Below are 48,256 nucleotides of genomic sequence, written 5' to 3'. Positions count from 1 at the left end.
CCCCCCCACTACTAATCAGCTAAATGCCGAAGTCGATGATCCGAAGCTTAGACAGCGCGGATATCGGTGGCCTGAAGGCCCTTCTGGCCCTGAGTAACTTCAAACTCAACGCGCTGGCCCTCTTCGAGCGAACGGAAGCCGTTCGACTGGATGGCGGAGTAGTGTGCGAAAACATCATCCGAGTTGTCGTCCGGAGCGATGAAGCCGAAGCCCTTTTCGGCGTTGAACCACTTAACGGTACCTGTTGCCATGATGGGTGTGTCCTTTCGAGACTGTCCTGAAATGGGACGTAGGGGAGTCAATTCCACTGTGGAATCCACTTGCAGCTACGTGATTCAACGCGGTTCAGAAAGGTACTCGCCCCGGCAACGGGGTGTTTGCACTGAAATTACTGCGAGAAAAACTAGAACTACAAGCTCTACGGTACGCTACTTGGCGGCCAGTTGCTAGCACGGGGGTCTGTTTGGGTGATTGTTTTCCCAAATGACCCCTACCGTTTACCTGTCCACGCACCGCCGGTAACGCTCGATGACGATGTCAACAAGTTCCCGCGGCGGCGTCTGGCTGGGGTCCAGCAACGGGGCACCAAGCACATCCGGGCGGCAGCCTGCCACTATGTCAGCGAAGTATCCGGGTGCCAGCAGATAGCTGGAAACCACCGTGCGTCGGGCGGGGTTGAGGGTGCGGGCAGCGTCCAGGACATCGGGCAGGCGCGGCTCGGCTGCCGAGATGAAGGCGGGGGTCACGGGCACCTGCAACCGGCCGGCCAGCAGCTGGGCCATGGTCTGGCAATCGGCAATCCCACGCGGATCCGTGGACCCTGCGCAGGCAAGGACCACTGCCTCGCCACGGATCCAGCCGGCCTCCACCAGTCGGCGATGCAGCACTGCGGCCAGGGACGCATCGGGGCCAAGAGGGGCAGCCACCTTGGTTCCCGGGCGTCCGCCCGCGGCGGCGGCAAGATCGCCCGAGGCGTGGGTACCGGCCGATAGCAGCAGCGGGACGAGCGCCGCCTTCTGCCCCGGGGCAAGGGCACCTGAGCGCAGGTACGGATCAACCCGCGGATCCTGCACATCGACGAACGCTCCGTGTACGGCCGTTTCGGCCAGTGCGAGATCCACCACATCCACCAGCGCCCGGACGGCCGTCCGTCCGGCTGGATCATCGGTGCCGTGGGAGACCGCCACCAGATCGGGGGAAGGAATGGTTTCCATCCAGCCCATCCAGGCCGGGTGTTCAACGGTTCCGGCGCTCGGGTGGACGGTGCGCGTCAAGGTCGTGGTGCTCATGGAGTCTTCTCCAGCCACAGCATGCCCTGGTGCAGGTGCACCGGGTGGATCGGCAACGCCGGTGCCGCCCCGCTGAGGCAGTCGCCGGTGTCCAGGCGGTACACCTCCTTGTGCAACGGGCAGGCAATCGTGGGAACACGGTTGCCGGCAATGGCCTTGTCGCCCAGGATGCCTCTGGCCATGACCTTGGCACCGGTGCCGGGGCAGTGGTGCGAAGCGGCGAAGAACTCGCCGCCTTCCGTGCGGTACACGGCCACCTGGGTGCCTTCAAGCCACGCGGCCTCGCCCCAGCCGGGCTCGAGGTCTGCCATCCGGCATACGGCAACCATCCCATGAACGGTCTCGAGCATGCTTTCTTCGAGCGTTGCACTCATCGCTTCGGTCCTCTCGTGGTTTCTTCTTGGATGCACCGAGCCTAGAAGGGCCTTGTTACGCAAGGTGCGATGGCACGTTGCGTGCCGGTAAACCCCGGCTCACGGGACCGCGTCCGGCCGGTGATGCCGCGCATGGTCGGCCGGACGCGAAGCCCCGGTCCCCCCGTTTTGCGGATGTTGGCAAGGAGATGCCGCCGCTGTCGTTACGGGCGTGTTTCGAATACCTCACGGTTTGCGTTTTGTCTGGGACGCAGAGTTGTCCTGCCCGAAACATGGAGGAAATTGCGGGGCAAAACCGGTCTCCTAGGGTGGAAAGTGACCACCGACGAGCCAGCGTGCAAGAGTGAAAGTCGAGTAACAAGACATGAGTACAGCCAATGGATCCCGCCGCATTGTCGTGATTGGCGGCGGCCCCGCCGCCCACCGTTTCACCGAGGCGATGGCGGCCCGCGAACCGAGCAACCTCAAGATCACGGTACTCACCGAGGAAGCACACCTTCCCTATGACAGGGTTGCCCTCACCAAGGCCCTCACCGATTCCTCTGTCGACCTCACGCTGGGGGACGCCGCGCTCTGGCAGCGCGAAAACGTGGTCCTGGAGACCTCCGCTGCCGTGAACCGGCTGGACGCGGACAAGAACCTTGTCCACACCGCCGACGGACGCAGCTTCGGATACGACGAGCTGGTGCTGGCCACCGGCTCGAACGCAGCAACGCTGCCGATCCCGGGGAATGAACACACCCACGTCTACCGCACCCTCGAGGATGTCCGGGCCATTGCCGCCGGCATCGAGGTGCTGGCCGCCGGGTTGGGCCGCCAGCCGGTCGTTGCGACCATCGGTGGCGGGTTGCTGGGGCTCGAGGCAGCGGCAGGAGCCCAGTCCCTTGGCGCGCAGGCAGTGGTCATCGACGGCGGCAAGTGGCTCATGGGCACCCAGCTCGACGAGGGCGCCGGCCAGGCCATGGGCAGGCTGATCGCCCAGACCGGATTCACCGTCCACGGCGGGGTCTTCCCCCAGGAAGTCACCCTCGAGGAGGTCGAGGGCACGAAGAGGGTCACCGGGGTGCTGATGGCCGACGGCAACCACATTGCCGCCGACATGGTCATCGTTTCCATCGGTGTGCGCCCGCGCGACGAACTGGCCCGCAACCACAACGCCGCGCTGGAGGCCGATGGGCTGGCGGGCCCGGTCTTCGGCATCGGACCCCGCGGCGGCGTCGAGATCGATGGGCACTGTGCCACTGCGGTGCCCAACGTGTGGGCCATCGGAGAGGTCGCGAACTTCGAGGGCATGTGCGTGGGCCTGGTGGCCCCGGCCAATTCCATGGCCGAGGTGCTCGCGGCGCACCTGCAGGGCGGTGAAGCGGCCTTCACCGGCTTCGACACCGCCACCAAGCTCAAGCTTTCCGGGGTTGACGTGGCAAGCTTCGGCGACGGGTTCGCCCGCACCGAGGGCGCGCTGGAGGTCGTCTACGCCGACGCGGCCCGTGGCCTGTACCAAAAGATCGTCGTCTCCTCCGACGCCAAGGTCCTGCTCGGCGGGATCTTCGTGGGCGACGCGAGCCCTTACCAGTCGCTGCGCCCGCTGCTGGGCCGCGAGCTTCCCGCGGAGGCCGGCGCCTACCTCAGCGCACTGGGCGGCGAGGTGCCCGACGGCGAGTTGCCCGACGACGCGGTGCTCTGTTCCTGCAACGGCGTGAGCGTCGGATCCATCAAGGACGCGGTCGGCGGCTGCGGGTCCTGTACGGGCAGCGAACCTGTCAACGACCTGGCGACTCTGAAGACCTGCACCCGCGCAGGAACCCAGTGCGGTTCCTGCGTGCCGATGCTCAAGAAGCTCATGGAATCGGAGATGACCAAGAACGGCGTCGTCGTCTCCACCGCCATGTGCGAGCACTTCGAGCTCTCCCGCTCCGAGCTCTTCGAGGCCGTCCGGCTGGCCGGGCTGCACAGCTACCCGCAGATCATGGAACGCTTCGGCACCGGGACCGGATGCGACATCTGCAAGCCGGTCATCGCCTCGGTGCTCGCGTCCCAGACCTCGGGCCACCCGATGGAGGCCGGCCTGGCCGGAGCCCAGGACACCAACGACCGCGTCATGGCCAACATGCAGAAGGACGGCACGTACTCGGTGGTCCCGCGCATCCCGGGCGGGGAGATCACCCCGGAAAAGCTCGGCGTGATCGCCGCGGTCGCGCAGAAGTACAACCTCTACACCAAGCTCACCGGCGGGCTGCGCATCGACATGTTCGGCGCCCGGCTGGAACAGCTGCCGGAGATCTGGAAGGAACTGGTGGACGCCGGATTCGAGTCCGGGCAGGCCTACGGCAAGTCGCTGCGCAACGTGAAGACCTGTGTCGGTTCCTCCTGGTGCCGCTACGGGATGCTGGACTCGGTGGCCATGGGCATCGAGCTGGAACTGCGCTACCGCGGGCTGCGCGCCCCGCACAAGTTCAAGATGGGCGTCTCGGGCTGCGCGCGCGAATGCGCCGAGGCCCGCGCCAAGGACGTGGGCGTCATCGCCACCGCCGAGGGCTGGAACCTCTACGTGGGCGGCAACGGCGGGGCGAACCCTGCCCACGGCCAGTTGCTGGCAGGGGGCATCGACGACAAGACGCTGATCCGCTACATCGACAGGTACCTGATGTACTACATCCGCACCGCCGACAAGCTCCAGCGCACCGCGCGCTGGATGGAGGACCTGGACGGCGGCATCGAGGCGGTCCAGCGCGTGGTCGTCGAGGACTCGCTGGGACTGGGTGCCGAGCTTGAGGCGGCCATGGAAACCCACGTGGGCAACTACCAGGACGAATGGGCGGCCACGCTCGCGGACCCCCAGAAGCTGCGCCGCTTCCGCTCCTTCGTCAACGCCCCGGAACAGACCGACCCCGACCTGCACTACGTGCCCGAACGCGGACAGCACCGCCCAGCCGAGCCGGTGCGCCTGGGCGCGACCATTTCCATCGGAGCCCCGACCTCGACCCAGGAGCAATCATGATCGCCAACGGACTGCAATTGCACGGCCAATTCGTGCTGGTCGCCGGCGCCCGCTGGGCCGCCCGGCACGTGGTGGCACGCTATGTTTCCGCCGGTGCGCTGGTCCTGCGGGCCCACCACCCACACGAGCTGGAGGGCCACCGCGACATGCTGGGCTCGCTGCGGCTGGTGGTCGCCGTCGAGGACGGCGCCGCGGGCTGGGACGTGCTGGAGGAGATCGCCGCCGGCGAATCGATCCTGCTCTGCCGCGAACCGGCGGCCTCGCGCGATGGGGGCATCACCCTGCTGGGCGGGGGACCCGGCAGCAGCGACCTGCTCACGGTTCGCGGTGCCGCGGCGCTGGCCAACGCCGACGTGGTCTTCCACGACAGGCTGGGACCGGGCCACGACCTGGCAGCGCTGGCCCCCGGGGCGCAGCTCATCGACGTGGGCAAGGCACCGGGAAACCACAAGGTGCCCCAGGACCGCATCAACGAACTGCTCATTGCCGAGGCGCGGGCGGGGCGGGCGGTGGTGCGGCTCAAGGGCGGGGACCCCTTCGTCTTCGGTCGCGGCTCCGAGGAACGCGACGCAGCGCTGGCCGCTGGGATCAAGGTCCAGGTGGTGCCGGGTATCAGCAGCGCGATCTCGGTGCCCGGTGCCGCGGGGATCCCGGTGACCGCCCGCGGGGTGTCCAAGGCCTTCACCGTGGTCTCGGGCCACGACCCCTTCAGCGACACCGAGCTGGCGCACCTTGCGGGCATCGGAGGGACCCTGGTGGTGCTCATGGGCGTGGCCACGCTGCAGCAAAACACCGCCGGGTTGCTGCGCCACGGGCTGGCCGCCGACACCCCCGCCGCCATCATCGAACGCGGATTCTGCGACACCCAGCGCAGCACCCGGGCCACCCTGGGCACTCTGGCCGAGGCGGCGCGGGCCGCGGGCTGCTCCAACCCCGCGGTCATCGTCATTGGCGGCGTTGCCGCCCTGGGCGCGGGCGTCGACGAACTGGCCGCCCTGGGCTCGGCGGCCGTGCGATGAGCGCCACGGCAACGGCGGGCACCGGGACGCGGATCGGCGGGGCGCTGGCCGGATTCCGCATCGCGGTGACCTCCCAGCGGCGCTCGGCCGAGCTCATCGAGGCCCTCGAGCGCCGCGGGGCCCAGGTACTGCACGCCCCGACGCTGCGCCTGGCACCGCTGGCAGAGGACGCCGAGCTGCTGGCCGCCACCCGCCGGATGCTTCGGCTGCGCCCCGAATACGTGCTGGTGAGCACCGCCTATGGCTTCCGCCGCTGGTTTGAGACGGCCGAGGCCGCGGGGCTTGGCGACGAGCTGGCCGAGGTGCTGCGCGCGGCACGGATCCATGTGCGAGGGCCCAAGGCGCTGGGGGCGGTGCGCGCCCTGGGCTTCGAGGCGGAGGCGAGGGCGGGGGACGAGCTGACCTCCACCATGGTGGCCGGACTGGCCCCGCTGCTGGAAGGCAAGGCCGTGGTGCTGCAGCACCACGGGATCGGGGACGACGAGGCCGCCGCCACGCTGCTGGAGGCGGGCACCCGCGAACTGCTGAGGATCAGTCCCTACCGCTGGGTGCCGCCGGAAGACGCCGGGAAGCTTGAGGTGCTGCTGCGGGCGCTGTGTTCGGGGTCCCTCGACGCGCTGACCTTCACCAGTGCCCCCGCGGTGGTGGCGTTGCTGGAGGCGGCACGGAACAACGGCTGCCACGCACAGCTGCTGGAAGCCCTGCAGTCCACCATCTGCACGGTGGCAGTGGGGCCGGTGACCGCAGCTCCGCTGCTCGAGGCCGGCATCTCGCCGCTGGTCCCGGCACGGCACCGGATGGGCGCGATGATCCACACCCTGGTCGAGCACCTGGGCCGGCGCGGGGCACTGGAATGCGCCACCGTGCTGGGCACCTGCCAATTGCGCGGGGACACCGTCCACCTGGGCGGGAGGGGCCGGGAACTAGGGCCCGGCCAGCTGCGGATCTTCAAGGCGCTGCTGGAGGCCGGCGGAAACGTCGTCTCCCGCGGCACCCTGGCGGCACTGCTGCCTGACGGGTCCTCGGACCACGCGCTGGACATGGCGGTGAGCCGCCTGCGCGGCGCGCTGCCCGATGCCCGGCTGGTTTCCACCGTGGTGAAGCGCGGCTACCGGCTCAACGCCTAGGGCCGCGTTTCGGCCGGCACCCGGCGCAGCGCGAACGCCAGGATCGCGGCGGAGGCCAGGGCCAGCACCATGGCGATCGCGGAGGTGTACAGCACGCCCTTGTCGAAGGCCTCGGCGGCCGATTCCAGCAACCGCTCGGCGGCCGGGGCGCCTAGGCCCTGGGCAACCTCGTGGGCGCCGCCCAGGGTCTGGCGGGCGGTCTCGGCGTCGTCGGCTCCCAGCTGGGCGGGGATCGAGACGTTGCGGCTGTAGGCGGCATTGAGGATCGAGCCCAGCACCGCGGTGCCCAGCACCGAACCGACCTCATAGGCGGTTTCGGAGATCGCCGACGCGGCGCCGGCCTGTGCCGGCGGCACCGCGGAAAGTGCCATGTCGTTGGACAGCGTTTCGCTCAGGCCCACGCCTGCACCCAGCACGCCGAAGGCAACCATGAGCATCGGGACCGAGCCCGACTGGCCGGTGAGCATTACGATGCCGTAGGCCAGTGCGTTGAGCCCCAGGCCCCACACCATCACGTGCTTGACTTCGAAGCGCCGGGTCAGGCGGACCGCCAGCAGGCCGAATCCGACCGTCAGTGCCAAACCCGGCAGCATCAGGACGCCGGCCATCATAGGCGTGTAGCCGGCGACCAATTGCAGGTGCTGCGAGATGAAGTAGATGAAGCCGACCAGCGCGAAGATGCTCAGCAGGTTCACCGCCAGGGCGGAGGAGAAGCTGGGGTTGGCAAAGAGCCGCACATCCAGCATCGGGTTGGCGCGCCGCAGCTGGCGGCGGGTGAATGTCGCCCCGGCGGCCAGCCCCACGGCGATTGCCGCGACAGGGACCAGCGGCGAGCCCCCGTTGGACAGTTCCTTGATGCCGTAGACGATCGGCAGCAGGGTCATGATGGCCAGGACAATGGACAGCGGGTCGATGGCCCCGGGGTTCGGGTCCTTGGACTCGGGAACCAGGGCGGGGGCCAGCACCAGCAACGGCACCAGCATGGGGACGGCGATCAGGAAGACGGAACCCCACCAAAATTGCTCGAGGAGGAAACCGCCAACGATCGGGCCCAGCGCAGCGCCGCCGGAGAAGCCGGCGGCCCAGATGGCGATGGCCTTGCGGCGCTCGAGCGGGTCGGTGAAGATGTTGCGGATCAGCGAGAGCGTTGCCGGCATCAGCATGGCGCCGAAGACGCCCAGCAGGGCACGGGCGGCAATGAGCTGTTCGGCGTTGGCGGCAAACGCCGCGGCGGCCGAGACCACGGCGAATCCGGTGGAACCGATCAGCAACAACCGGCGGCGGCCGAACCTGTCGCCGAGGGAGCCCATGGGCACCAGCAGCCCGGCAAGCACCAGCGGATAGATGTCAATGATCCACAGCAGCTGGTTCCCGCTGGGCGACAGCGCCGCCGACAGCGCCGGGACCGCGAAGCTGAGCACCGTGTTGTCGACGGAGATCAGCAGGACCGGGAACATGAGGACAACAAGGGCAGCCCAGCGTCGGCGGTGGAGGGTGCCGATGGCCGGATTCCTGGGAGTGCTCGTGGCGCGGTGGATGCTCATGGGGGATCGTTTTCCTGGAAATGTATTGGATGGCTGACAACCATAACTGTACCGTCCGGACGGTACAGTTACAATGTGACGATGCCGACGTGAACGGGATAAGGTTCACTACATGTCTCGACCGCCATTAGCCAAGGAAAAGATCGTCGACGCCTACGCCGCGTTGCTGTGCGACGAGGGCGAGCGTGCGGCGACCATTGAGGCGACCGCCGCACGCGCAGGGGTTTCCAAGGGCGGACTGCTCTACCACTTTGCCTCCAAGGAGGCCCTGGCCCAGGGCGTCATCGAGGGGCTGATGCAGGCCCAGGCCCAGGACCTGGAACGCATGGGTTCCTCCCCGGAGGGCGCATCGCGGTACTTCGTTCGCACCTCTACCGTCATCGGCAGCGACCTGGACCGTTTCTTCCTGGCCGTGCTGCGCCTGGCCCAGGCCGGCCACGAAAACTCCATCGAGGCCTTGGACGTGGTGCACTCCGGGTGGCTCGACCTGATCCGCGCCGAGGTGCAGGACAAGTACGTGGCCGAAACCATCATGTTGATCGGCGAAGGGCTCTACTACCAGACCTCCATGCCTGGTCCCTGGTCCCAGGGAACCTTCGCCAAGGACCTGGAGCACCTGCTTGACCAGGTCGAACGACTCAAGAACGGCAGCTGAAAACACCGCCATGTCACTGACGCCACCGCGACAAAAGATGGCCGGCCGGATCGGTGCACTGCTGGGCATCATCCTGATGGCCCTGTCCCTGCGCGCCGCGGTTGTCTCCGTGCCGCCGCTGCTGGGAAGCATCGGACCGGAACTGGGCTTTGATTCCTTTTCCACCGGCCTGCTGGCCATGCTCGCCCCTGTCGTCTTCGCCGGGTTCGGGCTGCTCACCCCACGCCTGATCCGGTGGTGGGGGCTGGAAAAGGTGCTGGTCGCCGCGGTCCTGCTGGCCGTGGCCGGCCAGCTGCTGCGCGCCGTCGTGGGGGACGTGACCAGTTTCCTGCTGCTCTCGGCCATTACCCTGGCCGGATACGGCATGGGAAATGTGGTGTTGCCGCCGCTGGTGAAGAAATACTTCCCCGACCGCCTGGCGATCGTGACCTCGGGCTATGTCACGATGCTGGCCGTGGGCACCTGGATGGCCCCGCAATTTTCCGTGCCGCTGGCCAACCTGACCGAGAACTGGCGCGCATCCATCGCCGCCTGGGCGCTGCTCTCGGCCGTGGTCCTGGTGCCCTGGGGCATCCAGCTGGTCAGGGACCGCAAGCTCCCGCGCCCCGACACCCCGCTGGTCAACGGCCTGGTGCCCGCGCCACCGGTCCGGATCAACCCGTGGAAATCCCCCGTCGCCTGGGGCCTGGCCATCTTCCTGGCCGGAAACTCGGCGCAAACCTATGTCTACTTCACCTGGCTGCCGCCGTACCTCTCCGAACAGGGATTGGATACCCAAACCGCCGGATCGATGCTGGCGCTCTTCGCCATCCTGGGCCTGCCGGTGAGCCTGTTGGTTCCGCTGTGGGTTCCGCGTTTGCGCCACCCGATCGTGGCCGTGCTGGTCTTCACCGCCTTCTGGATCGCCGGCCACCTGGGCATGTACCTTTCGCCGACCGAGCACACCGCCCTGTGGGTGGTGTTTGCCGGCTTGGGCCAGGGCACCTTCGCCATTGCCTTGCTGATGATGAACTTGCGTTCGCGCAGCACCTACGGATCCGGAGTCCTGGCCGGCTTTAGCCAAGGCGTGGGTTATGCGGGAGCAGCGGTTGCGCCGCTGCTCTTTGGCATTGTCAAGGACGCCACAGGAGGCTGGAGCGCCTCCTTTGCCATGCTGGGGATCTGCCTGGTCGTGATGCTCACCGGCGCGATGATGATCAACGGGCCGCGGAAGATCGAGGACGGCCAGGGAGAAGCCAAGAGGCTCGGCGAACTCGAGCAGGTCAACTAGCCCCGACCCTTTTGTCCTAGTTGAGTTCGGCCTCGCGGTGCCACGGTCCGACTGCCTTGGGGACGTGCCAGCGCAACTTCAGCGAGAGCACGCGGAGCGTAAAGACGATGGCCGCCACGCCAAGCTCCCACATCCACCCCGAGAAGCCCGCCACCCAGAGGGCGGCGATGAGCCCGGCACCAATCATGGCCGGAACCGCATACATGTCGCGCGGGTCGAAGATCGCCGGGGTCTGGTTGGCCACCACGTCACGCAGCAGGCCGCCGCCCACTGCGGTCGTGACTCCCAGCAGGGCGGCGGCAAAGGGGTTCATCCCGAGCTCCAGCGCCTTGACCGTGCCGGAAGTGCAGAACAGCGCCAGGCCCGCGGCGTCAAAGACCAGCAGTGGCCGCTTCAGCCGCTGCACGCCGGGGGCCACGAAATAGACCAGCAAGGTGGCAAGGGTCGGCGGGACGAAGTAGTAGGGATTTGCGAACGCGGTGGGGACCTCGCCCAGGATCACGTCGCGAACGATGCCGCCGCCGATTCCCGTCAGGCCCGCCAGCAGCAACGACCCGACGATGTCGAAGCCGCGCCGGGCAGCCAACAGGGATCCGGAGACGCCAAAAAAGAAGACACCCAGAAGATCGAACATCAAGGGCATTGTCACCGGTTCTCATCCTCTGTCTTCGGGGCTCGGTTGCGGCCGGGCGCTCAGGATTCATTACAACACGGAGAAGGAACGGATCACGGTTTCGGTGACTTCATCGCCAGGTGGATCTTCCGGATGGTGTTCATGTTCCGGGTCGTCACCAGCGTCCCGGAGGCGACCTTGGCAAAGTGCTTTGCCAACGGAGTCTTCAGGCTTTCGCCACGCTGCACCTCCCAGCAGATGGCGTGGCCCAGCCTCGCCACACGCTCGGCGGACGCGGGTTCCGGGGCGCTGGCCAGAATAGCGGCAGCATCCTTTTGGCTGCCCGTGAGGACCAGGTATTCGTGCCGTTGGATCCCGTCGTCGGGCGATTCAAAGGGAAACCCGGTCACGATTCGCTCAAGCTGTTCCACGTCCTGGACGATCACCGGGATGTCCCGGCCATATTGCTCCCGCAGGGCTTGTTCAATGCCTGCCTTGATGCGCGCCGGATCGGTCTCCTCGCTGGCCAGCACCACGTTGCCGCTGGCCAGCAACGTGCGGACCTGCGTAAATCCGGCATCCTGCAGCAACTCGACGAGGTCCTTCATGAGGACCTTCACGCCGCCGACGTTCACCCCGCGCAGGAAGATCGCATAGAAATCCATGTGGCCAAGTCTGCTCCGTGCGCACCTGCGGTGTCCATTCGATCCCCGACGCACCACGGGGCCGCACCCGCAAAAAGCGGATACGGCCCCGTGGGGATTCGAACGTTGGCCCCGAAGGGGCGGGGTCCTAGCCGCCCACCAGCGGCGAGATTGCCTTGAAGAGCTGCTGGACACCGAGGGAAATGAAGAGCAGGGCGGTGATGCCCAGCAGGATGTTGGTGTGCAGCTTGTTGGCCCAGGCCTTGGGGATCCGCTTGCCGTTGAGCAGGCCCAACAGCGTCACGGCCAGGAACGGCATGAACAGCGAGCCGAGCACGCCGTAGGCCAGGATCAGGCCGATCGGCTGGTCCAGCAGGAACAGGACCATCGGCGGGAAGGTGAGCCACAGGACGTAGAACTTGAAGTACTTGCCGCCCACGCGGGTGTCCGCGTGCCCGGATTCCTTGCCGCGCATGTTTCCCCAGAAGTCGGCGAACATCAGCGAAACGCCGTTCCACACACCGATGATCGAGGAGAAGGAGGCGGCCCAGAAGCCCACCAGGAACCCGGTGCCCACCACGTTTCCGTATTTCTCGTTCAACACGGTGGTCAGGTCCAGCAGGCCGGCGTCGCCGGCGGACAGCGAGACGCCCGCTGCGCGCACGACCTCGGCGCCGACGATCAGCATGGCGATCACGAAGATGCCGGTGATCACGTACGCCATGGAGTTGTCGATCCGCATGACCTTCATCCACTTGGGCGTGTACCAGCCCTTTTCACGCAGCCAGTAGCCGTAGGCGGCCAGGGTGATGGTGCCGCCCACGCCGCCGGCCAGCGCCAGGGTGTAGACCAGGCCTCCGGAAGGGATCGAGGGGATCAGGCCCTTGAACATCTCCGGGATGTTCGGCACCGCGATGATTGCCAGGCCGACGACGGTGACGAACATGATGCCCACCAGCACCGCGGTGATCTTTTCGAAGATCTCGTAGCGGCCGAACCAGACCATGGCGAACCCGGCCAGGCCCATCAGGACCGCCCAGATCTTCAGGTCGACGGCGGGGAAGAGCGCTGCCAGCGGCATGGCCGCGGAGCTCATCGCGGTGGCGCCGTAGACGAAGCCCCAGATGATGATGTAGGGGCCGAAGTACCAGGTGGTCCACTTGCCCAGGGACTTCCAGCCCTCGAAGATGGTCTTTCCGGTGGCCAGGGTGAAGCGCCCGGCGCCCTCGACCAGGATGATCTTCAGGATGACGCCGACGATCACGGCCCAGAGCAGGCCGTAGCCATAGCGGGAACCGGCGACCAGGGTGGCGACCATGTCGGCTGCGCCGACGCCGGTGGCCGCGACGACCAGGCCGGGCCCGACGATCTTCCATTTGGCCGGCTTGCCACCGTCATCGTCGATGCGGTCGGCGTGCGCCCCCTTGAACAGGGGCAGGTTTTCTTCTGTTGGCATGAGCCTGTGATTCCTAATCCTTGTGGTTGCCGTCTGGGCCCGGGATGCAGCCCTCGGGGCGGCACATCCGGCACATCCGGCACGATCCTGCGCGTCCTTGCGGGCCGGAAAACTGCCCGTGGGACACCCTGCGGCGGACGTTGTCCGCCGGTGGCGCAGGGGATGGGCACGGTGGATGAGCGCAACATTGCGGATCCATGTGGGCCAAGTCCCGTGCAAGTGTCTTGTCACACACCAAGGTATAGGTGATCGCTCGCACATCCGTACTTATTTGCCCAGTCCTAACACTTTCTTAAGGAACCACCCGGTGTGCCGTATTGGCACTCCCCGCTCCGGGCTGCAGCATGTGCGCATCGCCGGGCCGGGGCGGCGGGTGTTCATCCGAAAGTTCCGGACGGCTAGGATCGCCTCATGGATACGCATTTGCCCTATGGCTCCTGGCCCTCGCCCATCACCGCCGAACATGTCGCCGCCGGCACCACCCCGGTGGGCGGCGGGGCATTTGTGGGTCAGGAGCTCTGGTGGCTCGAGGCCCGCCCGGCCGAGGACGGACGCCTGACGGTGTTGGCCCGCCCTTCCGATTCCGCCGGGGCGACGCGCGAACTACTCGCTGCCCCCTTCAGCGTCCGCAGCCGCGTCAACGAGTACGGCGGAGCGTCCTGGGCCGCCATCGAGGCTGGAGCGGGACACCGGCTGGTGTTCGTGAATTTCGCCGACCAGCGCCTCTATGCGGTGGACGCCGGCGGCGGAACGCCGGTGCCGTTGACCCCCGCCAGCGCCGGGGAGGACGGGGATCCGCAATTGCGCTTCGCCGAGATCATTCCCGGCCCGACGCCGGGGCAGGTGCTGGCCATCTGCGAGGACCACCGCACCGAACTTCGCCGCTACATTGCCTCGATCCCGTTGGACGGATCGGCGGCCGAGGACCCCGGCGCGCTGGGGGAAGTCACCCCCTCCTCGCGCTTCGTGGCCGCTCCGCGGCTGAACCCCTCGGCAACCCGGATCACCTGGATCTCCTGGGAACACCCGCAGATGCCGTGGGACGGCACCGAGCTGCACGTGGCCGACCTGGAATCCCTGGCCGCCGTCAACGACACCGTGCTGGCAGGGTCCACCACGGAATCGGTGCTGCAGCCCGAATGGCTCGGCGACGACAAACTGGTCTTCGTCTCGGACCGCAGCGGCTGGTGGAACCCCTACCTGCACGACCTGGCCTCCGGAACCCAGCGGGCCCTGTGCGAGCGTCCCGAGGAATTCGCCGGCCCCCTGTGGGCCGTGGGGCAGGCCTGGTACAAGGTCATCGACGCGGACACGCTGCTGGTTACCCACGGGACCCACGGCACCTCACTGGCCACGCTGGATGTGCCCAGCGGCAAGCTCAGCCAGCTGGTCCTTCCCTTCACCCGCATCTCGCCCTCGGCGCTGAGCGGACAACGCTTGCTGGCCACCGCCACCTCGTTGGTGGAGGGGGACGGACTGCGGCTCATTGACCTCGACACCCTGGCGATCGAAAACATCTCGCTGGCGCTCAAGGACCTGCCCGATCCCGAGGCGCTGCCCGGCGCCGAGGCCATGGAGTTCCGCACTGCCGACGGATCTCGCGTCTACGCCCATGTGTATGAGCCGAAGTTGGGCAACCTCGCAGGTCCCGAGGGGGAGCTGCCGCCCTATGTGGCCTTCGTCCACGGCGGGCCCACCGCCCAGGCCTTTGCCCAGCTCTCGCTGTCCATCGCCTACTACACCTCCCGCGGCATCGGGGTGGTTGACGTGAACTACGGCGGCTCCACCGGATTCGGGCGGGCCTACCGCGAGCGCCTGCGCGGCCAATGGGGCGTGGTCGACGTGCAGGACACCGTCGCGGTGCTCGAGGGCCTGGTGGCGGCGGGCATGGCGGATCCCAAGCGCCTGGCCATCGAGGGCGGGTCAGCCGGCGGCTGGACAGTGCTCAGCGCGCTGACCACCACCAAGACCTTCTCCGCCGGGATCTCCCGGTACGGGGTCTCGGACCTGGTGGGCCTGGTGCAGGACACCCACGACTTCGAATCGCGTTACATGGACTCGTTGGTCGGACCGTACCCGGAAGCGGCCGAGCTCTATGCCCAACGCGCGCCGATCAACCACGTGGACGAAATCAGCTGCCCGGTGCTGTTGCTGCAGGGCGACCAGGACAAGGTGGTGCCGCCGGCCCAGTCGCAGGTGGTCGCCGACGCGCTGGCGGCCAACGGCACCCCGCACGCCTACGTGCTGTTCAAGGGCGAGCAGCACGGATTCCGCCGGGCGGAGAACATCGCCACGGCGCTGGAAACCTCGCTGGGCTTCTATGCCGCGGTCTTCGGCTTCGAGGCAGATGTCCCGGTGCTCGAACTGAGTTAGCCCACGCCAATCCCCGCCGCCGGTGCCCCGGTGCGCCGGAAGGAACCAGGAGAGCAGATGACCACCAACGGAAACGTGTCGTTTTGGTATGCCGCCGACGGGCTACCCTCCCCGCGCCCGGCGCTCGCCGGGGACCTGGACGTCGATGTGGCGATCGTCGGTGCCGGGTACACCGGGCTGTGGACCGCCTACTACCTGGCCAAGGCCGATCCCTCCCTGCGCATTGCCGTGCTGGAGGCGCGCTTTGCCGGGTTCGGTGCCTCCGGGCGCAACGGCGGGTGGCTGGCCAACACCATCACCGGCGGCCGTGCCGGGTACGTCAAGAGCCACGGCCGCGCCCTGGTGGGCGACTTCCAACGGATGCTCAACGACACCGTCGACGAGGTCATTTCCGTGGCGGCGGCCGAAGGCATCGAGGCGCACATCGTCAAGGGCGGCGAGCTGCTGGTGGCCCGCAACACCGCGCAGCTGACCCGGCTCGATGCGCTGGCTGCCGAACAGGCCACGTGGCCGGAGGACGACGCGGTGCGGCTGTCGGCCGATGAAACCAACGCACGGGTCCGCGTCGCCGGGGCGCTGGGCGGCATCCACATCCCGCATTGCGCACGCATCCACCCTGCCAGGTTGGTGCAGGGGCTTGCCCAGGCGGTTCAACGCCTCGGCGTGGTGATCCATGAAAACACGCTGGTCACCGAGATCCGGGCCGGAGGGCGGGGGAAACCGGCAACCGCCGTGACCGAACGCGGGACCGTGCGTGCCGACCACGTGCTGCGGGCCACCGAGGGTTTCACCGCGAACCTGGCCCAAGCGCACCGCGACTGGCTGCCGATGAACTCCTCCATGATCGTCACCGAGCCGCTGGATGCGGCAACGTGGGCAGAGATCGGCTGGGAAGGCTGCGAGACCCTCGAGGATTTCGCCCACGCCTACGTGTACCTGCAGCGCACGCGCGACGGCCGCATTGGAATCGGCGGTCGCGGGGTGCCCTACCGCTTCGGCTCGCGCACCGACATGGACGGGGCCACGCAACCCAAGACCATCAAGACGCTGACGGGCATCCTGCATTCGATGTTTCCCGCTGCCGCCGACGCGCGGATCGACCACGCCTGGTCCGGGGTGCTGGGCGTGCCGCGCGACTGGAAAGCGAGCGTCAACCACGACCCGTCCACCGGACTCGGCTTCGCCGGGGGATATGTGGGCACCGGGGTCGCAGCGACCAACCTCGCCGGACGCACCCTCGCCGACCTGGTCCTGGGCAGGGACACCAAAGCGACCTCGATGCCGTGGGTCAATCGCGGCGTTCGCCGCTGGGAGCCCGAGCCCCTGCGTTGGATCGCGGTCCAGGCGATGTACGCGATGTACCACCGTGCGGACCGGCAGGAAGGGAACGGCCGGAGAACCACCTCGCCGCTCGCGCTGCTGGCGGACAAGGTCTCTGGGCGCCAATAGCCGCGCGCGGGTGCGCCACGCAAAAAAGAGACGCGGCCCCCCCTAGGGGGACCGCGCCTCTGCTCTGGCAGCGATGTCTAGTCGAGAACCGCCTCGCGTTCGGCACTGCGCGCCGGGGCGGAAGTGTCGGTGATGCGCGGCGGGATCATTGCCACGGACAGTGCCGCAACCACGCCGACGATGGCGAAGAAGACGAAGTTGAACTGGAAGTTCATGCCGGTGGAGGCGATCCAGCCGCCGATGATCGGGCCGGAGATGGCGCCGAGCCGGGCGAAGGACAACGCCCAGCCGGTGGCCGTGCCGCGCTGTGCCGCCGGGTAGTAGTCGGCGATGTAGCCGGTGAGCACCAGGGAGGTGGAGATCGAGCCGATGCCCGCGAAGGCCACGAAGCACAGGTTGATGAACATGGTGTTCGGGAACATCAGCAGCAGGATGCCGCCGGCGCCGAGCAGGAAGAAGATCACCAGGATCGGCTTCTGGCCGAACTTGTCGGCCATCGCGCCCAGGGCCAGGCCGCCGGCGGCGGAAGCCAGCGAGAACACCAACAAGAACGTCAGCGAGGTGCCCAGGTCATAGCCGGCCTTGCGCATGATTTGCGGAAGCCAGGTGTTCAACCCGTAGACCAACACCATGCCGCAGAAGAGCGAGATCCAGAAGAAGACCGTGGAGCGCAGGTACTTGCCGGAGAACATTGCGCCCATGACCTCGCGCCACGGGGCCTTGGCGCCTGGCCTGGCCGGGGCCACCGGCTTGTAGTCGCGCACGTTGAGCTTGGCGGCCAACGCCTTGGCCTCGGAGATCTTGCCCTTGGAGACCAGGTATTCGAGGGATTCGGGGAGCATCCAGGCGATCAGCGGCAGGAGGAGGATAGGCAGAGCACCGACTGCGACGACCCAGCGCCAGCCCAGCACGGGAAGCAGGTTCATGGCCACCAGTGCGGCGGCAACGATGCCCAGCGAGTAGCCGGAGTACATGATTCCGTAGTTCAGCGAGCGCTTCTTGGGAGCCGAGTATTCAATGGTCAGCGCCGCGGCGACGGGGATGATGCCTCCCATGCCCAGGCCGCCGAGGAATCGGAAGAGGCCGAAGATCTCCGGGGTCGGGGCCATCGCGGCTCCGGCCTGGGTGATGGTGAAGATGACCATGGCGAGCATCAGCATCTTGCGACGTCCAATGATGTCGCTCAGCGTCCCGATGAACAATGCGCCGAAGAGCATGCCGGCAAGCGCGTAGGCGCCCAAGCCGCCGAGCTCCATCGGGGAGAGCGACCATGCCTTGTATTCGGCAAGCGCCGGCAACACCGCTCCGAGCACACCGACGTCGTAGCCTTCGGCCAGGATGGCCAGCCAGCAGGCGAAAAGCACAATGCCGGTGGTCCGTTTGGGAATGTTCCAGTCCGAAACCGTGGGTGCAGACGCCACGTTGTTCTCCTTGGGTGGATGGGAAGGCGATTGGGGTGGTGCGGGGATCCCTAGTATTATGTCGTTAAAGTGACGCACGTTACAATAGTTGGATGGAGATTGGTTGTCGATGGTCAAGAATTCGATTCAGATGCAACCGTCCGGCGATGCCTCGGTCGACACACTGCTGGGCGGGTTCCTCGCCGGAGCCGTGGCCGGAACCTCGCTGCAGCGAACCATAGAATGGGTCGACACCGACGCGGCCGGGCACCAGCACAACTCCGTGATCATGCGGATGGTCGAGGCCGCGGAAGCCAAGTTGTTCCGGGAACTGGGAGCCGCCTCGTACTTTGCCATCGCACCCCGGGTCCGCCATGAAATCGACTACCGCGCAAAACTCTACTTCGGGCAGGCGGTGAGCACGGCCATCGTTATCGAACATGTCGGCACCACATCCATGGGCTTTGCCTTCAAGGTCTGGGGACATCCGCACGAGATGCGTGAAGCCGTGCTGGCCGCGGAGGGCCGCTTTGTCACGGTCTGCGTGCCCGAAGGCTCCGAGAAGTCCGCGCCCTGGCCCGAATCGATACGCCTGGCGCTTCACGGGTAGCGCCCGGGGATCCCCTGTGCCGGGCATGAATGCCTCGCGCGGCAATTGCTCCGGGCCTGGCCGTTGGCGCCAGGGCTTGGGTGTTGGAAGCATGTGGAGCACGCAGCGGGTGGAGGACGCGATGTGTGGCTGTCTCGGCGTTCGGAATGGTTGGGTGTTGTGCTCGAGCCCATTCGCCTATTGGATTGGAAGTGTGTAAAACGGATAGTGATGGCCGCGATGTGGATTGCAGGTCGTCCTGCCGCCCGCACGCCAACATCATTTCTGGCGAGAGCAGGGAAGTAATGGCCATGACCTCACGCAGCATCACCATTGTCGGCGCCGGACATTCGGGCCTCCAGCTGGCCATTGGCCTGCTCGACGCGGGATATGACGTCACCTTGATTTCCAACCGCACCCCGGAGCAGCTTCGCAACGGCCCCATCGCTTCGAGCCAGTGCATGTTCGATGCGGCACGAGGCCATGAACGAGACCTGGGGCTCGACCTGTGGCCGGATGCACCCACGGTCGACGGAATCTCCTTCACTGTTGCCCCGCCGCAGGCGCAGGGGATCAAGGCGACGAGCTGGGCGCACCGGCTTGATGCCCCCGCCCAGTCCGTTGACCAGCGGCTCAAGTTCCCGGCATTCATGGAATTGTTCGAAGCCCGCGGTGGCACCCTCATTTATGAGGAAGCAGGGGTTCACGATCTTGAACGCTACGCGGCGAAGAGCGAGCTGGTGTTGGTTGCCGCAGGCAAGGGTGAAATCGCCCAGCTCTTTGAACGAGACAGCGGGCGCAGCCAGCATGCGGAGCCGCAACGGGCGCTTGCGCTGACCTACGTCCATGGGATGAGGCCACGCGAGGAATTCTCGGCCGTGAATTTCAACCTCATTCCCGGCGTCGGCGAATACTTTGTCTTCCCCGCGCTGACGGTCACCGGTCCCTGCGAGATCATGGTGTTGGAGGGCCTGCCGGGTTCAGACATGGATTCGTGGAAGGGTCTGGGGCCTGAAGAGCACCTGGAAAATTCGCTTCGCATCCTGCGCACCTACCTGCCGTGGGAAGCTGAGCGCTGCACCGACGTCCAGCTCACCGATCCCAACGGAGTGCTGCAGGGACGCTACCCGCCGACCGTGCGCCATCCACTGGCGACACTTCCTTCGGGAGCTACCGTATTGGGCATGGCGGATGTGGTGGTACTCAATGACCCCATCACAGGTCAGGGCTCAAACAATGCAGCCAAGTGCGCGGCCGCCTATCTTGACGGCATTGTTGGCCGCGGGGATCGGGCGTATGACGATGCCTTCAAACGGGGCTTGTTCGAAGACTACTGGACCTACGCGAAGCACGTTGTTGCCTGGACCAACACGATGCTGGCCCCGCCGGCCCCGCATGCCCTGCAAGTACTCGGTGCCGCCCAGGAAAATGCGGCGATTGCCAAGCGCTTCGCCAACGGTTTCGACCACCCGCCGGATTTTGCCGATTGGTTCATGAGTGAGGAAGCCGCGGCTGCCTACCTTGTTTCCTTCGAATCGGAGCGATAACACCATCGCCGCCTCCCGGCCCCGCCGGAGGTTTCGATAAATCCCAGCGCCATCGACGGTGCGGGAAAAGGGGGTGTCCGGGTGGCGCAACCAAGCGTTCGCCCCGCCGTTGATCCGCAATGTGAGAAGGGGTTTTTCCGGGACCGGTTTGACTGATATGTTGGCCAAGGGCCATGTGTGACGATCGTCATACAAGCTATATGTCGATCCTCGCGGGCGTAAGTTCGCCGTCCACCCCCAAGCACTGGAGTTCCGATGAGTCCTGTTCATGCAGTCCTGGCGTCCTTGGCCGCCGGCGCCGTTGAAATCCACGACCTGACCGCGCCGCTGTCGGCCGAAACCCCTACCCTTGTGTTGCCGGAACCATTCTCGAACCTGATTGATTTCAGCATCGAGCAGGTCTCCGCCTACAACGAACCGGGCCCGTTCTGGAAGCACCACAACATCCACACCGGTGAACACATCGGCACGCACATCGACGCGCCGATCCATTGGGTCACCGGCAAGGATGGTAAGGACGTTTCCCAACTGGACCCCGCCCGCCTCATCGGCCCGGCGGTCGTGCTCGACTTCAGCGCCGAGGCCGAGGCCGACCCCGACTTCCTGATCGACGTGGAGCACTTGGTTGCCTGGCAGGAGGAACATGGCGCCTTCCCCGCGAACTCGTGGCTGCTCTTCCGCACCGGATGGGACCAGTACGGACATGACAAGCAGGCGTTCCTGAACGTTGATGACAATGGATCGCACACCCCGGGCTTCACCGCCGAGTGCGCCAAGTGGATCGCCGGGGAACTGGAGATCTCCGGTGTGGGCGTGGAAACCGTGGGCATCGACGCCGGCAACGCCGGGGCACTCACCCCTCCGTTCCCGATGCACCATTTCCTGCTGGGTGCAGACAAATACGGGATCACCTCGCTGAAAAACCTGGCCAAGCTGCCCACCTTCGGCGCGATGGTCGTGGTGGCCCCGCTGCCCATCGTCGGCGGCACCGGCGCACCGGCGCGCGTGCTGGCCCTGGTGGAAGGAAGCCCGGCATGAACGTTGCACAACTTGTAGGCAAGACCCTGGCCGAGCTGGGCGTTGGCCACTGCTTCGGCGTGGTGGGCTCGGGAAACTTCACCATCACCAACGCCCTCATGGAGCACGGCGTGCGGTTCACCGCCGCACGGCACGAGGGCGGGGCCGCCACCATGGCCGATGCCTATTCGCGCACCAGCGGCAAGGTTTCCCTGCTCTCGGTCCACCAGGGCTGCGGGTTGACCAACGCCGCCACCGGCATCGGCGAGGCGGCCAAGTCCCGCACCCCGATGATCGTGCTGGCCGCCGAGGCCGCACCCTCAGCCGTCTACTCGAACTTCGCCATGGACCAGGACGGGTTTGCCGCCTCCGTCCATGCGGTGCCCGAGCGCGTGCATTCGGCAGCCAGCGCCGTGGCCGACACCGTCCGCGCCTACCGCCGCGCGGTCAACGACCGCCGCACCGTGGTGCTGAACCTGCCGCTGAACGTGCAGGCGCAGGAGGTCACCGGGGAGCAGACCGCGGCACCGCCAGTCGTTGTCCCGGCCGAACCCATCAGGCCCTCACATGCCTCGGTTCAGGCACTGGCCGGCCTGCTGGCCGGCGCGCAGCGCCCGGTGTTCGTTGCGGGCCGTGGCGGGCGCGGAGCCAGGGACGAGATCCTGGCCCTGGCGAAGCACGCGGGCGCGCTGGTGGCCACCTCCGCGGTGGCCAAGGGCCTGTTCAACCGGGACGACTTCAACCTCGGCATCTCCGGCGGCTTCTCCTCCCCGCTGGCAGCCGAACTGATCACCGGCGCCGATCTCATCATTGGGTTCGGCTGCGCCTTGAACATGTGGACGATGCGCCACGGGCACCTGATCGGCACGGAAACCAAGGTCGTCCAGGTCGACCTTGAGGAACAGGCCCTAGGCGCCAACCGCCCCATCGATTTAGGTGTGGTGGGGGACTCGGCGCAGTGTGCAGCCGATGTGCTCGACGCACTTGTCGCCGGAAACGTCCAGGCCCGCGAGGGCTATCGGAGCGGGTCCGTGAAAGCGCGGATCGACGAATCCATCCACTGGCAGCAGGTCGACTTCGAGGACCTCTCCGACGGGCAATACATCGACCCGCGCACCCTGACGACGGCACTCGATGGGATGCTGCCGACCGAACGCATAGTGAGCGTGGATTCGGGGAACTTCATGGGCTACCCCAGCCAGTTCCTCTCGGTGCCCGACGAGTTCGGCTTCTGCTTCACCCAAGCCTTCCAGTCCATCGGCCTGGGCCTGTACACGGCCATCGGCGCCGGGCTGGCGCAGCCGGGACGGATCCCGGTGCTGGGGACCGGTGACGGCGGCTTCCACATGGCCATCGCGGAGCTGGACACCGCGGTGCGGCTGAGCATGCCGTTGGTGTGCATCGTCTACAACGACGCCGCCTACGGGGCCGAGGTCCATCACTTCGCGCTCGAGGACCCGGAAGCCGACATGAGCTCGGTGCAATTCCCCGACACGGACTTTGCGGCGATCGGGCGTGGTTTCGGGGCCGATGGGATCACCGTACGGACGCTCGCTGACCTGGACGCCGTGGCGGACTGGGCGGCTTCGAAACCGACAAAGCCGCTGGTCATCGATGCGAAGATCGCCTCGGACTCAGGTTCATGGTGGCTCGCCGAGGCCTTCAAGGGGCACTGACCCCGGGACCTCGGACGGCACTTGAGAAGTCCCGGCGGGGGATAAGGCTTCCCCACCGGGACTTTCTTGCCTTCGAGCGGCCCCGCCCGGGTCCATCCACGACGACCCAAGCTCCACATCGGATCCCGCGGTGCACGGACGAAAACTCCACATGCCCTCCAGGGGCACAATGCGGAGAAGGAGCGGCCCGACCCGCTTGGCGCGAATCGAACCACTCCCACCCTGCTTCCGAAGCTAGGCGCTGGGCACCAGGTTCTCGGTTGCCTTGTTGTTGGCCGGGGCCCAACGAAGGTGGACCTGGTCGTCGATCTGCTCCTCCTTCAGCAGTGACAGGCGCGGGCGGACCGCGTCGGTGCGGGCGCTCGGCGGCTTGCGGCGCCCGGCCTTGAACGGCAGCGGCCAGGTGGCGCCGTCTCCCGCGTATTCCTGCTCGGCGGCGGCCTGCAGCGTCCAGGCCGGGTTGTACAGGTGCGTGCGGCCCAGGGCCACCAGGTCTGCACGCCCAGCCAGCAGGATGGAGTTCACGTCGTCGTAGGAAGAGATCGCCCCGACCGCGATGACGGCAACGCCGGCTGCGGCTGCCACCTGGTTGCGGATCTTGTCGGCAAACGGCGTCTGGTAGCTGCGCCCGAAGGCCGGCTTTTCCGCCTTGATGATTTGCCCGGAGGACACGTCGATCGACTTGACCCCGTGGTCGATGAACGCGGAGGCGATTGCCAGTGCGTCGTCCTCGGTGTTTCCGCCCTCGGTCCAGTCGGTGGCGGAGATGCGCACGCCGATCGGCTTGTGCGTAGGCCACGCCTCCCGCACCGCGTCGAGCACCTCGAGCGGGTAGCGCAGGCGGTTTTCCAGCGATCCGCCGTATTCGTCGGTGCGTTTGTTGGACAGCGGGGAGAGGAAGGAAGAGAGCAGGTAGCCGTGGGCAGCGTGCAGTTCCAGCAGGTCGAAGCCCGCCTCATCCGCGCGGCGGGCAGCGGCGACAAACTGGTCGCGGACCTCATCCATCATGGTCCGGTCCATTTCCACCGGCACGTGGCAGCCCTCGCCATAGGGGATGGCGCTGGGGGCCAAGACCTCCCAGTTTCCGGTTTCCAGCGGCTCGTCGATGCCCTCCCACATGAGCCTGGTGGAGCCCTTGCGGCCGGAGTGGCCGATCTGGGCGCCGATCTTGGCGTTGGAGCTGGAGTGCACGTAGTCGGTGACGCGCTTCCAGGCGGCTGCCTGTTCGTCGTTGTACAGCCCGGTGCAACCGGGAGTGATGCGCCCGATGTCCGAGACGCAGACCATTTCTGTCATGACCAGCCCGGCCCCGCCCATGGCCTTGGAACCCAGGTGCACCAAGTGGAAGTCGCCCGGCACGCCGTCAGTCGCCGAGTACATGTCCATGGGGGAGACCACGACGCGGTTCACCAGCTCCAGCTCGCCGATCTTGTAGGGCTGGAACATCGCCGGGGCGACTTCCTTCGAACCGGCCAGGCGGGCGAAGTCCTCATCGACGCGGGCGGCGAACTCGGTGTCGCGCAGCTTCAGGTTGTCATAGGTGATGCGGCGGGAGCGGGTGAGCAGGTTGAAGCAGAACTGCACCGGATCCTGGTCCTTGTACTGCCCGATGTTCTCGAACCACTCCAGCGAGGCCTGGGCGGCACGCTGGGTGGAAGCCACCACCGGGCGGCGCTCGGTCTCATACGCCGCGAGGGCATCCTCCACGGAGGAATGTTCGTGCAGGCAGGCGGCCAGGGCCAGGGAGTCCTCCATGGCGAGCTTGGTGCCCGAGCCGATGGAGAAGTGCGCGGTGTGGGCGGCATCGCCCAGCAGTACGATGTTCTCGTGGCGCCAGTTTTCATTGCGCACCGTGGTGAAGTTGATCCACTTCGAGTTGTTGGTCAGCACGTCGTAGCCGGCCAGTTCCTCGGCGAAGATCTCCTTGACCTTGGCCACTGCCTTCTCGTCGCTGATGCCGGGGGCGAAGACCTCGTCCTGGGTTTCGTCGAAGCCGGCGGCCCGCCAGACATCCTCGTGCATTTCCACGATGAAGGTGGAGCCCTCGTCCGAGTACGGGTAACCGTGGATCTGCATGGTTCCCGCGTCGGTTTCCTTGACGAAGAACTTGAAGGCCTCGAAGACCTGGTTGGTGCCCAGCCACATGTACTTGGAGGTGCGTGGATCCAGGGACGGCTTGAAGGAGTCGGCGAAGCGGGTGCGGATCGCCGAATTCAGGCCGTCGGCCGCCAGCACCAGGTCGTAGTCGGCCGAAAGCTCTTCGACGTCCGGAGCCATCGTGGAGAAGCGCACGTCGACGCCGAGTTCGATGCAGCGCCGCTGCAGCAGCTCGAGCAGTTCCTTGCGGCTCATGGCCGCGAAGCCCTGTCCGCCGACGGTGTGCATTTCGCCGCGGAAGTGGATGTCGATGTCGGACCAGCGGGCGAAACGGCGGGACATGTAGTCGGCAATGACGGTGTCCGCATTGCCAATGCCGCCGAGCGTCTCATCCGAGAACACCACGCCGAAGCCGAAGGTGTCCGAGGCTGCGTTGCGCTCCCAGAGCGTTACCTCGTGTGCGGGGTCCAGCTGCTTCATCAGGGCCGCAAAGTACAGGCCGCCTGGGCCGCCGCCAACAACTGCGATTTTCATGGTGGATCCTTTTCTGTGACACGGTGCGGCCGGTGGGGGCCGAGCGCTGCTGCCTAAGTTGGGTGGGAGGGGGGAAAGCTAGGATGCGTGGGACTCGGAAAGGGCTTCGCGCAGCTTGAAATGCTGGAGCTTGCCGCTGGGGTTCCGCGGAAGCTCATCGACAAACCGGATGTCGCGCGGGTACTTGTAGGGGGAGATGACTGACTTGACGAAGTCCTGGATCTCCTTGGCCTTCGCCTCGGAACCGGCGACGCCCTCGACGAGGACCACGAAGGCGCACACCACCGAGCCGCGTTGCTCGTCGGGCCGGGCCACCACCGCCGTTTCCAGCACATCGTCGTGCTGCATGATGGCTTCCTCGACCTCGGGGCCGCCGATGTTGTAGCCGGAGGAGATGATCATGTTGTCGCTGCGCGCCTGGTACGTAAAGTAGCCGTCGGCGTCCCGCACGAAGGTGTCTCCCGTGACGTTCCAGCCGTTGGAAACATAGGCGTGCTGGCGCTCGTCGTCGAGGTACCGGCAGCCGGTGGGGCCGATCACTGCCAGCCGTCCGGACTCGTCGGGCCCCAGTTCGTTGCCTTCCGGATCAAGGATGGTGGCGCGGTAGCCGGGGACCGGGATTCCGGTGGCGCCCGGGCGAATGTCGTCGCCGGCTGCGGAGATGAAGACGTGCAGCAATTCGGTGGAGCCTATTCCGTCAATCAGCGACAGGCCCGTGGCATCGTGGACCTGCTGCCAGGTTGCCGCCGGCAGGTGCTCACCGGCGGAGATGGCCAGGCGCAGTGGGCGCAGCAGGTCGGCCTTGCCCTCCTTGAGGATGGCGCGGTAGGCGGTGGGTGCGGTGAACAGGATCGTGGCGCCCGCGTCGTGGGAGTACTGGGCCAGTTCCACCGGGGTGGTGCGTTCGGTGAGGAGGGTGCTGGCGCCAAAGCGCAGCGGGAACACCACCAAGCCGCCCAGGCCGAAGGTGAAGGCCAGGGGAGGGGAGCCGGCGAAGACGTCCTCGGGCGTCGGTGCCAGGATGTGCCGGGCGAAGGTGTCGGCGTTGGCCAGGATGTCGCGGTGGAAGTGCATGGTGATCTTCGGGACGCCGGTGGTCCCGGAGGTGGGTCCCAGTAGCGCCACGTCGTCGGCCGCGGTTTCGACGTTGGTGAATTCACCGGACTTGGAACCGGTGCGGCATACCAGGTCCAGGGCATCGGCGGATCCGACCGCCACGACCGGGTAGGCCGAACCGGCGGCCTCGCGGGCGTCGTCCAGGAAGCGGTGGTCGCAGAGCATCAGCGAGGGCTTGGTCAGGGTAGCGAGCTTGCCGATTTCCGGGGCGCGCAGGGCGGGCATAGTGGTGACCACCACGGCGCCGGCCTTCAGCACGCCGAGCCAGCAGGCCACGAGCCACGCGTTGTTCGGCGCCCGCAGCATGACCCGGTTTCCCGGGACGATCCCGAAATCCTCGGTGAGGACCTGGGCGACCTGGTTGGCCCGGATCAGCAGCTCGCCGTAGCTCTGTTTCGAGCCGTCCGGTGCCAGCAGCGCCGGACGGTCGGGCCCAAAGGCCGCGACGGCGTCATCGATCAGGACCGTGGCCGCGTTGAGACGATCGGGGTATTGCAGCTCTGGCAGCGTGAATTCAAGGGTGGGCCATAATTCCTGCGGCGGCAGGTGGTCACGTGTGAACGTGTCGTGATGGGCCGAAAGCGATAATTCCATGAACTTGCCGTCTCTTTCCAGGAGTCGATTTTCAATGGGGGGGGTGTGCGGTGGTGCCTTAGCCGCGGGGTCCGCGGATCATGCCCTCCTGGGCAACGGTGGCCAGAAGCTGGCCGTCACGGGTGTAGAAGCGGCCCAGCGCCAGGCCGCGGTTGTTTTGGCTGGAGATGGCTTCCTGGACGTAAAGCACCCAGTCGTCCACGCGCCCGGGGCGGTGGAACCACATGGAGTGGTCAAGGCTCGCGGTCACCAGTCCCTCGGTGCTCCAGGACAGGTTTTGGGTCCGCAGCAGCGGCTCCAGGATGGTGTAGTCGCAAACATAGGCCAGTGCCGCACGCTGGGTGATGGCATCGTCGGGGAGCTCGGTGAAGGCCTTGACCCAGACAGCCTGGTGGGCGGCCGGCGCCCCGTGCACCTCGAGGTACAGGGCTCCCGGGACGTGGCGCATGTCGAAGGACCGGCCGGCCGACCAGTATTCCGCGACCGGGCCCTCGGCCTCGGCGAGCACCGTCGCGGCGCTGGCCAGGGTTTCGGGATCCAGGTCAAGGTATTCCGCGGGGGCCGTGGAGGACTGCTCGGGACCGGTCTCCGGGACGTGGAAGGAGCCGAGTGCGGTGTAGACCGCCTTGCCGTTCTGGAATCCGCGCACCTGTCGGGTGGAGTAGCCGCGGCCGTCACGCATGAGCTCGACTTCATAGCGGACGGGCACGTGCATGTCCACGGGACGCAGGAAGTAGGAGTGCATTGAATGCAGTTCCCTGTCCTCGCCCACCGACCGCATCATGGCCGTGGCCGCTTGGGCCACCATGTCCCCGCCGTACGCCTTGGGCCACGGAACGTATTGGGGGATGGCGGTGTAAGCCTGGTCAAAGAACTCGGCCTCGCAGGAGGTCATGTCGATGGCATCGAGGAAGATTTGTGAGCTCATGCCCGGCGGTATCCTTCCAGGGTTTCATCGGCGACATCATCGAGGTTCACGACGATGTTTTCCGGGGTGCGCGCGGTCAGCCAGACCAGGTCCTCGGTGATCGACATGTTCGCTTCGACGTGAGGCATGAACGGCGGGACAAAGACCCAGTCCCCGGCGGTCATGTCCAGGAACTGCTCGTAGTTCTCGCCAAAGTAGATCCGCCCATGACCCCTGAGCACGTATCCGCCGGTCTCGGCCTCGCCGTGGTGGTGGGGCAGGGAGCGGTAACCGGGGGTGTTGGAGACCTGGCCGAACCAGATCTTGGTGGCCGGTGTGTGCTGGATGCTGACCCCGGAAACGCGGATGCAGTCGCCGGATTGCGCCGTGTTGGTGTCTTCCTCGCCCTTGCGGGTGACCACGGGGACCACGACGCCATCGGCGTTGGCGTAGACGGTGTTGTCGCCTTCGGTGCGGTAGATCGTGGGGGTGGTGTTGCTCATGAGCTGTTCTCCTTGGCTTTCCTGGATGGTGGGATTGTTGGTGCGCGCTGGCTAGAGGGCAGCAGTGACGCGGGTCCGGACGATGTTCCTCAGGGTCCCGATGCCGGGGATTTCGGTGATCAGTTCATCCCCGTCCTTCAGGAAGAGCGGAGGGGTCATGCCCATGCCGACACCGCCGGGGGTACCGGTGAGGACGACATCTCCGGGCCGCAGGATGGTGAAGGTGGAGATGTAGGACAGGAGCTTGGCAGCGGAGAAAACCAGTGTCTTGGTATTGCCGCGTTGGACTTCGGTGCCGTTGAGCGTGCAAATGACCTCGAGCCCGGCCTCTGGATTGATCTCATCGGCTGTGACCATGACTGGACCCAGCGGAGTGGTGCGGTCGAAGGCCTTGCCCTGGAACCACTGGAGGGTCCGTCGCTGCCAATCACGCATGGAGATGTCGTTGGCCACGGTGTAGCCGGCGATGGCTGCGGCCGCCTCGTCCTCGCCCGCGTTCTGCAGGGTGGTTCCAACCACTACCGCGAGCTCGGCTTCCCAATCGAGGTCCGCGGATTCGTCGGCAACGATCTGTGCGTCGGGATCGGTGAGCGTATCAGCGAATTTGGCGAAGAGCGTGGGATATGCGGGAAGGTCGCGACCCATCTCAAGGATGTGATCCGAGTAGTTCAAGCCGCAGCAGATGACCTTGGCGGGTGTTGGCACGGGGTTGAGGACCTCGACTTCGGATGCCGGGACGGCGGCGAGACCGGGATGTTCCGAAGCGGCCTCACTGACAATTTGCTTCCACGCCGGCATGCCCAAGAGATCGCTGAGATTGCCTGCGGGCAGTGGCTGATAACCGTCGCCCACCACCAAGGCAGCGGTGGTGCTTCCAGCGTGTCGAATTGTTGCGAGTTTCATTCCTCGGTCCCTTGCTACTCATCAAATCCATGTGTGTCGACTTTTTGACCGCCGTCACGTATCCTCAATGTAACATGCGTCACCAGTCCGGCGCCATAGCGGAACAGCCGCAATCGCCAAGGGAATACTTAGGAGAGCACGATGACCGAAACCACCCTCTTCCAGAACCTCACGATCAACCCGGATTCGCTGGGCAAGCCCTCCGGATTCGCGCATGGCGTGCTCGCGGGCACGACCGTCTACCTGGGCGGGCAGACAGCCCTGGACAAGGACATGAAGATCGTTCCGGGCAACATCGTCGATCAGTTCAAGCAGGCGTTTTCCAATGTCCTGGCGACCCTGGCTGAGGCCGGCGGCCAGCCCGAGGACTTGGTTTCCGTGACCATCTACCTCACCGACGTGGACGATTACATGGCCAACGGCCGCGAGATCGGCCGGCTTTGGCGTGAAATGGCCGGGAACAAGTATCCGGCGTTGGCCGGCATCGGAGTCAGCCGCCTTTGGCAGAAGGAAGCCCTGATTGAAATCCAGGGCGTGGCAGTGATCCAGGATCGCGCCTAGTTTCCCCCAGGACGTGACTACCGTCTGAATTAAATATGAATGCCGTGCCGTGCAACCGAATCCTTGGCAAAGGGGAAGGTCGCGCGGCACGGCTTTTTCACGGGCCGGGATCGTCCGTCAGCGGGCCGCCGCGTTGTTGTCAATGGCGCGGTCGGCATGGCGCTGGGCGCAGGGCGACAGCAGTGCGTGGAGTTCCTGAAAAAGATGCTCGGCCTCCAGCGCATTCCAGTTCTCCGGCAGGAATTTGATGGGCAGCCCGGGATCGAGGTAGGGCAGACGCCGCCATTGGGTGATCAGGACCAGGTAGTCCGCAAAGGCGAGGGCGTCGGATTCCGGATTGCTGCCCGACTTGCTTCGCCGGGCCCAGGCGCTCAATAGCCCACGATTGCGATCCAGAAAATCGGAGTACAGGGCGTCAAGCGCCGGCAAGTCCCACCACGTCCCGATGTTCTTGCGCTGGTCGGCGTCGCCAATATGATCAGCCATGAAGAATTCGAGGTATTCGTTCAATCCACGGGTATCAAAGTAGGCGAGCACCGAGTCGCGTAGATGACCCGGGGCAATCCATAGACCTGGAGTGACCGAACCAAAGCCCATCCGCACCAGGGATGAGCGGATCTTGTGCCGGATGTTGCGTTGGGATTCGGGCACGGTGAACGTAGCCAGAAGCCATTGGTCATCTGCCTTGGCCCGACGCGGGTGGAAAATTCGCTCATCGCCCTCAACAAACGTTTCGATGACCGACGGCGCCAATGCGTATCCGTTGCGGCCGTTGACCTGAACACTGTCAATGACGCCACGCTTCTTCAGGCGGGATATCGACGATCTGGTCCCCGTGGACTCGACGCCGATGTCTTGCATCAAGGAAATGATGGTTGCCACGGCCAGGGCGCCGCCGTGTTGGCGCGCATACAGGCCAAAGAGCGAGACGATTAATTGGTGGTGCCGAGGAACAGGGGCCTCGCCGGGACCCTTTTGATCGCCCACGTGTGTAGTCATGCGCTCACTTTATCCAATGGGCACCGATAGCCTGTTCGAATGGGCAGGGAGTCACGGGCGTGTCGTTTTGGTGACGCCAGTTACGGTAACGCCTAAGAATGAAGTTCGAATCCCGGTCGTCACCCGCTGAAAGAGGTCAAGGAATTTCATGCGTCCACAGGTACTGATCTGCTCGTATCTCCAGCAGGAATTGGTCGACAAACTGATCGCCGATCTGCCCGAGATCGACGTCGTCTACCGAGCCGAACTGCTGCCGGTTCCACAGTTCGGGGCCGACCACCGGGGAAGGCGGCGCGATCTGCGCGAGAGCCAAATCGCCGAATGGCGAACTCACTTGGCGAACGCCACCATCATGTTTGACTTTGACTGGTGGCAGCCGAAGTCCTGGCGGGAACACAGCCCGAACCTCAAGTGGATCCAGGCCACGCAGGCAGGTGTAGGAGTGCGGGCCGAGGCAATGGGGCACACCGAGAACCAAGTTCGCATTACTACTGCAGCAGGTGTCCACGCCAAGCCACTGGCTGAATTCGCACTGGCCGGGTTGCTGTACTTCGTTCGAGAACTACCGCGCCTGGGATGCCAAAAAGATCAGCAACGGTGGGCGACCGGGGCGTCGAACACACTCTATGGCCAAAAAGCCTTGATCGTTGGCGCGGGCAGCATCGGTAGCGAAGTGGCAAGGACCCTGAGCTTCATGGGAGTCAGGTGTGATGGAACGACTCGCGGAACCAGAGTCCTTGGCCAGCCTTTCGAAAGGTCCGTCGCCTTGCAGGATTGCGACTTGGGGGAGTACGACATCGTGGTTTTGGCGTGCCCGCTGACCGAGGAAACCATAGGCCTCTTCAGCAGGCAGCGAATTTCCTCCATGAAGGTAGGTGCCCTGCTCGTGAACCTGGCACGGGGTCCGGTACTCGACCAGGAATCTGTAGTCGAGTCCTTGAAGGCAGGTCGACTTGGTGGAGCCGTACTTGACGTGACGGATCCTGAACCCCTGCCGGCAGGCCATCCCTTGTGGGATGCGCCGAATCTCATATTGTCGCCACATACGGCTGCAAATGTGGACGCCGAGAACGCACGCCTGATGGAACTCTTCACCAAAAACCTGCGCCTTTATCTGAGCGGTGGGAAGCTGATCAATTCATATGATCCGTTCCTGGGCTACTGACAGCGGACCCGGGAATCAAGCTCGGGGTGTTGCATAGCGCAAGGGGCCGGCACTTAGGGGTGCGGTCGGCCGGATGTCATCGAGAAGACCGGCTTGGACGACGAGCACCGCGAGCTGAACACGGTTGCTGATGTCGAGCGGTTCCATGATTTTCGCAAGTTGTGCCTTCACGGTCCCTTCACTGACGTGAAGAAGTGAGGCTATCTGGGCATTTGTGTAGCCTTGCGTCAGGGAATGCAGCAAGCGTCGATCCCGCGGGCTCGCTTGACGCAAGAGCTGCGACTTGAAGTCGTACTTGCTTGTGGAATGAGGTGGGAACTGATCTGCATCGGCTGGTTTGGAAAAGATCATGTTTCCCGAGTGGATCATCCGAAGCGCTACTCCGAGATCAGTCGAGACGGCATTCTTGGCCAGATAGCTGCAGGCACCCGCTGAATGCGCTCGGGTCATGGTTTCCATGTCGTGAGCCGCCGAAAGCATGACAACCTTGGTCGCAGGGGCACCCGCCAATATCCGCTTGGTGGCCTCAGGGCTGGAGACATCTCTAATGGTGGTTTCCATGAGAACTAGATCGGGTCGCTTGTCCAGGGCGGCTTCGATGGCCTCGTCGCCAGTTCCGGTGACTGCCTCGAGCTCAACATCGGGGCTTGATGCCAAGAGGCTTTCGAGTCCAAGCCGAAGAAAGTAATCACCGTCTGCTAAATGGACTCGTATGCGAGGCTGCATTTGAGGGCTCCTAATGGAATCTGAAAATATAGCAATAGTGCACAATAAATCAAACGCAGAACCAACGACCAGTGCCCAAAAACTATATTTTTCGCTGTATTTCATTCCCATATTAGCCATGTTGAATAGCCGGTTGGCGAATGAAGCGCACAAAAGAGTACAAGTTACGGAAAACCGAGTGAATTATGTCCGAGTGTCCAGCTTAGATGACCCATCGATGGGAGTTTCAGGACGTTGGATCCCCGGGCGACGTGCCTCTTCATGATAACCATACAGTGAATGGATTATGACTCGTGCGGCCCAGTCGAGGATCCGGCCGCTTCCATGGCGTCAAGCGTGGAGACGCGAACGCGATGTTCCTCTGAACACTTTCCATCGCTTGGAAGATGCACCGGCAGAAGATACTTCGCCCCAGAAGGTGGGAAGCATCGCCCACCATCGGCCAGCAAAATCTTGGCCGACGCGCCCGCGTCCAGCCATCCGATGGTGTCGACCTACAGCATTCTCAAATAAAGATTGAGCGGGGCTACTTTTTCTTTGAGCGTCCGAAGGCAAGGTATGCAAGGGGCCCAAGGAAGTTAATGAACGTAGCTGCGGCCCAGGCGCTCTTTGGACCGTTGACTTCCAACGCAGGGCGTTTGACCAGGTCGCGCAGGGCCACGAATTGGAGAGCCAGCTGGGCAATTCCCATAACGGCGATTCGCCATCGTGCCACGACTGATAGTTCGTTCCAGCTTTTGTTCCGGGCCATGCTTCTCCTCGTGAGTAATTGCGGATGCGTCTGGCGCAACCGGCTACCATCTGCCATCGTATCCCTGGCGCTAATGGAAGTGGTCTCGAAGCCGTTCCATCTCGCGTCGGTCCTTTTTCGTCGGCCGGCCGGCGCCCCGGTCCCTGACGGGAACCTGCGGGATGACTTCCTTGGGCCGGACCGGGGTGTGGTCGAGATAGCAGCGGGCGGCGATGTCGGGACCCACCCTCTTGGATATCACGGCGGTCACTTCGAGGATCCTGTCGAATCCGGATTGCCTGACCCTGATGGTGTCTCCCGGTACGACAATCTGTGCGGCCTTGGCGGGTTTGTCGTTTAGGCGCACGTGGCCGGCGCGGCAGGCTGTCGTTGCCGCCGAGCGGGTCTTATAGATTCGAATCGACCATAACCAGGCATCGATTCTGACGGCCTTGGATTCCTGCTTCACCCCGTCAGTCTATCCATCGCAGGACATCGGGCACGGTTATTGAGCAGAGAGCGAGCCGACTAGAGCTGTTCGCGGCCATGCCGGGTTGGTTGGAGTCCATTAGGAAGCACCGCAACCCCGCCCGGCTTGCTTCGACTGCCAACGAGGGCGAGAGTTCGTTCAGCTGCAACCGTTGGCAGGATCAAACATCCCCGCCTCGATTCGTTGGGCCTGTCGTTGTGCATCGCGCAGTTGCTCGTAGAATCTCACGTTGGGCTCGACCTTCATCGCCGTCGCGTGTCCGGATGCCACGAGGGCTCCGTTGATGAATTCTCCCCCGTGGTTCAGTGCGGCGAGGGTGCGCCCATATTGGTCCAGGCGTTCGGCATCGAATTGCAGCTCCACCTCCGAACCCTTGGGCAGTTTCTTGGCCAGGAATTCGGCCGCCTGCCGGCCGAAGCATTCCCCGGGTTGGTCCGGGCGGGGAATCTCCGGTGCGTCGACGTTTAGCAGCCGGACCTTGGTTCGTTCGCCGTCCAGGATGAGGTAGAGGGTGTCACCGTCGACCACATGCTGAACCGTTGCGCTTGCGTCCGGGCCATCCGTTCGGTCCCCGTAACCACCGTTGACCTTGGGAAGCAACAACCACGTTCCGGCGACGACCGCTGCGCAAAAGACAAGCACCGGGACGGCACCGCGTCGACGACGGGACCTACTCATGGCTGTCGCTCATTTTCCTAGACCAGGGCGTTGTCGCAGGCGGTAACGAGCCGGGCCTGAACATCGGCCGGGACCTGGTCGCCGGAGGCAGCCACATCGTCAAGTGCGCTGACGATCTCCGGGGGCAGCCCGCCCTCGCGGACGGCGTCGACCATGGAGGCAACGACCTTGAGGTCGGCTGCGTTGATGGTGCCGTCCTGGATGGGGGCACAAGCCTGCTTGATGAGTTCCTTCTTGGCACCGTCGGCCAGTTGCGTGGCGGCGGAGGAAGCTGCGGAAGAGGCCGTGTCGGCAATGGTTGCACAACCGGTCGCCGAGAGCAGGAGGACTGCGCCGGAAACCAGCAGTGCACTTTTGGAGCGTGAAAATGTCATGGGTTCCATCTTAGTTGTTCCCCGGTGGGAGAACTCTGGGTAACCCATGAGTGCTCCCACCCAGGGACGAGCTGCTACCCGCGTGCCGGCACGGTTTCCAGGCGCGCAGGCCTGGCCAGGCCCAGTGTCTCGCGCAGCGTGGTTCCCGGGTAGGAGGAGCGGAACAGGCCGCGCTCTTGGAGGATCGGTACGACCAATCCCACAAAATCATCCAATCCCGCCGGATAACTTGGGCACATGAGGTTGAAGCCCTCGCAGGCGCCCGACATGAACCATTCCTCGATCTCGTCCGCGATCTCGGCGGGGGTGCCGATCATGGTTGTATGGCCCCCGCCCGCGGCCAGGAACCCCAGCAGTTCGCGAAGCGTGGGGCGCTGGGTTTCGATGATGCGTTGAACGGTCAGGTAGCGGCCTTGTGGGCCGGTGAAGTCCTCGGCCGGGGGCAGCGGATCCACCCTGTCGTCCAGCGGATGGGTGTTGTAGTCCTGGCCGGTGAACATATTGAGCTCGGCGATGGCCGACCCGGTGTCAATGAATGAATCCAGTACGCGCTTCTTTTCCCATGCCGCTTCCCGCGTGGCACCGATGTACGTGACCAGCCCGGGAAGAACGGGAACCGGGTCCTTGGAGCGTCCGGCAAGATCCAGTCGCCGCCGGATGTCGGCGGCATACTCGACTGCCGATTCCCTGTCCCAGGAAACGGAGTAGATGGCTTCGGCATGGCGGGCCGCAAAGGAGCGGCCGGCTTCCGAGGATCCCGCTTGGAACAGCACCGGCCGCCCCTGCGGGCACCGGGGGACTGTCAGCGGGCCGGCGACAGAGAAATGGTTGCCGCGGTGGTTGATCGGCCGGACCTGCGCCGGATCAAGGTAACGTCCGGCTTCCCGGTCAACCAGCAGTGCAGAATCTGACCATGAATCCCACAACCCCTGCAACGCGACAACAAACTCTTCGGCGCGCTCGTAGCGCTGGGCATGGGGCGGCAGGGAATCCATGGAATGATTGCGGGCCTCGGCGTCAAACATGGAGGTCACCACGTTGATGCCCGCCCGCCCGCCGCTGATGTGGTCCAGCGAGGCCAGCAGCCTGGCGGCGTGGAAGGGCGCGTAGAAACTCGCCGAGATCGTGGTGACCAACCCGATGCGGCTGGTGGCACGGGCCATGGCACTGAGAGCAGTCACCGGTTCCAGGAACCAGGGGATCCCTGCCGCGTATTCGTGGTTCACGCTCTGCCCGTCGGCAAAAAAGACAGCATCCAGGCAACCGCGCTCGGCAATCCGGGCAAGTTCCTCGTAGTAGGAAATGTCGCCGACGCGGTCGGCGCTGGATTCGGGGTGGCGCCATCCCATGGTGTGGTGGCCCGCCCCGTAGATGAAGGCGTTCAGGTGCAATTGGCGTGTGGCGTCCACGATTCTTTACCCGACCGCCTAGTTCATCACCAGGCCGCCGTCGACAACCAGGTTCTGCCCGGTCACCGCCCGGGACCACGGTGAAGCGAACAGCAGTGCGGCGTCGGCGAACTCCGCCGGGGAAGTGACCCTGCGCAGTGGCGTGGAGCCGGCGATCAGATCGAAGACCGCTTCCGGGGTGGCCGCGGAGGCATCGGTGGTGCGAAGCAGGCCGCCGGAGATCATGTTCACGCGGATGTTTTCCGGGCCCAGGTCGGCCGCGAACGTGCGGGTCATGGCCAGCAGGGCAGCCTTGGCCGCGGTGTAGTCGTGGTAGGGGACCACGGGGTTCTGGAAGAGGTTCGTCCCGATGTTGACGATGTTGCCAAAGCCCGCGGTTCTCATGCCGGGCAGGGTTGCCTGGATCGTGTTCAGCGCACCGCCGACGATGCCGGTGAACTGCTCCCCGAAAGCCATGTAGCCGATTCCATCGGCTTTGGCACGGGCGTCGCCATTGAACGAAAAATCGGGCAGGGCGTTGTTGACGACAGTGGTGATGGGAGCACCAAAATGTTCCTGCGCCCTGGCCACCAATTGGGAGACTTGATCCGTGTTCGCGACATCGGCCTGGACCGCGATCGCGCGATCGGCCCCGAACTCGGCTGCCAGTTCCCGGGCGGCGGTTTCGCTGGAGCGGTAGTTCAATACGAGCCGTGCGCCTTCGCGCGCAAAGGCCCGGGCTAGGTCTGCCCCGAGTCCGCGTCCGGCCCCGGTGATCAACACGATTTGGTCCTTGATAAGCATTTCTTGCACCCTTCTGTTGGGCGAAGGGATGCCATGGAACCAGCCGACGGGCGTCCAGGAATTTGGGGTACGAGGGCAGTTCAAGCCGGACCGGCATCCCTTCGCTCGGATTATCGAGATCAGGTTCAACGGGTCTATCTCTCAGCCGCCAGGCGGCACCCCGTGTCGAGTCCTGTGGCCAACGTAGCACCGGTACGGGGCAATCCCCGAATCAAGGGCAAGGACGGAGGCGACACACGCCCGGCGTCACCGGTCGGTGTCCGCGGGCAGTGCTACGGATGCGGCAAACTAGTGTGGGTGAGCCAGATGCGAATAATCCAGACCATTGCCGCCGAGTTAACTTCCGGAGGTGCTTCGGTTGCCGACTGGCAGGTGAAGGCCGCCGTCGAATTGCTCGATGCCGGATCGACCGTCCCCTTCATTGCCCGATACCGCAAGGAAGCCACCGGAACCCTGGACGACACCCAGCTGCGCCTGCTTGAGGAGCGGCTGCGCTACCTGCGTGAATTAGAAGACCGCCGGGAAGCGATCCTGAAGGCCATCGAGGAGCAGGGGAAACTCACCGACGAGCTGCGGGCCGCCATCATGGCCGCCGGCACCAAGGCCGAATTGGAGGACCTGTATCTGCCGTACAAGTCCAAGCGCCGCACCCGTGCCCAGATCGCCCGCGAGGCCGGACTCGAGCCGCTGGCCGACTCGCTGATCCTTGATCCCGCCCAGGATCCCGAAGCGCTGGCAGCCACCTTCCTGAACCCCGAGCACGAGGTCAATGCGGCATCTGATGCCCTGGCCGGTGCCCGGGCCATTCTCACCGAACGTGCCTCGCAGGACGCGGTGCTGGTTTCCGAATTGCGCGAACGGCTGTGGACACGAGGGAAGATCTCGTCCAAGATCGCATCCGGCGCCCCTGCGGCGGATGCCTCGAAGTTCTCCGACTACGAAGATTTCGTGCAGCCCGTTGCCACGCAGCCCTCACACCGCATCCTCGCGCTGCTGCGCGGAGAACGCGAGGGTGCGCTGAACCTGGAGCTGGCCGAGGCGGACCCGCGCGACGACGCGGCGCTCACCGAGGCGCGGGCCGGATACGAGGCCGCCGTCGCCCGTTCGCTGGGCATCAAGGCCGCTGCCGATGCGCCGGCCGGCAAGTGGCTGGCACAAACCGTTCGCCTGGCCTGGCGCGGACGCCTGTTGGCACGGTTGGAGGCGGACCTGCGCACGCGGCTCTTCGAGGCCGCGGAGGAAGCCAGCGTCAAGGTCTTCGCCGCCAACCTGCGCGACGTGCTGCTCGCCGCCCCTGCCGGAAACCGGGCGGTGCTGGGGCTGGACCCCGGGTTGCGCACCGGGGTGAAGGTTGCCGTCGTCGACGCCACCGGCAAAGTGGTCGACATTGCGACCATCTACCCGCACGCCCCGGCGAACAAATGGGATGCCTCCGTGGCGACCCTGGTGGCACTGGCAACCAAGCACGGCACCGAACTGATTGCCGTGGGCAACGGGACCGCAAGCCGCGAGACCGACAAGCTTGCCGGCGAGGTCATCGCCAAGCTGACCAACAAGCCGGCCAAGGTCATCGTCTCCGAAGCCGGGGCATCGGTGTATTCGGCGTCGGCGCTGGCAAGCGCCGAGTTGCCGGACCTGGATGTCTCCATCCGCGGTGCGGTGTCCATTGCCCGCCGGCTGCAGGATCCGCTGGCCGAACTGGTGAAGATCGAACCCAAGTCAATCGGCGTGGGCCAGTATCAGCACGACTTGACCCCGGCCAAGCTTGACCGCTCCCTGGATGCCGTGGTCGAGGACTGCGTCAACGCCGTCGGCGTGGATGTGAACACCGCTTCCCCGGCACTGCTGGCCCGGGTGGCCGGAGTCGGTTCGCTGCTGAGCCGCAACATCGTCGAACACCGCAATGCGAACGGTCCTTTCAACACCCGCCGGTCCCTGTTGAAGGTTCCGCGCCTGGGAGCCAAGGCCTTTGAGCAGTGTGCCGGATTCCTGCGCATCACCGGCGGCAAGCAGCCGCTGGATGCCTCCGCCGTGCACCCTGAGGCGTACGGACTGGCCGAAACCCTGCTGGCAGCCGCCGAGGCCAGCAACCAATCGGTGGCCACCCTGAATGCTGCAGAATTTGTCACCGAGCAATTCGGCCTGCCCACGGTCAAGGACGTCATCGCCGAACTCGTGCGGCCTGCCCGCGACCCGCGCCCCGACTTCAAGACCGCGAACCTCAAGGAGGGCGTGGAAAAGATCGGCGACCTGCAAGTCGGCATGATCCTGGAAGGCACCGTTTCCAATGTGGCCGCCTTCGGCGCATTCGTTGACGTGGGAGTCCACCAAGACGGACTGGTCCACGTCTCGGCCATGAGCAACAAGTTCATTTCCGATCCGCGCGAGGTCGTCACATCGGGCCAGGTCGTCAAGGTCAAGGTGCTGGAGGTCGACCCGGCGCGCAAGCGCATCTCGCTCACCCTGCGCCTGGATGACGAGCCTGGGGCCAAAGCCGAGCGGACGGACCGGGCCCCGCGAGGCACCGGACAGCGCAACGAACAGCGGGGCCAACGCCCGGCGCGCGGCGGCGAGGGAAGCCAGCGCGGCGGCAAACCGCAACAGAACCGGCCCGCCAACGCCGCCGGGTCCAACGCAAACACCGCCATGGCCGAGGCCCTGCGCCGCGCCGGCCTGAGCAGCTAGCACCGGCCAACCGCGCCAAGGCATCCGGTGGCGGCCCCGAATGGGCCGCCACCGGAAACCCGGCGCGTTGCCACGGATGTCGGCCACGCGAAAGGTGGCGTACCGTTGTCTGCGATGTCCCACGCTCCGGACGGGAGTTCCGGCCACGAAGCACACTGAGAGAAGCCCGCAATGGATGGCGAAACACTGAGCGAATTGATCATGACGGTATTCATGGTGCTGCTCATGGTTGCAATGGCCTACATGATGAAAGCCGCCGCCACCGGACAAATCAGGCGCAATGCCTGGATCGGGATCCGCACCGGCGCCCTGACCCACTGCGACGAGTGCTGGCTGCTGGGCCATCACGCGGCGGCGAACAAGGGCACCATGGGCTGTTGGTTGGCCGCGGTGATCATGGCAGCCGGAGGCATCCTCTCAACATTGGTGACGCTACCTTGTTTTGTCCATCCCGCAGCCCTGATGGCGGGGCTGGCCGTGATGCTGGTCGGCCTGTTTCTTGGGGTGCGCGACGGCCACCGGGCGGTGGCCAAGATCCATGCCGGGCAGCGCATCGTTTCCTCTTGAACCCGTCGCGACCAAGGCATGCTAACCAAGGTGAGCATCACCTTGGTAGCCCTTCGCCGGTACGCAATGCATGACATATTTAGCCCGAGGTAAGTACGGCCATACTTCGGTGACAAGCCCCCGCGGAGCGCGTAGCGTGTGTGCCATGGAACTTACAGGAAAGCTTGCCGACGCATTCAACGACCAGATCACCCTGGAACTCCAGGCCTCGACTGTGTACCGCCAGTTGGCCATCGAAATGGATGTCCTGAGCCTGCCCGGCATCGCCGCATGGTTCCGTGCACAGTCCGCCGAGGAACTGGTACACGCGGAGAAGTTCATCGCCCACATGACCAACCGCGGAGCACACCCGGCGATCGGCGCCATCGGTGCCCCCGGGCTGAACGTGCTAACGGTTGACGGTGCCTTCCAGGCTTCCCTCGACCACGAGAAGAAGGTCTCCGAATCCATCCGGGACCTCTACCGCCTGGCACACAACGAGGGCGACATCGACTCGGTGCCGATGCTGACCTGGTTCATCGAGGAACAGGTCGAAGAGGAAGCCACCGTCGGTGAAATCCTGGACCGCGTGAAGATGATCAACAACGACGGCAACGGCCTGCTTCGCCTGGACAGCGAACTGGCTGCACGCTAGAAACCACCGTCGCGGGGTTGCCCGTGGCGAAGATGTGATCAAGGCCCCCGGTCCGCGACTGGGGGCCTTGGCCGTGTGTGCAATAACATGGGGTAAGGCATGTCCAGGTGCCGCGCCTCGATACGTGGTTATTCGTGAACGATCCTGGCGAATCGTGACGCCGTGCAAGACGTTGCGCCATGCATTCCATTCCCAGGTCAACCACTTGTTCAGTGAGGTCATAACCGTGTTTCACGTCCGTGCACGTATGGCATTGACCAACCCCGGATCGGGCGCTTTCGGGTGGAGACTGTCCGCATGAAGAAACTCGACTTCGCACGCACCGAGCCGATTTCTGCCCCGGTGGAAGCCGCGGGACCCACGCACCGGACCTCCGCGGAACTCAAGCTGCGCAAAGGGGCTGGCCGGCATTACGCGGTCCAGTACCTGATTCCCCAGAGCACCCCGGTCTACCTGCTTCGAGTCAGCGGGCTGTGGGCCAGCGTGCAGCACGGACAGACCTTTGGATGGCTCCCGGCCCAATGTCTCGAACGACTCGAGGCGCCCCGGCAGCCCCCGCGCGTTCCCGTGCGTCCGGTCGCCAGCCAGCTGCCGGAAAATCCCGCATCGGTTGGCGGAGCCCCCAGCGCGCCGGAAGTGCCGGACGAAGACTTCATACCCACCCACCGCAGCACTGCTGACCTGAACCTGCGCAAGGGCTCTGGCACCAACTATCCGGTGCTGCGCGTGCTGGCGGCAAACATCCAGGTCCGCAAGGTTGACGAGCTTGGCACCTGGGCCAAGATCTCCACCGGCAAGGATGTCGGCTGGGTTCCCAGCGCTTACCTGGCTCGCATCAACGTGAGCCGCCCCGCCACCGGCATACAGGCCATGGCACCAACCGAGTTCACGACCACCGTGCGCTTGAACGTCCGCAAGGACGCCGGCGACCGCTTCCCGATCCTGCGCATCATGCAGGCCGGAACCTTGGTGAAGGTCAACGGGAAACTAGGACCATGGCGAAGGATCATGCTGGAGCAGGAAACCGGCTGGGTCCCGGCGAGCCAGCTCCAGTTGCGCTACCTGGTCTCGAAGACCCCCGTCACCATCACCGAGACCACGCTCTACCGGGGTGCCTCGGCGAACTACCGCGCCTTGGCGCAGCTGGCTGTCGGCGAGCAATTGGAAGTCATTGCCAGCCGCGGACAGTGGACCAAAGTCCGCGCTGGGCGGCTTGAAGGCTGGGTCCACAGTTCCCACTTGGGATGACACGGCCAATTTGCCGCGGCAGCTTCCTGCCACTTGGTGTCCTTATTGCCTAAAGTAAGGCTCTGGGGGTAGAAGAACTTGGTAATGTCCCCGCATACTCGAAACTATTGTGGATTCCTTGCGGGGCCACAACCGTTCAAAGGACGCGCCTTGACGATGGCCACACCGAAATACATTCGTGCCCTTTTCGCGGGGGTGCTGGCGGCAGGAATGGTTTTCACCGCGCTGCCTGCAACCTCCCAGGTCCGTGTCAACGCCGAATCCAGCAGCCAGGTCCGCGTCGGCAAGTTCGCTTTGCCGCTTGACCCCGACACGTACCGAATGACCTCCCCAATGGGGCCGCGTTGCATGCCGGTGGTGGGAGGGTCGACCCACCACCTCGGCCAGGACATGGGCACAAGGGACAACGCCCCGATCTATGCCGTGGCCGCAGGCACCGTGCGCAAAATCGTCAACGGCACCGGATCGACCTCAGGACAAGTGGTGGTTACCCACCGGATCGACGGGGGAACCTACGAGTCGGCCTACATGCACATGTGGCCCAACGACGTCTTGGTCAAGACGGGCCAAAAGGTCGCGGCCGGGCAAAAGATCGCCCTGGTGGGTTCCTCGGGGCCCTCCACCGGCCCACACCTGCACCTGGAAATCTGGAAGGATCGCTTCTACTCCAGCGATTCGAACGTTCGCAACCCCCGTGCCTTCCTCAAAGACCGCGGGCTGGACCTGAACTCACATGCCACCGCGACATATGCGGAGTCGCTGAAGACTTGCACCTATTACGCGCGCGGCAAGGCCGAGCTCTTTGCCTCGGCTTCCGCCGACTCTAAGGTCCTCGCCAGGCCGGACCGCAACGCCCATGTCAGCAGCAAACCCGGTGCCATCAACGGACTTCGTAACGGGTCCTTCGTCAAGGTCAAGTACGGCTCGGTTACCGGTTGGATGAACCGATTTGCCGTCACGCCCTACAAATTGGGGGCAGCCCCCGAGGGGTCGGTGACATCCACGGGAACCGTCACCAACGGTGTCCGGGTGCCCTTTGCCAAATACAGCAACCCCTATGGCTTGAACATGCGCTCTGGCGCGGCCACCTGGTACTCGAAGCTCCTGATGATTCCCGCCGGCACCACCTTCGAAGCCTATGAAAGCTCCGCTGGCTGGTTGCGCGTGAAATACAAGGGAACCGAAGGCTGGGTATCGGCAAGCTTGGCGCGCAAGACCGCGTCCATCGACCAGACGAAACTACGCGCAACCCACGAAGTCCTTCGTGACCTCAAGCTGCGTTCCGGGGCCGGGACCACGTATAAGGAAACCCAACCTCTCAAGCGAGGCACAAAAGTTGCGGTGCGCCAGATACGGGGCGGCTGGTCCCAGATCCAATCCGGGAAGCATTCCGGATGGGTCAGCTCGGCGGACATGAAGAAAATCGGTTCAGCGACGCCCCAGACGGCAAAGCCACCGGTAGCCAAGCCCACGCCAACCAAGGCAACGCATGAGACCACCGCGAACCTGAACATGCGCGCGGGGGCCGGCACCAACACCAAGATCGTCAAGGTCCTGCGCAGCGGAACCGACGTCATCGAACTCCGTCGCCAAGGCACCTGGAGCAATATCAAGGCCGGGAACGCCACCGGATGGGTCAGCAACAAGTACCTGCGCGTCATCAAGCCTGCCGCAACGAAGCCGCCGGTGGTCCAATCGGTGAAGAAGGCGACCTACACGACCAAGGTGAAGGTTGTTGCGCGCAAGAGCGCGAATGCGAAGGCCGCGGCGGCCGTGAGCATTCCGGCCAAGAAGAACGTGACAGTGGATGCGAAGAGCGGTTCGTGGCTGCGCGTGAAGTATGCGGGCAAGACCGGGTGGGTTCCGGCGAACCAATTGTCCGTCTACAAGGCACCGGCCAAGCCGAAGCCGCCGGTGGTCCAATCGGTGAAGAAGGCGACCTACACGACCAAGGTGAAGGTTGTTGCGCGCAAGAGTGCGAATGCGAAGGCCGCGGCGGCCGTGAGCATTCCTGCCAAGAAGAACGTGACGGTGGATGCGAAGAGCGGTTCGTGGCTGCGTGTGAAGTATGCGGGCAAGACCGGGTGGGTTCCGGCGAACCAATTGTCCGTCTACAAGGCACCGGCCAAGCCGAAGGCGCCGGTGGTTCAGTCGGTGAAGAAGGCGACCTACACGACCAAGGTGAAGGTTGTTGCGCGCAAGAGTGCGAATGCGAAGGCCGCGGCGGTCGTGAGCATTCCTGCCAAGAAGAACGTGACGGTGGATGCGAAGAGCGGTTCGTGGTTGCGTGTGACGTATGCGGGCAAGACCGGGTGGGTTCCGGCGAATCAATTGTCCGTCTACAAGGCACCGGCCACGAGTAGGACAACCACCGTCCGGCTGAACCTGCGAACCGGAACAAGCACATCAGCACGATCGCTGTTGGTGATTCCGAAGGGCAAGAAGATCGCGGTCAAGGCGACACGAGGAAGCTGGACACAGACCAGCTATTCAGGGAAAACCGGCTGGGTTAGCTCCAAGTACCTTCGCTAGGCCAGGCGCGACGCGACGCGACGCGTCGAATCCGGAAGAAGAATGGTCCGTGCAACCAGTCAGGACGGTTGCACGGACCATTGCCGTTTCAGCTACGGTTGTCGCTATTTTTCGGATTTTTCAGGGGGGGACTGGGAACCCGCTGCGCGCACGGCATCCGCTTCGTGCGCCGATGCCGATACGTTCGATTCTGCATGCGCCAAGACCTGAGCTGCCGTGGCTTCCTCTGCGGCTGCTTCCTTCTCCGGGGCGGCCCCGGGGTCAAGCTCCGGCAAATCCCGGTCGGCCCAGATCTTTACGATGCCCCAGGCAACAGCGGTCAGGGGCACGGCCAGCACTGCGCCCACCAATCCGCCCAACACCGTGCCTGCGGCCAATGACAGCAAGATCACCAACGCGTGCAGGTTCAGGGCGTGGGCCATGACCACAGGCTGCAGGAAGTTACCCTCCAGCTGGTTCACGACGATCACCGCTCCCAGAACGATCAGGGCAATCACGGGGCCGTTTGTCACCAAGGCAATCAAGGTGGCCAGGATTCCGGCGAAGGTGGCACCTATCAATGGAATGAAGGAGCTCATGAACACTACTACGCCCAGAGGAATGGCCAACGGAACCCGCAGGATGAGCAAGACAACAGTGATGGCGATGGCATCCACGGCCGCAACGGTAGCCGTTCCGCGCATGTAGCCACCCAGGGTCTCTACGGTGCGCCCACCGGTGGACAGCCAGCGGTGCATCTGGTGGTCTGGCATCCAAGAGAGGAAGAACGCCCAGATCCTGTCTCCGTCTTTAAGGAAGAAGAACAAGATCACCAGCAAGAGCGCCAGACCGGTGAAGAAATTCCCGGCTGCAGAAAGGCCGCTCAGGGCACCAGCGCCAAATTGGGAACTCGTCAGGAAACCCGTGACTTGGCTGACGGCTTGGTCAATCTGTTCCTCCGAGATGTTCCACGGCAACCGATTCAACATGCCCTGGAGTTTGTTAAATCCTTCGACGCCCCTGTCAACCAAGGTTTGCCACTCGGCAAGCACGGAATATACCAGGGCCGTACCAATGCCGCCGATCACGAGCAGTGAACCGAGGAACACGGTCCACGCTGCCAGTAGGGGGGACATGAACTTCCGCAATAGGCGCACCAACGGCCACAGGGCGCAGGAAAGAATGAGGGCAATCAGGATCGGCAGAGCGATAACGCTCAACCTGAGGAGGGTGTAGACGACTGCCCCGGCCAGGATCACCACCACCAGTAATTGGACCGAGCGCGTGGCAATACGGCCTAGCGGATCGATCCACATTCCAGACACGGTGTGCATCGGGGGCCTGGCGGTGGATACCTCGGCTTTTGAAGTCGCGGGTGGATCCTGTCGCGACTTTTTCTTGAAACCTAGCTTCGCTGACATCCATTGACTCCTCGCAATTGGCAACAGGTCCACTCTATGCAATGGCGCAGGGCGGATACCCGAAATAACCTCTTAGCAAAAAGGTTAGTCTAACAATGTACTAGTGGGCTTGGAGTGCCACTCATTCAACTCGCCAGAAATTAACTCCCCGGGGGATCAATGAAGCACATGACCACTAAAGACGGTGCAATGCCCGTCAATCGGGCAGGGGCGGCACTGCTGCTGGGCACGGCTATTGCCCTTGCTCTTGCCGCCCTGAACCCGGTGCAGGCACAGGCGGCCCCGCCGGCGGTGCCGCAGGTCGCGGCGGCGCAGACCGGTTCATACGCCTACATCACGCAACCCGAAAGCGTGTTTCGCGCAGGAGCCGCGAGGGTAATGCAAACCACCGCGAACCTGAACCTGCGCGCCGCGCCCTCCACATCGGGCAAGAAGCTGAAGGTCGTGCCCAAGGGCACGCGGTTGACGGTGACGGCAACCAGATCGGGATGGAGCCAGGTGCGCCACGCCGGACAGACAGGTTGGGTTTCCGGTACCTATCTACGTTCCATTCCCAAGGCCGTGAAACAAGGCGACCTTGGCAAGACCACTGCCCGGCTGACGTTGCGGCAAAAGGCAAGCACCGCCTCCAAAGCGCTGGCCACTGTGCCCAAGGGCGGCATCTACGCCGTCAAGAAGGTCTCCGGCGGACATGCCCAGATCACCAGCCGGGGGGAATCAGGGTGGATCCAAGGAAAACACCTCAAGATCGTCGCCAAAAAACCCGGTCGGGAAATCTACATCGACCAGAAGTACACGTCCAACCGTGCGGGTCTCACCGACAGGTATTGGACCAAGGTCTCCGGCGGCGACCTCTATGAAAGCGTGAACGGCAAAAAGCGCATCGGTGACATCCCCCGGAATTCCGTGGTGTACCGGGACACGAAGATGGAAAGAACCGCCGGATCGGTCAAGGGCTGGGTTTTCGTGCGGACGCAGGGGATGAGCGGATGGATGAAAACCAGCCAGCTTGCCCGCACCTCGACCGCCTCTACGAAACCGAAGAAGTATTCGGCGAAGCAAGTCTTGGCGCAGAAGAACGGCAGGGTCCCGGAGAAGATGCTCGTGGCGATCCCTTGGGACAAGGAAAAGACGCTCATTGCCGCGCCGGCCCTCAAGGACCTGAACCGACTCAACGCAGCGTTCAAGAAAAAGTTCGGACGCAATCTCGATATCGACTTGGCATACCGGACTCGTGCCACGCAGGACGCGTACTGGGTGGCGTTGGGACCGTACATCGCGGCACGTCCGGGAACCTCCAACCACGGTTGGGGGACGGCCATCGATGTGCCCGAGACCTATGACTATTCCTTCCGGGGCAAGTACTACAAGTGGCTGAAGGCGAACTCCAAGAAGTACAACTGGGTGCACCGAAAGATCCTGGAGGAGGGCTCGCCCTACGCCGAGGCTTGGCACTTCGACTACGTGGGGCGCTGACCATCACGGGGGAGTGCCCCTCGGGGCCGGACCCCGGGCTTAATTGAGAAGGCCGCGCGAGCCGGATCGGTGGAGAACACCGCGCCGCCAAGGCCGTACTGGGTG

41 protein-coding genes and 1 riboswitch are annotated in these 48,256 nt (G+C 64.7%); of the genes, 19 read left to right on the top strand and 22 right to left on the bottom strand.

What is annotated here, in order from left to right; all coding sequences use genetic code 11:
- Window positions 1-47: 47 nt before the first annotated feature.
- From ACIPUB_RS15035 to nirD, 3 genes are all read right to left on the bottom strand, one after another.
- Window positions 48-251, bottom strand: a complete 204-nt coding sequence (locus ACIPUB_RS15035; RefSeq protein WP_007271190.1) for a cold-shock protein — start codon at window positions 249-251, stop codon at window positions 48-50.
- A 246-nt stretch (window positions 252-497) separates the two neighbouring features.
- On the bottom strand, window positions 498-1,289 hold the full coding sequence (locus ACIPUB_RS15030) for a sirohydrochlorin chelatase (RefSeq protein ID WP_407608098.1): 792 nt from the start codon (window positions 1,287-1,289) through the stop codon (window positions 498-500).
- The gene (nirD, locus tag ACIPUB_RS15025; RefSeq protein ID WP_407608097.1) at window positions 1,286-1,663 is read right to left on the bottom strand and encodes a nitrite reductase small subunit NirD; all 378 of its coding nucleotides are present in this window, start codon (window positions 1,661-1,663) and stop codon (window positions 1,286-1,288) included. The genes ACIPUB_RS15030 and nirD overlap by 4 nt, the downstream gene beginning before the upstream one ends.
- Before the next feature lie 364 nt (window positions 1,664-2,027).
- Here nirD and nirB point away from each other — a divergent pair, with 364 nt between their 5' ends.
- The 3 genes from nirB to ACIPUB_RS15010 are packed head-to-tail and all read left to right on the top strand — an operon-like array spanning window position 2,028 to window position 6,807.
- Window positions 2,028-4,661: a nitrite reductase large subunit NirB gene (gene nirB, locus ACIPUB_RS15020; RefSeq protein ID WP_407608096.1), complete on the top strand. Its 2,634-nt coding sequence runs from the start codon at window positions 2,028-2,030 to the stop codon at window positions 4,659-4,661.
- Window positions 4,658-5,680, top strand: a complete 1,023-nt coding sequence (cobA, locus tag ACIPUB_RS15015; RefSeq protein WP_407608095.1) for a uroporphyrinogen-III C-methyltransferase — start codon at window positions 4,658-4,660, stop codon at window positions 5,678-5,680. Before nirB ends, cobA begins: the two co-directional genes overlap by 4 nt.
- Window positions 5,677-6,807, top strand: coding sequence for a uroporphyrinogen-III synthase (locus ACIPUB_RS15010; protein WP_407608094.1), 1,131 nt, complete (start codon window positions 5,677-5,679; stop codon window positions 6,805-6,807). Before cobA ends, ACIPUB_RS15010 begins: the two co-directional genes overlap by 4 nt.
- Here the strand turns inward: ACIPUB_RS15010 and ACIPUB_RS15005 are convergent.
- On the bottom strand, window positions 6,804-8,351 hold the full coding sequence (locus ACIPUB_RS15005; protein WP_407608093.1) for an MFS transporter: 1,548 nt from the start codon (window positions 8,349-8,351) through the stop codon (window positions 6,804-6,806). The genes ACIPUB_RS15010 and ACIPUB_RS15005 overlap by 4 nt on opposite strands.
- A gap of 112 nt (window positions 8,352-8,463) precedes the next feature.
- Between ACIPUB_RS15005 and ACIPUB_RS15000 the strand changes: the two genes are divergently transcribed.
- Both ACIPUB_RS15000 and ACIPUB_RS14995 read left to right on the top strand, forming a co-directional pair.
- Entirely contained in the window at window positions 8,464-9,006 is a 543-nt protein-coding gene (locus ACIPUB_RS15000) for a TetR/AcrR family transcriptional regulator (RefSeq protein ID WP_407608092.1), read from the top strand.
- Window positions 9,007-9,016: 10 nt separating this feature from the next.
- Window positions 9,017-10,276 carry a CynX/NimT family MFS transporter gene (locus ACIPUB_RS14995; RefSeq protein WP_407608091.1) on the top strand — a complete coding sequence of 420 codons (1,260 nt, stop codon included), beginning with the start codon at window positions 9,017-9,019 and terminating at the stop codon, window positions 10,274-10,276.
- A 16-nt stretch (window positions 10,277-10,292) separates the two neighbouring features.
- Here the strand turns inward: ACIPUB_RS14995 and ACIPUB_RS14990 are convergent, their stop codons facing one another.
- The 3 genes from ACIPUB_RS14990 to ACIPUB_RS14980 all read right to left on the bottom strand — a co-directional run bounded on the left by ACIPUB_RS14990 (window position 10,293) and on the right by ACIPUB_RS14980 (window position 12,989).
- The gene (locus ACIPUB_RS14990) at window positions 10,293-10,919 is read right to left on the bottom strand and encodes a trimeric intracellular cation channel family protein (RefSeq protein ID WP_407608090.1); all 627 of its coding nucleotides are present in this window, start codon (window positions 10,917-10,919) and stop codon (window positions 10,293-10,295) included.
- Between the two features lie 83 nt (window positions 10,920-11,002).
- Window positions 11,003-11,554 (bottom strand): DUF1697 domain-containing protein, encoded by a 552-nt coding sequence (locus tag ACIPUB_RS14985; protein ID WP_407608089.1) that lies wholly within the window; start codon window positions 11,552-11,554, stop codon window positions 11,003-11,005.
- 127 nt (window positions 11,555-11,681) lie between these two features.
- Entirely contained in the window at window positions 11,682-12,989 is a 1,308-nt protein-coding gene (locus tag ACIPUB_RS14980) for an Nramp family divalent metal transporter (protein ID WP_407608088.1), read from the bottom strand.
- 411 nt (window positions 12,990-13,400) lie between these two features.
- Between ACIPUB_RS14980 and ACIPUB_RS14975 the strand changes: the two genes are divergently transcribed.
- Both ACIPUB_RS14975 and ACIPUB_RS14970 read left to right on the top strand, forming a co-directional pair.
- Window positions 13,401-15,362, top strand: coding sequence for a S9 family peptidase (locus ACIPUB_RS14975; protein ID WP_407608087.1), 1,962 nt, complete (start codon window positions 13,401-13,403; stop codon window positions 15,360-15,362).
- Between the two features lie 57 nt (window positions 15,363-15,419).
- Entirely contained in the window at window positions 15,420-16,811 is a 1,392-nt protein-coding gene (locus ACIPUB_RS14970; RefSeq protein WP_407608086.1) for an NAD(P)/FAD-dependent oxidoreductase, read from the top strand.
- Window positions 16,812-16,888: 77 nt separating this feature from the next.
- Here ACIPUB_RS14970 and ACIPUB_RS14965 read toward each other — a convergent pair whose 3' ends face one another.
- A complete protein-coding gene (locus tag ACIPUB_RS14965) occupies window positions 16,889-18,232 on the bottom strand; it encodes an MFS transporter (protein WP_407608085.1) in 1,344 nt (447 codons plus the stop codon).
- 130 nt (window positions 18,233-18,362) lie between these two features.
- Here ACIPUB_RS14965 and ACIPUB_RS14960 point away from each other — a divergent pair, with 130 nt between their 5' ends.
- The 4 genes from ACIPUB_RS14960 (at window position 18,363) to ACIPUB_RS14945 (ending at window position 23,040) form a co-directional block, all read left to right on the top strand.
- Entirely contained in the window at window positions 18,363-18,821 is a 459-nt protein-coding gene (locus tag ACIPUB_RS14960) for an acyl-CoA thioesterase (RefSeq protein ID WP_407608084.1), read from the top strand.
- Between the two features lie 290 nt (window positions 18,822-19,111).
- Window positions 19,112-20,347 (top strand): styrene monooxygenase/indole monooxygenase family protein, encoded by a 1,236-nt coding sequence (locus tag ACIPUB_RS14955; RefSeq protein WP_407608083.1) that lies wholly within the window; start codon window positions 19,112-19,114, stop codon window positions 20,345-20,347.
- A 255-nt stretch (window positions 20,348-20,602) separates the two neighbouring features.
- Window positions 20,603-21,385 carry a cyclase family protein gene (locus tag ACIPUB_RS14950; RefSeq protein ID WP_407608082.1) on the top strand — a complete coding sequence of 261 codons (783 nt, stop codon included), beginning with the start codon at window positions 20,603-20,605 and terminating at the stop codon, window positions 21,383-21,385.
- Window positions 21,382-23,040 (top strand): thiamine pyrophosphate-binding protein, encoded by a 1,659-nt coding sequence (locus ACIPUB_RS14945; protein ID WP_407608081.1) that lies wholly within the window; start codon window positions 21,382-21,384, stop codon window positions 23,038-23,040. The genes ACIPUB_RS14950 and ACIPUB_RS14945 overlap by 4 nt, the downstream gene beginning before the upstream one ends.
- A gap of 234 nt (window positions 23,041-23,274) precedes the next feature.
- On the opposite strand, the gene ACIPUB_RS14940 is transcribed toward ACIPUB_RS14945, so the two are convergent.
- The 5 genes from ACIPUB_RS14940 to ACIPUB_RS14920 all read right to left on the bottom strand — a co-directional run bounded on the left by ACIPUB_RS14940 (window position 23,275) and on the right by ACIPUB_RS14920 (window position 29,694).
- Window positions 23,275-25,671 (bottom strand): bifunctional salicylyl-CoA 5-hydroxylase/oxidoreductase, encoded by a 2,397-nt coding sequence (locus ACIPUB_RS14940; RefSeq protein ID WP_407608080.1) that lies wholly within the window; start codon window positions 25,669-25,671, stop codon window positions 23,275-23,277.
- Window positions 25,672-25,749: 78 nt separating this feature from the next.
- Window positions 25,750-27,381: an AMP-binding protein gene (locus tag ACIPUB_RS14935; protein WP_407608079.1), complete on the bottom strand. Its 1,632-nt coding sequence runs from the start codon at window positions 27,379-27,381 to the stop codon at window positions 25,750-25,752.
- Between the two features lie 58 nt (window positions 27,382-27,439).
- Complete coding sequence (locus ACIPUB_RS14930) at window positions 27,440-28,309, bottom strand: acyl-CoA thioesterase (protein ID WP_407608078.1); 870 nt, start codon at window positions 28,307-28,309, stop codon at window positions 27,440-27,442.
- Window positions 28,306-28,791 carry a cupin domain-containing protein gene (locus ACIPUB_RS14925; protein ID WP_407608077.1) on the bottom strand — a complete coding sequence of 162 codons (486 nt, stop codon included), beginning with the start codon at window positions 28,789-28,791 and terminating at the stop codon, window positions 28,306-28,308. Before ACIPUB_RS14925 ends, ACIPUB_RS14930 begins: the two co-directional genes overlap by 4 nt.
- A 51-nt stretch (window positions 28,792-28,842) precedes the next feature.
- Window positions 28,843-29,694: a fumarylacetoacetate hydrolase family protein gene (locus ACIPUB_RS14920; RefSeq protein ID WP_407608076.1), complete on the bottom strand. Its 852-nt coding sequence runs from the start codon at window positions 29,692-29,694 to the stop codon at window positions 28,843-28,845.
- Between the two features lie 141 nt (window positions 29,695-29,835).
- Here ACIPUB_RS14920 and ACIPUB_RS14915 point away from each other — a divergent pair, with 141 nt between their 5' ends.
- Window positions 29,836-30,255: a RidA family protein gene (locus tag ACIPUB_RS14915; RefSeq protein ID WP_407608075.1), complete on the top strand. Its 420-nt coding sequence runs from the start codon at window positions 29,836-29,838 to the stop codon at window positions 30,253-30,255.
- Window positions 30,256-30,372: 117 nt separating this feature from the next.
- Here ACIPUB_RS14915 and ACIPUB_RS14910 read toward each other — a convergent pair whose 3' ends face one another.
- A complete protein-coding gene (locus tag ACIPUB_RS14910; protein ID WP_407608074.1) occupies window positions 30,373-31,254 on the bottom strand; it encodes a PaaX family transcriptional regulator C-terminal domain-containing protein in 882 nt (293 codons plus the stop codon).
- A 148-nt stretch (window positions 31,255-31,402) separates the two neighbouring features.
- Here ACIPUB_RS14910 and ACIPUB_RS14905 point away from each other — a divergent pair, with 148 nt between their 5' ends.
- Complete coding sequence (locus ACIPUB_RS14905) at window positions 31,403-32,419, top strand: D-2-hydroxyacid dehydrogenase (protein WP_407608073.1); 1,017 nt, start codon at window positions 31,403-31,405, stop codon at window positions 32,417-32,419.
- Window positions 32,420-32,434: 15 nt separating this feature from the next.
- On the opposite strand, the gene ACIPUB_RS14900 is transcribed toward ACIPUB_RS14905, so the two are convergent.
- The 7 genes from ACIPUB_RS14900 to ACIPUB_RS14870 all read right to left on the bottom strand — a co-directional run bounded on the left by ACIPUB_RS14900 (window position 32,435) and on the right by ACIPUB_RS14870 (window position 37,609).
- The gene (locus ACIPUB_RS14900) at window positions 32,435-33,250 is read right to left on the bottom strand and encodes a response regulator (protein ID WP_407608072.1); all 816 of its coding nucleotides are present in this window, start codon (window positions 33,248-33,250) and stop codon (window positions 32,435-32,437) included.
- 421 nt (window positions 33,251-33,671) lie between these two features.
- Entirely contained in the window at window positions 33,672-33,836 is a 165-nt protein-coding gene (locus ACIPUB_RS14895; protein ID WP_407608071.1) for a PLDc N-terminal domain-containing protein, read from the bottom strand.
- 130 nt (window positions 33,837-33,966) lie between these two features.
- Window positions 33,967-34,344, bottom strand: a complete 378-nt coding sequence (locus ACIPUB_RS14890; protein WP_407608070.1) for an RNA-binding S4 domain-containing protein — start codon at window positions 34,342-34,344, stop codon at window positions 33,967-33,969.
- Window positions 34,345-34,503: 159 nt separating this feature from the next.
- Window positions 34,504-35,043, bottom strand: coding sequence for a thermonuclease family protein (locus ACIPUB_RS14885; protein WP_407608069.1), 540 nt, complete (start codon window positions 35,041-35,043; stop codon window positions 34,504-34,506).
- A gap of 17 nt (window positions 35,044-35,060) precedes the next feature.
- Window positions 35,061-35,417, bottom strand: coding sequence for a hypothetical protein (locus tag ACIPUB_RS14880; RefSeq protein WP_264270080.1), 357 nt, complete (start codon window positions 35,415-35,417; stop codon window positions 35,061-35,063).
- Between the two features lie 74 nt (window positions 35,418-35,491).
- Window positions 35,492-36,826, bottom strand: coding sequence for an LLM class flavin-dependent oxidoreductase (locus ACIPUB_RS14875; RefSeq protein WP_407608068.1), 1,335 nt, complete (start codon window positions 36,824-36,826; stop codon window positions 35,492-35,494).
- 18 nt (window positions 36,827-36,844) lie between these two features.
- A complete protein-coding gene (locus ACIPUB_RS14870) occupies window positions 36,845-37,609 on the bottom strand; it encodes a 3-oxoacyl-ACP reductase (protein WP_407608067.1) in 765 nt (254 codons plus the stop codon).
- A 79-nt stretch (window positions 37,610-37,688) separates the two neighbouring features.
- A riboswitch (TPP riboswitch) is annotated at window positions 37,689-37,782 on the bottom strand.
- Between the two features lie 133 nt (window positions 37,783-37,915).
- Between ACIPUB_RS14870 and ACIPUB_RS14865 the strand changes: the two genes are divergently transcribed.
- The 5 genes from ACIPUB_RS14865 to ACIPUB_RS14845 all read left to right on the top strand — a co-directional run bounded on the left by ACIPUB_RS14865 (window position 37,916) and on the right by ACIPUB_RS14845 (window position 45,275).
- Window positions 37,916-40,294, top strand: coding sequence for a Tex family protein (locus ACIPUB_RS14865; RefSeq protein WP_407608099.1), 2,379 nt, complete (start codon window positions 37,916-37,918; stop codon window positions 40,292-40,294).
- Window positions 40,295-40,465: 171 nt separating this feature from the next.
- On the top strand, window positions 40,466-40,861 hold the full coding sequence (locus ACIPUB_RS14860) for a hypothetical protein (RefSeq protein ID WP_407608066.1): 396 nt from the start codon (window positions 40,466-40,468) through the stop codon (window positions 40,859-40,861).
- Window positions 40,862-41,006: 145 nt separating this feature from the next.
- Window positions 41,007-41,495, top strand: a complete 489-nt coding sequence (locus ACIPUB_RS14855; protein WP_407608065.1) for a ferritin — start codon at window positions 41,007-41,009, stop codon at window positions 41,493-41,495.
- Window positions 41,496-41,792: 297 nt separating this feature from the next.
- Window positions 41,793-42,743, top strand: coding sequence for an SH3 domain-containing protein (locus ACIPUB_RS14850; protein WP_407608064.1), 951 nt, complete (start codon window positions 41,793-41,795; stop codon window positions 42,741-42,743).
- Between the two features lie 156 nt (window positions 42,744-42,899).
- Entirely contained in the window at window positions 42,900-45,275 is a 2,376-nt protein-coding gene (locus tag ACIPUB_RS14845; RefSeq protein WP_407608063.1) for an SH3 domain-containing protein, read from the top strand.
- Between the two features lie 104 nt (window positions 45,276-45,379).
- Here the strand turns inward: ACIPUB_RS14845 and ACIPUB_RS14840 are convergent, their stop codons facing one another.
- Complete coding sequence (locus ACIPUB_RS14840; protein WP_407608062.1) at window positions 45,380-46,570, bottom strand: AI-2E family transporter; 1,191 nt, start codon at window positions 46,568-46,570, stop codon at window positions 45,380-45,382.
- Window positions 46,571-46,843: 273 nt separating this feature from the next.
- Between ACIPUB_RS14840 and ACIPUB_RS14835 the strand changes: the two genes are divergently transcribed.
- The gene (locus tag ACIPUB_RS14835) at window positions 46,844-48,151 is read left to right on the top strand and encodes an SH3 domain-containing protein (RefSeq protein WP_407608061.1); all 1,308 of its coding nucleotides are present in this window, start codon (window positions 46,844-46,846) and stop codon (window positions 48,149-48,151) included.
- Window positions 48,152-48,256 lie beyond the last annotated feature (105 nt).

The sequence above is a fragment of the Paeniglutamicibacter sp. ORCA_105 genome (assembly GCF_045798545.1).
Lineage (GTDB): Bacteria > Actinomycetota > Actinomycetes > Actinomycetales > Micrococcaceae > Paeniglutamicibacter > Paeniglutamicibacter sulfureus.
The sequence above is the reverse complement of the archived record's forward strand: the minus strand, read 5'-3'. Positions and strand labels throughout refer to the sequence as shown.

Bases quoted from the DNA above. Each gene is read 5' to 3' on its own strand.
- ACIPUB_RS15035 (WP_007271190.1), bottom strand. From the start codon at position 251: ATGGCAACAGGTACCGTTAAGTGGTTCAACGCCGAAAAGGGCTTCGGC.
- ACIPUB_RS15030 (WP_407608098.1), bottom strand. From the start codon at position 1,289: ATGAGCACCACGACCTTGACGCGCACCGTCCACCCGAGCGCCGGAACC.
- nirD (WP_407608097.1), bottom strand. From the start codon at position 1,663: ATGAGTGCAACGCTCGAAGAAAGCATGCTCGAGACCGTTCATGGGATG.
- nirB (WP_407608096.1), top strand. From the start codon at position 2,028: ATGAGTACAGCCAATGGATCCCGCCGCATTGTCGTGATTGGCGGCGGC.
- cobA (WP_407608095.1), top strand. From the start codon at position 4,658: ATGATCGCCAACGGACTGCAATTGCACGGCCAATTCGTGCTGGTCGCC.
- ACIPUB_RS15010 (WP_407608094.1), top strand. From the start codon at position 5,677: ATGAGCGCCACGGCAACGGCGGGCACCGGGACGCGGATCGGCGGGGCG.
- ACIPUB_RS15005 (WP_407608093.1), bottom strand. From the start codon at position 8,351: ATGAGCATCCACCGCGCCACGAGCACTCCCAGGAATCCGGCCATCGGC.
- ACIPUB_RS15000 (WP_407608092.1), top strand. From the start codon at position 8,464: ATGTCTCGACCGCCATTAGCCAAGGAAAAGATCGTCGACGCCTACGCC.
- ACIPUB_RS14995 (WP_407608091.1), top strand. From the start codon at position 9,017: ATGTCACTGACGCCACCGCGACAAAAGATGGCCGGCCGGATCGGTGCA.
- ACIPUB_RS14990 (WP_407608090.1), bottom strand. From the start codon at position 10,919: ATGCCCTTGATGTTCGATCTTCTGGGTGTCTTCTTTTTTGGCGTCTCC.
- ACIPUB_RS14985 (WP_407608089.1), bottom strand. From the start codon at position 11,554: ATGGATTTCTATGCGATCTTCCTGCGCGGGGTGAACGTCGGCGGCGTG.
- ACIPUB_RS14980 (WP_407608088.1), bottom strand. From the start codon at position 12,989: ATGCCAACAGAAGAAAACCTGCCCCTGTTCAAGGGGGCGCACGCCGAC.
- ACIPUB_RS14975 (WP_407608087.1), top strand. From the start codon at position 13,401: ATGGATACGCATTTGCCCTATGGCTCCTGGCCCTCGCCCATCACCGCC.
- ACIPUB_RS14970 (WP_407608086.1), top strand. From the start codon at position 15,420: ATGACCACCAACGGAAACGTGTCGTTTTGGTATGCCGCCGACGGGCTA.
- ACIPUB_RS14960 (WP_407608084.1), top strand. From the start codon at position 18,363: ATGCAACCGTCCGGCGATGCCTCGGTCGACACACTGCTGGGCGGGTTC.
- ACIPUB_RS14955 (WP_407608083.1), top strand. From the start codon at position 19,112: ATGACCTCACGCAGCATCACCATTGTCGGCGCCGGACATTCGGGCCTC.
- ACIPUB_RS14950 (WP_407608082.1), top strand. From the start codon at position 20,603: ATGAGTCCTGTTCATGCAGTCCTGGCGTCCTTGGCCGCCGGCGCCGTT.
- ACIPUB_RS14945 (WP_407608081.1), top strand. From the start codon at position 21,382: ATGAACGTTGCACAACTTGTAGGCAAGACCCTGGCCGAGCTGGGCGTT.
- ACIPUB_RS14940 (WP_407608080.1), bottom strand. From the start codon at position 25,671: ATGAAAATCGCAGTTGTTGGCGGCGGCCCAGGCGGCCTGTACTTTGCG.
- ACIPUB_RS14935 (WP_407608079.1), bottom strand. From the start codon at position 27,381: ATGGAATTATCGCTTTCGGCCCATCACGACACGTTCACACGTGACCAC.
- ACIPUB_RS14930 (WP_407608078.1), bottom strand. From the start codon at position 28,309: ATGAGCTCACAAATCTTCCTCGATGCCATCGACATGACCTCCTGCGAG.
- ACIPUB_RS14925 (WP_407608077.1), bottom strand. From the start codon at position 28,791: ATGAGCAACACCACCCCCACGATCTACCGCACCGAAGGCGACAACACC.
- ACIPUB_RS14920 (WP_407608076.1), bottom strand. From the start codon at position 29,694: ATGAAACTCGCAACAATTCGACACGCTGGAAGCACCACCGCTGCCTTG.
- ACIPUB_RS14915 (WP_407608075.1), top strand. From the start codon at position 29,836: ATGACCGAAACCACCCTCTTCCAGAACCTCACGATCAACCCGGATTCG.
- ACIPUB_RS14910 (WP_407608074.1), bottom strand. From the start codon at position 31,254: ATGACTACACACGTGGGCGATCAAAAGGGTCCCGGCGAGGCCCCTGTT.
- ACIPUB_RS14905 (WP_407608073.1), top strand. From the start codon at position 31,403: ATGCGTCCACAGGTACTGATCTGCTCGTATCTCCAGCAGGAATTGGTC.
- ACIPUB_RS14900 (WP_407608072.1), bottom strand. From the start codon at position 33,250: ATGAAATACAGCGAAAAATATAGTTTTTGGGCACTGGTCGTTGGTTCT.
- ACIPUB_RS14895 (WP_407608071.1), bottom strand. From the start codon at position 33,836: ATGGGAATTGCCCAGCTGGCTCTCCAATTCGTGGCCCTGCGCGACCTG.
- ACIPUB_RS14885 (WP_407608069.1), bottom strand. From the start codon at position 35,043: ATGAGTAGGTCCCGTCGTCGACGCGGTGCCGTCCCGGTGCTTGTCTTT.
- ACIPUB_RS14880 (WP_264270080.1), bottom strand. From the start codon at position 35,417: ATGACATTTTCACGCTCCAAAAGTGCACTGCTGGTTTCCGGCGCAGTC.
- ACIPUB_RS14870 (WP_407608067.1), bottom strand. From the start codon at position 37,609: ATGCTTATCAAGGACCAAATCGTGTTGATCACCGGGGCCGGACGCGGA.
- ACIPUB_RS14865 (WP_407608099.1), top strand. From the start codon at position 37,916: ATGCGAATAATCCAGACCATTGCCGCCGAGTTAACTTCCGGAGGTGCT.
- ACIPUB_RS14860 (WP_407608066.1), top strand. From the start codon at position 40,466: ATGGATGGCGAAACACTGAGCGAATTGATCATGACGGTATTCATGGTG.
- ACIPUB_RS14855 (WP_407608065.1), top strand. From the start codon at position 41,007: ATGGAACTTACAGGAAAGCTTGCCGACGCATTCAACGACCAGATCACC.
- ACIPUB_RS14850 (WP_407608064.1), top strand. From the start codon at position 41,793: ATGAAGAAACTCGACTTCGCACGCACCGAGCCGATTTCTGCCCCGGTG.
- ACIPUB_RS14845 (WP_407608063.1), top strand. From the start codon at position 42,900: ATGGCCACACCGAAATACATTCGTGCCCTTTTCGCGGGGGTGCTGGCG.
- ACIPUB_RS14840 (WP_407608062.1), bottom strand. From the start codon at position 46,570: ATGTGGATCGATCCGCTAGGCCGTATTGCCACGCGCTCGGTCCAATTA.
- ACIPUB_RS14835 (WP_407608061.1), top strand. From the start codon at position 46,844: ATGACCACTAAAGACGGTGCAATGCCCGTCAATCGGGCAGGGGCGGCA.